Here is a 57,671-nt window from a genome sequence, read left to right on the forward strand (position 1 = left end):
ATTTTGTGAACATCGCCGGGGGCGGCAAATTGACGGAATTGACGTATGATGTGCCGAGCAAACTGAAAACAGTGCTAGGGCATTTAGCTTATTACGTAAAAGGTATCGAAATGCTTCCATCTTTAAAACCCATACGGACAAAGATTGAATATGATGGAACGATAATAGATGAAGAAATCATGCTGTTCCTTATAGCCAACACGAATTCGGTAGGCGGATTTGAAAAACTGGCACCAGATGCACGACTTGACGACGGCTATTTTGACTTGCTGATTTTAAGGAAAATGAATCTGGCCGAATTTGTCCGGATTGCAAGTCTGGCATTAAGGGGTCAACATCTTGAAGATAAACGAATCTTATATACGCAAGCCAGGAAAATCAGCGTCGAAAACGAAGAGAAAATGCAATTGAATATAGATGGTGAATACGGCGGACGTTTGCCGGGAGAATTCGAGAACCTGCAACAGCATATTAAATTTTTCGTGCCGGATACGTTTATTGAAAAAGATGACGAAAATTAATCGGAAAGACTGCTTTCAAGTGGCAGTCTTTTTATTTCCTAAAAAGGATATGGTAAGATTAGGACCACATTAACGTACGAAAAGGAAGATACTCATGGCAAAACAAACAGCACCGGTGACAAAGAACCAAACGATCACACTCACCTTTGAAGACCTGACTCACGAGGGGAGCGGCGTCGGGAAAGTCAATGGCTATCCATTATTTGTCCCTTATGCGCTCCCGGGCGAAGAAGGCGAAGTGAAGGTCGTTAAAGTCAATAAAAATTTTGGATTCGGGAAACTGCTCAATGTGACCAAATCCAGTGAAGAGCGCGTTGAACCGCCGTGTGATGTGTATTATAAATGCGGCGGATGCCAGCTGCAGCATATGAGCTATGACATGCAGCTCGATATGAAACAGGAACAGGTAGGTAACGCAATGCGGAAAATCGCCCACCTGGAAGACGTGCCGGTTCACCCGATTATTCGCATGGAAGATCCTTGGCGTTACCGCAATAAAGTGCAGATGCCTGTCGGGGAAAAAGAAGACGGTGAACTGAAAACCGGATTCTACCAAAAGCGCAGTCACCGGATTATTGAGGGAATGGAGACGTGTAATATTCAGGATGAAGTGAATGACCGGATGGTAGAGGCAGTGCGGCGGATAGCTGACCGGTTTGACATTCCCGCTTATGATGAACAGAATGATACCGGTGTGTTAAGGCACATTGTCGTTCGCACGGGTGAGGTGACAAAGGATACGATGATTGTCATCATTACCCGGACACCTGACCTCCCGCATCAGGATGATCTGGTTAAGGAACTGATCAAGACTTATCCGCATATCAAATCGATTGTCCATAATATTAATGACCGGAAGACAAATTCCATTTGGGGCAGAAAATCGAAGGCCATCTGGGGAGAAGACTATATTTATGACAAAATCGGTGACATTAAATTTGCTATTTCTGCCAAATCTTTTTATCAGGTTAATCCACCCCAAACGAAGAAGCTATATGACAAAGCGTTAGAATATGCCCGAATTGGCAGCAATGATACAGTTGTTGACGCTTATTGCGGAATTGGCACTATTTCGCTGTTTCTGGCACAGGAGGCCAAAAAAGTCTACGGTGTGGAAGTTGTCCCGGAAGCCGTTGATGATGCCAGGAAAAATGCCAGACTGAACGGTTTCACCAATGCCGAGTTTTACGTTGGCGAAGCGGAAAAAGTCATGCCGTGGTGGACAGCTCAAGGTATGCGTCCGGACGTAGTTATTGTGGATCCGCCGCGGAAAGGCTGTGACGAGGAGTTGTTAAAGGCGATGCTTGGTATGGAACCGAAGCGGATTGTTTACGTATCTTGCAACCCCTCAACGTTGGCACGCGATCTGCGCATTCTGGAAGACGGCGGTTACGCTACACAGGAAGTCCAGCCGGTGGATATGTTTCCGCAGACGCATCATGTTGAGGCAGTGTCCTGGTTGGAGAGGAAAACTGTCTGATTAAAATATAACTTCCCAGTTAAAATAAGCGTTTCCTATCAGCTTGATTAAAAGTGCTCAAGCATGGTATAAGTGTAAAGAAGCAGGGAAAATCTTTGTTTGCATTATGAGAGGATTTTAAATTTGGATAAGAAAGATAATTTTTGGCATAATTTACCACGTCCGTTTTTTGTACTGGCACCAATGGAAGATGTGACGCATGTTGTTTTTCGCCATGTAGTAAGTGAAGCAGCCAGACCTGATGTATTTTTTACAGAGTTTACAAATACAGAAAGTTATTGTCACCCAGAGGGGATCCATAGTGTACGCGGGCGTTTGACTTTTACAGAAGATGAACAACCAATGGTGGCCCATATATGGGGAGATAAGCCTGAATATTTTCGGCAAATGAGCATTGGTATGGCGGCTCTTGGCTTTCAGGGTGTGGATATCAATATGGGCTGTCCTGCCCCCAATGTGGCATCCAAAGGGAAGGGATGCGGTCTTATCCGTCGTCCGGAAGTAGCAGCAGATATTATACAAGCAGCAAAAGCAGGCGGATTGCCCGTAAGTGTGAAGACAAGGCTTGGTTACACGAATGTAGATGAATGGCGTGACTGGCTGACACATTTATTGGAACAGGACATCGTCAATCTTTCCATTCATCTGCGTACAAAAAAGGAAATGAGCAAAGTGGATGCTCATTGGGAACGAATTCCGGAGATCAGGAAACTTCGTGATCATGTGGCACCAGATACACTTTTGACAATCAATGGGGATATTCCTGACCGCGGGACCGGCTTAAAGCTTGCTGATCAATATGATATTGACGGGATTATGATAGGGCGTGGCGTTTTTAAAAATCCATTTGCCTTTGAAAAGGATCCAAAAGACCATAATAGTAAGGAACTGCTTAAGCTCTTAAGGTTGCATCTTGATCTTCATGATAAATATTCACAGGAATTTGAGCCGCGTCCATTCAAACCGCTTCGTCGTTTTTTTAAGATATATGTACGCGGGTATCGAGGGGCGAGTGAATTAAGAAACCAGTTGATGAGTACAGAGTCAACTGATGAAGTGCGTGCATTGCTCGATAACTTTGAGGGAAAGAATGTTAATGGTATGAGGGTACAGGAGAAGTTCCCCAATTTAAGGTAAAAGCGAAGGATCGCGTTATATCTGATCCCCCCACAAACGAATTTTTTCAACAATATCATAGGAATTAGAGACAAGGACATGACCACTTGCACATCATGTCCTTTATAGTATTAACTGTTTATTCTAAAACCCAGTGGATTGCACCGTTCCCATGCATGCCCGACTTGCAATAATTGTTTTTCACATAGATGATTTCCTATGAATTGCATGCCGGCAGGAAGTCCTTTTGAGTTTAAGCCCATTGGTGCGGATAAATTCGGCATACCTGTTAAATTGGAAGGTGCGGTAAATGGTACACAACGGCTTTCGACGGCTAAATTTTGTTCAACCCAGTTTTCCTGGAATGCCGGGGCTGTAATAGGGATGGTGGGACCTGCTATAATATCAACATCCGCAAACGCTTTATCAAATCCTTTGACCAGCTTTCTCCGGGCTTGCTGGGCTTTAAGGTATTGTGTTGCACTCGACAATACACCGGTCTGTAAGAAAGCACGGATGTCCGCTCCATAATCCTCAGAACGGGTCTTAAGCCATTCATAATGAAAAGCAGATGCTTCCCCGCTCATTGTGGCCAGACCTGAAAATGTTGACATGGATAATTCGGGAATGTCGATTTCTCTTATGTCTGCTCCTAGACTTTGCAATGTTGTTATAGCTTGCTTAAAAAGTACTTCTACGTCCGAATCCAACCCCTCAAGGTAGTAAGTCGGGATCCCGATTCTTATTCCAACAATTCCTTTATTCAAATTCCCGGTATAATTGTGGGCAGGCACATGAAGACTTGCGGGATCATTTGGATCATACCCTGCCATGTAATGAAGCATCAGTGCTAAATCTGTAACCGATCTTGCCATTGGGCCCGGGTGATCCATTGACCAGGCTGTCGGTATGGATCCGAAACCGCTGATTAGCCCGTGTGTTGGCTTTAATCCGTAAGTACCATTCATGGCAGACGGTATGCGAATGGAGCCAATTGTATCTGACCCGACTGCAAGTGTTCCGAGACCGGCTGCCAGGGCTGCGGCACTGCCACCACTTGAACCGCCTGTCATGTGCTCAGTATTCCAGGGGTTTCGGGAAGGGCCATAGAACGGATTGATATTTGTTGTTCCAGCGGCAAACTCATGCGTGTTCTGTTTTCCCAGCGTGATTCCGCCTGCATCCAACAGTTTTTTTACTGCTGTGGAGGTTTTGTCAGGAATGTAGTCTGCTAAAATTTTTGAGCCCGCTGTTGTACGTATGCCTTTTGTTTCAAAATTGTCCTTGATACCGATTGGAATACCGTGCAGCGGTCCTTTATAATAACCGTGCATAATCTCATTTTCTGCCTTGCTTGCTTCTTTAAAGGCTAATTCGTTTACTGGCGTAATATAGGCATTGATGGCCGGATCAATTTGATCGATACGGTTTAATGTGTGCGTTGTTAATTCGACAGGGGATACTTGCCGCGATTCAATTAACGGGGCCAGTTCACTGGCGGTTAGAAAGGCTAAATCAGTCATCATATATCAATCCCTTGTCGACAATCGTAATCGGATTTTCGTTGTTGAGATCAGGGAATTCGTTCAGCGACATTTGAGCCTGGTTGACCGTATGAAGCAGAAACTGAATATATGGCATGTCATCCTCATAAACAGGAATGTCATGTAAGTACAGGCTTTGTCTTATAAAATTTGTATTGTCCATCTAACTTACCTCCTGATTTGGGTATTTATCATCACTATATGATAGGCGCTATGAAGTGTGCAGAGGCAGTATGTAATTTGGAGGTCGTTTCTTTCCATTATTAAAGTCTTTTGTAAAATTCTTCAGTTTAAACAAAACGGTATGATGCTTTATTAAGAACGGGCGCATTTGTGTGAGACAAAAAAGCCGATAAATACCGGCTTTTTATCCCACATGTAAAGGATAGTAACCCCGTCAAAAGACGGCGGCTAACTATCCTTAAATAACCGATAAGTTTCACTTTACTGACTGTAATACGTTTGGCAACTTACATCTTAATCGCAATCCTTTTGGTCAGTAGTCGGATGACCCAAATTAAAATCAGGATGACCAAAAACATACCCGGAATAATAATGCCTGATGGAAGAGATTCCAGTACTGCAAACCTTTCGAGTACAGGCAACCCCAATGAAATTCTTAATAATGTGTCCTGCAGCATTAACGTAATTAAAGCAATAAGAATGAATCCCAAACCAGTGACCGTGTCAAAGCGGTAGAAACTTGCACTAATGAACCAGCCGAGTAAATAATATATAAAGATATTTATACTGAATACGGCCATGGCCAGAATCCAGTTGCTCGCGGGATCAATATACGGTGTCAAAATAGCAGACTGGATAATATCACCAATAATATTACTGTCGATTTCCAGTACTACTGAATTAATATCGGGTTCATTAAATGTTAAGTTACTAACATTTGTGATAACGAACTGTTCGACGGCTGATATACCGGATGCGATAATGGGGATAATGACTGATAACCCAACAGAAGCGATGAGTCCCCCTTTGAAATAATCCCTTCTTGTTACGCCATTTTCGACATAGTAGGGCAGAAAGTACATAAAAAGTATTCCGAGCACAAACATGAAAATATTGCCTGCTACAAAAACGGCATTATAATAGTTATCAACCCCACTCCCTTGGATGATTGATCTTATGATTTTAAAAATGTTAATGGCGAGCATAATGCCCAAAAAGCCAAATGCCCAACTTAATTGCATCCAAAACACATCTCTTGCCACTTTAAGAAAGACGGCGGGCTGTCTCATAATCGTCTTCCTCCTTCGTTAAATGAATGAATAAATCTTGAAGTGAGACTGGTGATACATCAAGTCCCTTAGCCAATGCACTTTTATGCTCCTGATCACTCAGTTCCCCATAAACCATGACAGATTTTGTGCTACCCAAATGTTGTACACTAATCAGTTGCTTTGATTGAGCAAATTCATCGACTAACTCCCGATTTCCGGTAATCGTTGCACCTTTCGAAATAAGTGAATCATATCCTTCATGAAGCAGCATTTCACCTTTGTTTAATAACATGACGTCATCAAACAAATAATCCATTTCAGAAACGAGATGCGTCGAAAGGATAATGATTCTTGGATATTTTTGCTGATCGTTCAATAATTCTTCGTAAAATATATCGCGTGCTGGTGCATCCATACCAAGGTATACCTCATCAAATATGGTTAAAGGTGCTCTACTCGCTAAACCAATGATGGCATTGAAGGCAGATTGCATCCCTTTCGAAAACTTTTTGACAGGTTTCTTCTTATCAAGTTTAAACCGGTCGATAAGATATTCAGCATAATCCATGTCGAAACGGGGACGGTAGCGTTGTACGCCTTGCAGCATGGTCTTTACATTATCAGATTCATCTTTATAATCCTTGTTATACATAAACACAACTTGCGGCATAATCCTTGCATTCTCAAATGAAGGTTCCCCATTGATAGTCATGGAACCCGATGATGGTTCACGCAAGGATGACATGATGGATAGAAGCGATGTTTTTCCTGCACCATTTCTCCCAAGCAGTCCATATATTTTGTTGCTGCTTAGTTCAAATGTTATATCTTTGAGTGCCGCGTGATGACCATAATGTAAACTCACATTTTGTACTTTAACGTTCATTCTGTATCACGACCTTTTACATTTTTAATAAAACGAATCATTTCATTTTCTGTGATTTCCAGTTTATTGGCCTCTTGAACCAATTTGACAACATAATCTTCAATAAACGATTCTTTTCGTTTTTGAATGAGCTTTTCTCTGGCCCCTTCTGCTACAAACATACCAATGCCTCTCTTCTTATAAAGAATACCTTCATCAACCAATTGATTAATGCCTTTTGATACCGTGACATGGTTAATTTTATAAAAATTAACCAGCTGATTTGTTGAAGGTGCCTGCTCTTCTTCTTTTAGTTGATAATTAATAATTTGATCTTCCATTTTTTCACGGATTTGCATATATATCGGTTTATCCTGCTCAAAGGGATTTTGCATGTTTATCGCCCACTATCTTTGTAATGAGTTATATACCAATACGGTTATATAGTTATGTATATAACCATAACAGTGGCTGTCGTATAAGTCAATGCTGAATTGATATAAAAAATCATACAGTACCTTGCGACAAACAGTAGCATGTGATACATTACTTTTAACGAGGTACTTTTATATTACAGTACTGTTTAATACACAGTAGTAAAAATGAGGTGTATTTCCCAATGAACATACAATTTAAAAAAGGAGCTTTAGAACTATGCGTACTTGCATTGTTAAATAAGCAAGATCGCTATGGTTATGAAATCGTTCGAAACATTTCGGATCAGATCGTTATTTCTGAAGGCTCCGTCTATCCATTACTAAGGCGATTGAAAAAAGAGGCGTACTTAACAACGTATTTGCAAGAGTCAAAAGAGGGTCCATCCCGGAAATATTACAGCCTCACGGATAAAGGCAGAGATTATCTTCATATCCTTAACGATGAGTGGGAGCAGTTTTCGAAAGGTGTTAATCAAATTATAAAGGAAGGTGTTAATCATGAATAAAGAACAATTCCTGAAAAGCTTGGAAAAAGAATTGGAAAAGCTTCCTCAAGCGGAATGTGAAGATATTTTGCAAGATTTCGGGGAACATTTTGACATTGGTGCCGAAGAAGGAAAAACCGAAGAACAAATCGCCAATTCTCTTGGCACACCGCAACAAATAGCAAAAGAACTGCTTGCAGCATACCATCTTGAAAAAGTTGAAGAAACGACATCAACCGGCAATGTACTCCGGGCGATGTGGGCGGTTCTGGGATTAAGTTTTTTTAACTTAGTTGTCGTGCTTGGACCCTTTTTGGCACTGGCTCTGACTATTATGGGCGGATGGTTAACAGGTCTTACGTTTATTGTTTCTCCTGTAATGGTTCTCATTAATACAGCATTTTATCCAGGGACATTCGAGTTTTTAGAATTATTTCTTTCAATTGCCTTTTCCGGTCTTGGTCTTTTTATTGTGATCGGAATGTTGTTTGCAACACGTACCTTAATGAATCTATTTGTTCGTTATCTAAGATATAATGTAAACCTGGTAAAAGGTGGTATGAGAAATGAAAAGTATTAAAAAGATGTCAGTTATTGCGTTAATTCTTTTATTAGTCGGTGTGGGTGGCAGTTTAATAGCATTTAATTTAATGGATAAATCCAATTCGTCTGAAGAGCAAGTCATCGATCCGGAAAACATTGAAAATATCGAGATCAATACAAACAATGAGAAGGTAGAACTTATTTCAACGAATGATTCCAACATTAAAGTGGAACTCGCTGGCACAAGAATGAACGATATTGAGGATAGGCTGGAAGTGAAGACTGATGGGAATACACTGTCCATACAAACGGTTAGGCAAAAAGGTATATTCAATATCAATCTTTTTGGCGAAACACTCGCGTTAACCGTTTATTTACCGGAAAAATTATACGAATCGCTGCAAGCTGAACTGGATAATGGAAGTTTTCAAGCCAGTCAACTCAATATAAAAGAAATACAAGTTAAAACAAATAACGGCCGCATTGAAATGGGGGACATCAATTCTGATCAGGTTTATACAAATTCGGATAACGGTGGTATTAAGTTGGATCATGTTGAGGGGAATATTAGCGGTCAAACAAATAATGGCTCAATTTCCCTTTATACCAATCATTTAGATCGTTCGATTGAGTTGGAATCTGATAATGGTAACATTGAAATTGAAACGGAAAAAGACCCAACAAATGCAGTTTTTGATGTAAAGACTGATAACGGTACAGCAACGATTTTTGGTAGTTCTAACTGGGACACCATCGTTGGCGATGGCGACAATCTCATAAAATTAACAACTAACAATGGAAATATTGACGTTATGAAACAGTAGAGTCGAAATCTTTTACCCATATCCAACTAAAGAAACATTTCTGATTCAGCCCCGGCTTCGTATCAAAATGAGAGGTTCATAAGTCAAAAATATTGAAATCATCTCCTCCAAACTCCGGGCTTTTTCATAATTAATCCTGGAGGAGTAGGGGTGTTAGATACTGTTTAAAATCACTATAAAATTAATACTGTTATACAAATAATATGGTAAACTGAACATGGGTTATTGAGTTGCGCAAGATTATGGTTCAATGATTCGGAAAATTCGTATTAAAAGTGGCATAATTGAAGAGTTGCTTGATAAGAATTAAAGGTGGTGGTATGTGATGCCAATTGGGACTGAGTATTTAAAAGTGGTGCGGGAAAGATTCCGAAAAGTAAAGGAGCTGGGAGATAAAGCATTGCAACAATTGTCCGATGAAGATATCCATTGGACTTTAAATGAATCTTCTAATAATATCGCGGTCATCGTCAAGCACCTAAGTGGCAATATGACCTCAAGATGGACTGATTTTTTAACATCTGACGGTGAAAAAACAACCAGAGACCGTGATCAGGAATTTATCAATACCATAACGTCAAAACAGGACATGGTTTCGATTTGGGAAAAAGGCTGGGAGGTTCTGTTCGAAACGATTGATGAATTAGATGAAGCAGATTTATTAAAAAATGTTGCTATACGCGGTGAAAATCATACGGTGATGGATGCCATTGAAAGACAATTGGCTCATTATGCTTATCATGTCGGACAAATTGTTTATATTGGCAAGCAACTTAAAGATGAAGAGTGGGAAACCCTCAGTATCCCCAAAGGAAAGTCGGAGGAGTATTTGCAGGAGATGCTGAAAAAGAACCAGGACTGATCAGTGTCAATCGCTTATTTTATTTCCGGGAAGATCCTGAATAGCTGAAACGGAGGAATAAGGCGCTCCCGTGATAGGATATCGTGCATGATTGGAAGGAGGAAGAATGTTGGGATGGCTTTTTGCTTCGCTGGTGATACTCTTATTTTTATCCATTCCTGCATATGCGTTTATCCGGACAGTTCGGAGTTTTATCGGGAGGAAGAAAGACCGGAATGCAAAGGCTGGATCGGTTAAATCCAAAACGCTCGACGTGTATTATTCCATTTTCATCTACTGTTTATGCTTGATTGGTCTTGAAATCAATAAAAGTGGTTTAGAGGCAGGTGAGCCATTGCGTATTTTTGAAATGACAGGCGACAAAGCAAATGGATATGCCTCGCTTGCCAATGAGCATATGTTGACAGTGGTTGTATTCGTGACGTTAGGTGTGGTTAGCTTTTGGGTCATTAGTTTGACTCAAAGTGGTCTGTCTCCGATTATATATGTGGGCTTGAGTACCATTATCATCTTAAATGTTTTGTTCGCGGCAGCCTATCTCACGCATACAAGTTTTTCACACGATGGTCAGTTATTTCCTGTGTTTCTGCTGCAAGTCAGTTTTTTATCCTTAACATTTTTATACATCGCACGACTAAAAGACTCCTTGGATGAATTTCTTAAAAATCAGCAGGAAAAAGAAATCACCTACAGCAATAAGTTGTTACTGTTCTTCTTCCGTGTGACGCAGCATTATCAGAAAATGCCGCGGCTATGGGCAATTACTTTATTTCCGGTGTTGATCATTATCCAGTTGATTCTGGTGCTGTTTGGTCAGCGTCCTGACAGCTTTATACGCGTGTTTCTCGAAACAAGTTCTTTTAACTATTCGGTTATTCCTGCTCCAAAACCGGAGATTGTGAAGGGCGATGGTCATTATTTATGTACAGTGTCCGCCAGAGGTCATAAAAAGCTGGTTAAGCCGGTCAGGTCGGGTATCAGGAAGGAATCGAGAATTACAGTGAACCGTCAGCTGCTCATTGCCAATGCATTTGAAAATATTATGGAGCAGTATATACCGAAATCACACAAGATTATCCGTACTTTTTATGATAATTATGGCTATCCCATCAGCAAGCATATCAACTCAAAGTGGAAAGCTGACGCCGTCTATTTTTTGATGAAGCCCGTGGAATTGTTTTTTCTCCTCGTGTTATATACCGTTGATAGAAAACCGGAAAACCGTATTCATATGCAGTACAGTGAGTTAAGGACGGGGACTCGTTTTTAAGTACGGCCTGCCGTCCAAGCCAAAAGAAGCTTAAATGGTGCTCACGGCAAAATAAAAAAATGTGTGACTTAAAGCCTCTAAAAGGGATTACAGGTCACACTTATGGTATCCATCATTTTCACCCGTCAGCTGATCTGTTAATTGATTAATTCTTTGAAAAACTGCCTCCCGATCTTTTTTGGATAAATTTGGGTCCTGAAACCGGGAAATTAAATCCTGGAGTTTTTTAATCAGTTCCTCATCTGAGCAGTTAAATCGTTTGGCGTTATTTTTAAAGCTAACCACGTTGTCTTCCATCTGGGATACCTCCAAGGATTGTATGTTGCCTTTACTACTGATATCCCGATACCCATTTTTAAAATCAGCAAAACATGGATTGTAAAAATTATTAAATATATTTCACAATATCACTGATTCATTCTTTGGTTACCTTTTAACATCTAAAACGTGCTGCGATTCTCATAGCATGATGGATTGTCCTGGCATGTCTTCCTTCTGCTGTGTATGGGTTAATTAACGGACGCAGACGCTGCAGAAACTCATGATCGCAAAAGCAAGCTGATCCACCTCTCTCTAAACATACATCATGTGCCTGGCATGCAGCATCGACAGCATTAACCGGTTCACCCGGTCCGCTGCATCCCGGTCCGCAATATCGATATCCGGGAATAATGCAATTGCCTGGACGGGATTGACCATATTGAGGCATTTTAATTCCCCCTACATTTTTTAATCTTCCGGGATATCTTATGCGTAAAGGTTTAAAAGGACTGTTTGAACACCCAACCCGGAAAGCTTTGAATTTTTTTGACACAAAAACAGTTAGCCTTTATTATTATAAAGTAAACCCGACTAAAATGATAAGGAAAGGGTGTTTTGAAATGGCTTCAACGACAAAGGTTCAACCGGTAGATGAAGTAAAAGATCCTGTTCCACGAAATAATACTGATTTAAATAAACCGCAAACGTCACTAATTATTGGTGGACTCATTGCAGGCGCAATCCTGATGATTTATCTTATGGCAACAGAAAATATCGTACAGCCATTACTGCTCGTCATTGGTCTGCTCCTTGGTTATACACTGTTTCATGCACGTTTCGGTTTTACATCGGCGTTTCGCAGGATAATGTCTGTTGGTAATGGGCAGGCATTGAGATCCCATATGTTAATGCTTGCTGTTGCCGTCACATTATTTGCGCCAATCCTGGCATTTGGCTATTCATTTTTTGGAGAAGGCGTGGCCGGTTATGTATCACCGGTTGGTGTGAGTCTTTTAGTAGGCGCTTTTATGTTTGGCATTGGCATGCAGCTTGGCGGCGGATGCGCTTCCGGGACACTTTATGCAGTTGGCGGCGGGCGATCGGTCATGTTTGTCACGCTTTTATTCTTCATTATTGGTTCAACAGTCGGTGCCTATCACCTGCCGTTTTGGACGGAAGACTTACCGGCATTTGAACCTGTTTCGCTGGCAACATCGACCGGATTTGGCTATGGTGGTGCCTGGCTGTTATCGATTGCACTGTTTGGCCTCATTACGTGGATTACGTTAGTCGTGGAAAGAAAGAAGCGACCGCCAAAAATGGCGCCTAAACCATCAGCTTCAGGGTGGAGACGCATTTTCCGCGGTTCATGGCCGTTGTTTGCTGCAGCCATTGCATTAGCCGTTCTGAATGCTCTAACATTGATGGTTCGCGGAACGCCATGGGGCATTACATCAGCTTTTGCTCTATGGGGATCCAAAGCGGCCCAATTTTTAGGCATCGATGTGGCGAGCTGGGGTTATTGGCAAGGTGCTAACGCTGCAGCACTGGAAGCATCCATTTTTTCCGATTCGACGACTGTCCTGAATCTTGGCGTTATTCTAGGCGCGTTTCTTGCATCGGCTGCCGGGGGACTATTCAAATTTTCAAAGATGAATGGAAAAAATGTTACAGCATCTGTTATCGGCGGTCTGATGATGGGCTATGGCGCCCGTCTTGCTTTTGGTTGTAATATTGGTGCATACTTCGGTGGCATTGCGTCATTCAGTCTTCATGGCTATGTCTGGGGCATCCTGGCACTGGCAGGAACCTTCCTGGCCTTGTATCTCAGACCACTATTCGGACTATCGGTACCGAAACCTAAAGACTCGTTTTGTTAGAATGATTATTACAGAGGCTGGCTCTATTACAGGGCCGGCTTTTTTTGTGTCTCCTGCACCGATAGTTCTACCAAGGAAGAGTTGACATACTGAATAGTGTTCTGTATAATTCCAACTAAACTATTCAAAATGAACAAAACAAATTGAACATATTATACTGATCGAACTAGGGGTGGTGAATCATGGTGACTGATAATGATATGCAAAAAATTGAGGAATCACGCGATATTATGATTAGTGCAATTGCCCAGACGATGGTGATTTATGGTGTGACACCGTCTGTGGGCAGGATTTACGGTGTGCTTTATTTTGCGGACAAACCGCTTAATCTGGATGAAATAAAAAATCAGGTTGCGATGAGCAAGGGAAGTGTCAGCACAGGGTTAAGGGATCTTCTTGATACTGAAATGGTGATTAAAGTGTGGAAAAAAGGCGACCGGAAAGATCATTATATTGCCGATAAAGACTTTTTTAAAAACTTTTTTGCCTTTTTCACCAAAATGCTCAGGCAGGAAAGAAACATTACCTTAAGAGCTTATGAACAGGTGGAAGGCACACTGAAAGATATTGCGGAAAATGGTGACTCTGACGAAGCGAAAGAGACGGCCAAAGGGGACCTTGAGGATATAAATCAAACCATGACTTATTTTGACTGGACGCTCAGATTAGCCAATGCAATGGAATCACGGAAGATATTTGAGTATTTTCCAAAACACAAAGGTGGTGATTGCACTGGACAAGAATGATACAGCACTCGTTTTAATCGATGTGCAAAAAGAAAGTGAATTTGGTATCGAGGGCGTCGGTTCAGTTGTGAATAATACAGAGAAGCTAATTGCTGAGTGCCGGAAAGCAGGTATTCCGATCATATTCACACGGCATATTAACCGGGGAGATACGATCGGTCTGTCCAATAAAGAACCTTTGAATGATGAGGGCAGGCCCGTATTTTACGATGATGGAACGGATGCGGTGGAAATCTTTGATCAAATTAAGCCTGAAAAAGGTGATATCGTCATTGATAAATATCGCTGGAGCAGTTTTTATGATACAAGTTTAGATTTGATGCTCAGAAATATGGGAATCAAGCATCTGATTATGGGAGGGTTTGTCACGGACGGCTGTCTGATGACGTCCGTGTTCGATGCTTTTTTCCGTGATTATCAGGTGAATTTAATAAAAGATATGTGCGGTACTACAAATGAAGGCGCGCATATGGCATCTATCATGATTATGGCCAATTGGGTCTATGATTTAGCCGTTTTTGATACGTCGGAAATGATTAAGAAACTAAATGGTGAAAACTATCGGAACTGGGAACCAGACTATCCTGATCAATTACAATTCACACCTGAAAGTATGCGTGAAACATTTAATACGTTAAATAAATAATTTTACATCATAAGAGGAGGACGAATGGGTGTTAAAACGAATGAGATTTTTAGGGTTAACTGCCATTATGATTCTGTTGGTGGTTTTGGCGGCTTGCGGCGGAAGTGGCAATGATGAAAGCAGTGAAAGCAATGGAGACGATGGTGCCTCAAACGAAGAAGCTTCAAATGAATCGTCAAATGGCGATACTGTCAGTGAAATCGGCCAGGAAGAACTGACAATTCCTTACGTTGCATGGGCATCAGCTACAGCCAGCAACCATGTCATGGAAGTTGTACTGGAAGAAGCAGGCTATGACGTTACGCTGCAGCAAGTGCAATGTATACAGGTGTATCCGATGGTTCAGCGGATGCAACTGTTTGTGTATGGCTGCCGCATACGGATGCCAGCTATTGGGAAGAATATAAAGAAGATCTGGTGCATTTAGGACCGAACTTGGAAGAAGCGCCGCTTGGTCTTGTCGTTCCGGAATATATGGATGTCGATTCCATTGAAGATCTGAGAGAGAACACAAATTCAGTCGGCGATAATACAGATTATACCATTACAGGTATTGAGCCAGGTGCTGGCCAAATGCAGCTGACAGAAGAAGACGTAATGCCTGAATATGGATTGGATGATTGGACACTTCAGGCAAGCTCTTCCCCGAGCATGGCAGCTTCATTGGGCGATGCGATTGAAAATGAAGAGCCGATTGTGGTGACGCTTTGGTCGCCGCATTGGACATTCTCTGAATATGATCTAAAATATCTTGAGGATCCGGAAAATATTTACGGCGACCCTGACAACATTAATACAATTGTACGAAGCGGACTGGAAGAAGATGCTCCGAAAGCCCATAAAATTCTTGATCAGTTTAAGTGGTCAAAAGAACAAATCGGTGAAGTTATGGTTAAAATCAACGAAGGAATGGACCCTGCCGAAGCAGCTGAAGAATGGGTCAACAATAACCAGGATACCGTCAGTGAATGGACAAAAGGGACAGAGTAAATATTAGCTGATGAAAGAAGCGGAAACCATATTAATATGGTTTCTGCTTCTTTTCGTTTATTGTCTTGTTTGTATTTTGCTGCAGGTCTAAATATGGGGCACTGAGAATTGAGCAGGATGACAATTGTGTGAAGACAGGCATGCAAGGCTGAAACATGATATAATAAAGATAAATACGTCTTGGGAGATCTTGTGTCATTACCTAAGGAAGATTGAATCTATACTGTGCAGATTATATAACTGCACCAAAAAAATCGCAAGTCGAAATGTATTCTTTGATGAAGAAACGCTGGAGCCGGTGTAGGTCCTGGTACTAAGGTATAGCAAAAAGTTTTAAGAATCAATGCCGGTATAGGGGTTGTATGCTTATGGTATTGACAAATGAGCTTCAAAAAATGACTTATCCTTCAATTAACTCGTGTTCATTTATCCTGTAGTTTACAATTCATTCTGCTTACATAATTGGGGACAAACTATTACAATATATGAGGAAGTATTTTTATTAATTGTCATGTTTACTGAGAGGATGAATAGGATGAGCAGGCAAATCGTCACCTCATCAGATATAAATCGTACTGATTTTGCATCAGAGAAAGAAAATCAAACATCAATCGTGGCGGACCTGAAGTCACTTTTTAAAATTCCGGTGCTGATAGCAAACGCAGTACCGGTCTTTGCCGGATTTTGGCTGGCAATATATTTTACAGGTGCATCTTTTTCAGCTAATTTTGATATATTTCTTCTGACCATTATCGGTAGTACGCTGGTTATGGCCGGAGCACTTGTGATCAATAACTGGTATGATGTCGATATTGATACTGTCATGGACAGGACAAAGTCACGGCCGACGGTGACAGGTAATATTTCGCTCAGGACAGTTCTGTGGATTGGAATGGCAGCAAGTGTCATTGGTTTACTGATGTTGGCCTTTACCACACTTGAAGCGGTCATATATGCATTTATCGGCTGGTTCACTTATGTTTTTCTCTATACCATGTGGTCGAAACGCAAGTATACCCTCAATACGGTGATCGGGAGTGTTTCCGGTGCCGTGACACCACTGATTGGGTGGGCCGCATTGGAGCCTGCCTCACATATTGTACCGATCGTTTTGGCACTCATTATTTTCATTTGGCAGATGCCGCATACATTTGCGATTGCGATTCGTAAATATGATGAGTACAAGGCTGCAAACGTTGCTATGCTGCCGGTTGTATACGGTATGGAGATTACAAAGCGCCAGATGGTTATTTACATCGCGTGTCTTCTGCCGCTGCCGTTTTATTTGTTTTCACTGGGGACAGCCTTCATTGTAATAGCAACGTTGCTCAATATCGGATACCTTGCCCTGGCGATCAGCGGTCTTTTTTCCAGGGATACTGTGAAATGGGCGGATAAAATGTTTATGGTCTCTGTGAATTATTTAATGATTATCTTTGTTGCTGCGATTGTCGTAACATTGCCATGGTTTGGATAAGACGGAGAGATTAGGTCAGTGATGAAATGGGAAAGATGTCATTAAACAGTTAAGGAGGAAATCTTTATGGCAGATATCAAAAAAGGTGACCACAAATTTTATATAGGCGCTGATGAACAGGAACCAAAAGCGGAAATCACATTTAAGGAATCCGGTCATAATGAACTGAACGTGGATCATACGTATGTATCCGAGGAACTACGCGGTGAAGGCGTCGCCGGCAAGCTCGTTGAAAAAATGGTATCGTATGCACGGGACGAAGGAAAGAAGATTGATCCAACATGCCCTTATGCGAAAGAGAAAATGGAAAAAACACCGGAATACCATGATGTACTGACGAAATAACAATCGCGATAAAAAAATAGCTTTTTGGAAAATGTGCCAGGGTTACGCTTCCCTGGCTTTTCTATTATAATAAAGTGTGTAAACCAGTCGGAAGAGGGACAAACCATGCAGAAAGTTGCAAAGATCACTTATGAAAGCATCATGATCCTGCTTGTCATGATTACCATTATAACGATCTGGACGGATGAAACCTATAACACAACAATCAGCTGGGTTGTGTGGGGGATATTTTTTGCTGATTTTACTGTTCGTTTTATTATGTCCAGTTCGAAATGGGCATTTATAAAACAAAACCCATTTCTTCTAATCGCTATCATTCCATTCGATCAATTTTTTCAGATGGCCAGAATTGTACGGGTTATCTATTTATTTCGGATTAAAACCATCACAAAATATTACGTCTTGCCATTTGTTGAAAAGCTGACGTTTCGCTCGAAGTCACTGATCCTGTCCATTATATTATTTTTACTGCTCGGGGAAGCGTTGCTCATTCAAATCGTTGAAAACTCTGTTGAATCCTATTTTGATGCATTGTTCGTGATTTTTGGCTATTTATTGTTTTTTGGCCACAGAGTATTTGAAATCGAGCAAACCATTTCGGTCTGGACCTTAACAGTGGTATCCATTCTCGGCATTGCCATTCAGGGACTGGCACTCCAATGGGGGTTTAATCGGATTGATATTTTTTACAAGTGGTTAAAAGGTAAACGCAACGTTGATTCGGATGAAAGGCGGGGTCTGAAATCAGGCGAATAATAACGTTCAAAACTGATGCTGTTATCAATACTCCCACATAACTCATTTATTATTACCCTCCCGGAAACCGCACATAAAACCCACTGGTACTGTGATGTTTGTCGTTAAAAGATACCTTTGTGTTCTGACGATTCAATCGAAGCATAATCCCTGAAGACTTGGGGATGATATTGTAAAGATTCGCCTGAAAGGAAGTGGAACAAATGTCTGACAAACTGTACGATATAATCGGGGTCGGGATAGGGCCTTATAATCTTGGTTTAGCTGCTCTCTTGGATATTACCCCTGAACTTGATAGCTTATTTTTTGATAAGATGCCAAAGTTTGAATGGCATCCCGGAATGTTAATTGAACGAATGAATTTGACCACCCCTTTTTTAGGGGACCTTGTCACATTCGCTGATCCAACAAGCCGACTCACTTACATCAACTATTTACATGAACACAATCGTCTGTACCAGTTCTACTTTTTTAACAAGTTTCAGATTCCCCGTCAGGAATATAACCATTACCTGCAATGGGTGGCCGATCAATTGGAACAGCTCAACTTCGGTTATAAGGTCGTCGATGTGATCGATCATGAAAAAGCTGCGGAGCCTCACTATGAGGTAGTCGTGGAAGAAACCTCAACTCAAAAACGATCCTCATACTTCACAAAAAACGTTACCATGGCAACCGGAAGTGAACCCTTGGTACTGGACACCATGTCAGGACACCCAAAGGAAGATGTTTTACATACAGATCGCTACATGTACGAAAAGGAAAGCTTAGTTGAATCCCCGCACATTACAATCGTCGGTTCTGGTCAGAGTGCCATCGAGGTTTTACTGAATCTGTTAAAAGAACAGGAAAATAAAGTATTTCAATTGACGTTATTCACCCGTTCCAGCGGCCTATTTCAATTGGAGAAAGCCAAATTTGGCCAGGAGTATTTTTCACCCGATTTTGTTGATTATTTTCATTCGCTCGGCTTTAACCAGCGTCTCGACACATTGGACACATTAGGAACGCTCAGAAAAGGTGTTAATCCACAGACATTGATGGAATTATACGAAACGCTTTACCATAAAACAATTGGCCAAACGGAACAGCCGGTAACCATTCAGCCCAATACAGAAGTGAAACATATAAATCGGAACAATGATAAGTATGTATTGAACTGTCATCAGTGGCAAAAAGAAAATTCCTTTGATTATGAAACGAATAAGGTTATCCTGGCAACAGGTTATAAACCCCATATTCCTGCATGGTTCTATGACCGTTTTAAGGATAAAATTATGTGGGAAGACGAGGACCGTTATAAAGTTACCCGAGATTATCAACTGGCGTTTCATGATCAGCGGGACCACCGTTTTTTCACCATGACCAATTTGGAGCATTCTCATGGCACGGCAGCCACCAACTTGGGATTGGCCGTTCAAAAGAACATTCAAATCATAAACTTGCTTGCCGGACGGGAAGTATTCAAAGACAGACGTGATACCATCTTTCAGCAGTTTACAATGGAAGATGAATACTTGTCCGAAAATGGTAATCCATTTAATTTTCGTAAATCCGGCAGTTGACGTTTATTAACCCCATCGGTCGTTGAAAAGTTTCCATAATCTAATCCGTACTCTTTATTTCATGTTTTCTCCTGCAACTGGACCATTTACGGTGAGCTGCCGATCTTTCCCTTTGAGTGCTCCGGTTAATCCAACGGCGCTTTCTCAACGACACGTCCTATTCGGCCTTTCGTTGTTTCAGCATGCCGGAGTGAACTGATGACAGCTTCCTCAGTTGTTTCGACGACGGCTTGAAAGAGTCCGTTTATGATGGGATGTTCATCACGAAGAAAGCTTATATTTTCCATGAGCGATCCATTGTCATGTTCATGTAAATTAGTCGTTGAAAAAGCGATGGCAATATCGCCGCTGCCATGTGCAATGTGGCTGCCGGTTCTGCCCAGTCCGGCAGCAGTACGTTTGGCAAGCCGTTTCAGCTGCCGGTCATTAAGCGGTGCATCGGTTGCGATTACCATCATAATCGATCCATCAGGAGTGTTCATAGGTATCTTATTGAAATCGGCGAAACGAGCATCTTCCCGTTTGCCGAAATTACTGAGCACGAGGCAGCCGACTGTGTAGCCTTTCACAACACGTGACGCTGTTCCGATTCCACCTTTATACCCGAAGCAAATCATACCTTTACCTGCCCCGACAGCACTTTCCTCAACTGGATCACTCGAGGCATGTTCGATTGCCTGTATCGCATGTTCCGGTTTGACAGCCTGCAGTCGCATTGAATTCAAATAACTGTCATTACACTCGCCAACAACGATATTGAGCGAGCTTGCCGTATCACCGATCTCCGGGTTTTCGTCAAGCATATATTGAAGCGTCCCTTGCATCACAGCTCCAACACTAAACGTATTTGTCAGCATAATAGGTGCTTCCAGCAACCCCAGTTCGTCGACCTGAACAAGTCCGGCTGTCTTGCCGTAGCCATTGATGACCGAACTCGCGGCATGAACCTTGTGCCGAAAAAGACTGCCACTATGCGGCAAAATGGCGGTAACTCCTGTGCAGATGGTATCCTTATGACTGATATGTTCATATAGCGTAACATGGCCGACATTCACATCAGCTATATCGGTGATACAATTATTTGGTCCTCTTCGCAGTTGCATAATGTTACCCCTTTATATAATAGATTTATATAGTATTATAGCAGATAAGATTTTTTCATAGTAATTAAGGTGAAAACCAGTGGATTTCACGTTTTTTATCAAACGTTCACATGACGGTTATATCACATCTAATGAATCTGAAATAGACGGAGGACATACAATGACACTAACCTGGGTATTTGTAAAGATTGCTTGCATTGTTTTGAGTATTGCAGCAGGACTGATCTTTTTTAACGTAAGCAGTCCTTTATCGAAGTCATTTAAAAAACAGCAATTAGAAGAAAGTGTTTCACTCATTATCAATCTTGTTTCATATGGGCAGGAAAAGTGTTATTGAATATTGAACTATTCGTGACAGATCCACTGGCAGTGCTTGCCTACTCAAGTGATTCAAATGCCTTTTATGTTGCGGTTCTTTTATTGGTTTTCAACAGAAAAATTCAAAAGTCAACGCTGTCCTTTCCTCTCTTGTTCCGATATTTCTGGCATCAGCGTTTGTCTATGAATTCATTGAGTCGTTTTGAATGACAATGTACTGTCCTGGGGCATTTGGGAATTCTTTTGATCGTGTCGGTCTTCTTTTTAATCATACATGAAAAGCGCTCTGCTATCATGATGACAGGCATGGTTTTCGCTGTTTGGAGCTTGGGGCAAACTATTTTACTATTCGTGTTGCCGTATACGACCCTTTATGGCTACATAATGTCCCAGTGGTTTTTGATTCTTGTATTCATCATGAGTGTAACTGTCCTAATATATGACATGAAGAAGGTGAAATCACATGGTTTGCAAACCTGGGATAAGGGGAGGTTTTTCATATGAAAAAAGCAGTAATTATTGTTGTCTTGACTGGGATGTTTGCCTGGGCGGTGTATGATTTTGTTATTGATTCACAGGATGATCAGAGCGCTCAGACCGCTGAAAAAAATGACTTTACGGTAGAGGAAAGTTCGGCTGAAGAATCGGAAAGAGCTGAGGGGAGCACTGATGCCCCTGATGAGCATACCGGGGAGGATACAGTAGGGATTGAAGAAGGCGATCTGGCACCGGATTTCCAATTGGAGACGATGGAAGGGGAACACGTTAAATTATCCGATTTGCGCGGCCAGCGTGTCATGGTGAATTTTTGGGCAACGTGGTGTCCGCCTTGCCGTGCTGAGATACCGGATATGCAGAAGTTCTATGAAAATAAAGATGTAGAGATTTTGGCAGTCAACCTGACCGATACGGAAAGCGACAGAAGTGATGTGGAAGAGTTTGCTGAGGCGTATGACATGACTTTTCCCGTATTGATGGATGAAAACACAGAGGTTGCTGATAAGTATCAAATACAGCCTATCCCGACATCCTTTATGATTGATTCTGACGGGCGGATCCAGTTCAGGGCATTTGGTCCTATGAACTATGAGCTGATGGTGCAGGCATTTGAAAAGATGGATTAATTTAATGACCTTCTGGCGTAAAGTGCGGTGCCGGGCTTATCCAAAAAACAATCGAACAGAGTCATTAATCGATCGCGTTTGTTAAAAAATCGATTGAGCAGCCATCAAAGATAATAGTGTACGTTTGAAAAATTATGTCACAGTAACTTTCAAACGTTAGACACAAAATTTAACCTCCTTCTCACTACTACAATCGTATCGGTATCTGAAAAAGGGGCGTCATTTTTTTATTTTTTCACGCCCCTTTTTGTGATTTTCTTTCGATTGTAGTCACAAAGAAGGTGGTATTTTTGCATTCCCTTCCCATAGAGTGCTATACTATAAAAAATTCAAATATGAATGCAAAATGTTCCTTCGGGGTCGGGTGAAATTCCCAATCGGCGGTGATGAAGCCAGCTTCTGAGTCCGCTACCCGTGCGGTTTTTGACCAAGCGGTGGATCCGGTGAAACTCCGGAACCGACAGTGACAGTCTGGATGGGAGAAGGAATTTTTCAAATCGTTTATTTAAGGTGAAGTGTAGGTAATTGATGTTGTCAATTACGATAAGCTTTGCCGTATTTGACAATAAACGATATGATTAAAATTCTGCCCTTACGCCTCTGAAGTGAATTCAGGGGCTTTTTTAGTGTCTAAGAAAGAAGCGGAGCGTTACGAAACCTCCGAATGGTTTGAAAAAGGAGGAATCAGTCATGAACGATGAACATTATATGCAAATGGCCCTTAACCTGGCCAGCTCTGTTTCAGGGCAAACGGGTCCGAATCCGCCGGTTGGTGCGGTTGTTGTCAGGAATGGCGAAATCCTGGGAGTAGGCGCGCATTTGAAGGCAGGTGAGCCGCATGCGGAAGCTCATGCACTCCAAATGGCCGGTGATAAAGCAAAAGGTGCAACAATTTATGTCACGCTTGAGCCGTGCAGCCATCATGGCAAAACACCACCGTGTGCTGACCTGATCATTGAAAAGGGGTTAAGCCGGGCGGTTATTGCCATAAAGGATCCGAATGAAAAAGTTGCAGGGCGCGGGATTGAAAAGTTAAAAGCAGCAGGTGTTGATGTTGAATCAGGTGTGCTGCTAAAAGAGGCAGCAGCAGTTAACAAACATTTTTTCCATTACACCCGGACCAAAACGCCGTATGTCACGATGAAGTCTGCTGTCAGCCTGGATGGGAAAACGGCAACACATACGGGTGACAGTAAATGGGTGACGGGCGAGGCGGCAAGGCGCGATGTCCATCAGTACCGTCATACCCATGATGCGATTCTGGCGGGTGTGAATACGGTTCTTGCTGACAATCCAAGTCTGACAGCACGAATTCCGAACGGCGGCAGGAATCCCCTGCGCATCATTCTGGACAGCAATCTGCGCACGCCGACGGATGCAAATGTGGTTAATGATCGCCAAGCTGATACGTGGATTATTACCGGGGATCATATCAGCGAAGTGTCAATGAAGCCGTTTGAGGAAAAAAACAGTGTGACGATTATACCGCTTAACTCACTGGATCCCGTCACGGTACTTAACTACCTGGGAAGCAGGAAGATCATGTCATTATTCGTTGAAGGCGGTGCTTCGGTTAACGGATCTTTTCTTGAAAGCGGAAAAATCAATCAGCTTGTGCAATATATGGCACCTAAACTGATTGGCGGAAAAGATGCGCCTTCATCCATTGCGGGTAACGGCTTTAAGCATTTAACAGAAACGCTGTCACTTTATATCACTAATGTGGAAATGATCGGTGAGGACATTAAAATCATAGCGGAACCGCGAAAGGGCGATACAAATGTTTACGGGGATAATTGAAGAAAAAGGCACCATTAAACAAATAAACCATGTCTCGGAAAAATCAATCGAAATGAAAATTGAATCAGCAAAAATGACGGAAGATGTTCGGATTGGGGACAGCATTTCGGTCAATGGTATCTGTCTGACCGTAACGGACTTTGCGGATACAAGTTTTCGGGTGGATGTCATGCCGGAAACGATGAATGCAACTTCCCTCAGGGTGCTGGCGGAAGGGTCAAATGTGAACCTTGAGCGTTCGATGCCTGCAAACGGCAGATTTGGCGGCCATTTTGTATCTGGTCATGTAGATGGAACCGGTACAATCATCCGAAAAGAACAACAGGAAAATGCAATTTATTACGATGTGGAAATGCCGGACGAACTGGCCATTTACTTTATTATGAAAGGCTCTGTCGCAGTTGATGGTGTCAGCCTGACAGTATTCGGCATCAGCGGCAGTACGTTTACGATATCACTCATCCCCCATACAGTATCCGAGACAGTATTGGGCGACAAAGGTGAGGGTGACATCGTGAATATTGAATGTGACATGCTGGCCAAACATGTAAAAAATATGCTCAATCACCAGCACCGTATAAATTGATTCAAAAACGAAGGAAGTGGACAACGTGTTTCATACAATTGAGGAAGCGATTAACGATTTGAAAGCAGGAAAGCCGGTGATTGTAGTCGATGATGAGGACCGCGAAAATGAAGGCGACCTGGTGGCATTATCGGAAAAATCGACACCGGAGATGATTAATTTTATGATTACACATGGAAAGGGGCTTGTGTGTACATCCATTAAATCGGAGTTAGCTGAGAAATTAAAGCTGCCTTTAATGACGCGTCAGACCAGCGACCCGTTCAGAACAGCTTTCACTGTCAGCATCGACCACAACGATACAACGACGGGTATCAGCGCAGACGAGCGTTCGAAAACAATCCGGGCGCTGCTTAATCCGGGCGTTAAAGAGGAAGACTTTAAGCAGCCGGGTCACGTGTTTCCGCTGATTGCCAAAGATGGCGGCGTTCTAACACGAGAGGGTCATACAGAAGCTTCTGTCGATCTGGCTGAGCTGAGCGGTGCCTTCCCTTCAGGTGTCATTTGTGAAATTATCAAAGATGATGGCACAATGGCGCGGGTGCCGGATTTACGTAAAATGGCTGAGGAATTTGAGCTGAAGCTGATATCGATTGCAGATCTGATTGCTTACCGGAAGCAGCATGAAGTGCATGTCAGCCGTGCTGTGAAAACAACGCTGCCGACCGATTTTGGCACGTTTGCCGTGTACGGATACACGAATGATTTGGATGATAAGGAACACATTGCGCTCGTGAAAGGTGATGTTCATGAAAAAGAGACAGTGCTGACCAGAGTACATTCCGAATGCCTGACAGGTGATGTATTTGGCTCTTACCGCTGTGATTGCGGACCACAGCTGCATGAAGCCTTGAATAAAATTAATGAGGCAGGTGCCGGCGTTTTAGTGTACATGCGTCAGGAGGGGCGTGGTATCGGGCTGATCAATAAACTGCGTGCCTACCAGCTGCAGGATGCCGGAATGGATACGGTTGAAGCGAATGAGCAGCTGGGTTTTGCTCCGGATATGCGCGAGTATGATATAAGTGCTCAGATTTTAAAAGATATAGGCGCAGAAAAAGTAAATCTGTTAACCAATAACCCGGAAAAAATGCGGGGACTCCAGTCTCATGGCATTCAAATCAATGCTCGGATACCGATTGAAACAGGGACACACGAGGAAAATGAACGCTACATGCACACGAAATATCAAAAGATGGGCCATTTATTCAGTTTTCATCATAACTAGAGGAGATGATCAATTTGGGAAAAACATTTGAAGGCAGCCTTGTTGGATCAGACTTAAAAGTTGGCATTGTTGTGGCACGGTTTAATGACTTTATTACGAGCAAACTGCTGGAAGGGGCAGAAGACACCCTGAAACGGCATGGTGTACAGGAAGATAACATCGACATTGCCTGGGTGCCGGGAGCATTTGAAATTCCAGTGGTTGCCAAAAAAATGGCGGTTAAAGAAGAATACGATGCTGTCGTGACACTTGGGGCGGTCATCCGCGGATCAACGCCTCATTTTGACTATGTCTGCAATGAAGCTGCCAAAGGGATATCCAGTGCCGCGATGCAATCTGGTAAGCCGGTTATTTTTGGTGTATTAACGACTGAAACCATTAAACAGGCCATTGAACGGGCAGGAACAAAGGCCGGCAATAAAGGATCGGAAGCAGCAGCTGCAGCAATCGAAACAGCAAATGTCGTCAAAGAGTTGGATAAATGAACGTCCGGGGAAACTGCTCCTGTATGGATGATTGACGTATTCAGTAAGTATTTTTCCTGTTCTATTCAAGTTAATGGTGACAACTTCAGCCAAATACGTATTCCCCAATATCTCATGATGGCAAAGTATCCGTCAGTACGATAAACTGGGGGGTAGAGAGATTTGTATGTCTGGAGGAAGTTACCATTAAAATTTTAGTCTATCAAATAATCGGGTTGGGTATTATCTGGATTGGAATGGCGTTCTTTTTTCAGGAGATGAATCCGTTCAGTAAGTTTATCTTTTACGCTGCCACATCCTGGCTGTTATTTTTGATTGTTATTTTCATAAAACAGCTGATCAGGAACCGGAAAAATGATGAAGATTCAACAATAGGAAGGTAATATGATGCTCACGGTTGAGAATTTATTTAAATCTTATGGCGACAAAACATTACTGAATCATATTTCATGTATGATCAAACCGAATGCCCGTATTGGCTTGATTGGTGTCAATGGAACCGGGAAATCAACATTTTTGAAAGTGATTGCTGGAATCGATACAGCGGAGCAAGGCACTATCGACCATGCAAAGGATTATCAGATTGAATATTTGGCGCAGGAACCTGAGTTGGACAATGACTTAACCGTCATCGAACAAATCTACTACGGGGAAGCAGTCATTATGAAGGTCATGCGTGAATATGAACAGGTTCTTCTTGATCTGCAGCGTGATCCGGAAAATGAAAAAAATCAGGAGCGGCTGCTGAATAAACAGCGGCTGATGGATGAGCAGGATGCGTGGGAAGCTAATACAGCGGCCAAAACAATTCTCACGCAATTAGGGATTACTGATTTTCATAAAAACGTTTCCGAGCTCTCAGGCGGTCAAAAAAAGCGGGTGGCCATTGCGAAGGCATTGATTCAGCCTGCTGATCTCCTCATTCTTGATGAGCCGACCAATCATCTTGATAATGAAACGGTGGAATGGCTGGAGAAATATTTGGCATCGTATAAAGGGGCGTTAATGCTTGTAACGCATGACCGCTACTTTCTAAATCGGGTCACGAATCAAATTTTTGAACTGGATAAAGGGAATCTTTATATTTATGAGGGCAATTATGAATTGTTCCTGGAGAAAAAAACCGAACGGGAAGCATTGGAAAGAAGCTACGAGGAAAAGCACCACAACACGCTGCGGCGCGAACTCGCCTGGCTGAAACGGGGGCCAAAAGCACGAGGAACAAAGCAAAAAGCACGGGTTGAACGGGTACAGGAAATGCAAAAACAAACATTTAATACCGAATCCCGTGATGTGTCGTTTGAAGCGGGCTCAACGCGACTTGGGAATAAAGTGATTGAACTGGAAGGAATCGAAAAAGGATATGGCTCCAATCAGCTGATCCGTGATTTTGATTTCTTAGTCGTCCCCGGTGACCGTCTTGGTATTGTCGGGCCGAATGGTTCAGGTAAAACGACTTTGCTGAATATAATGGCCGGACGATTGAAACCTGATGAGGGTGAGATTGAGACAGGACAAACCGTCAAAATCGGCTATTATACACAGGGTGATGAAGAACTTGATGACGATAAACGCCTTATTGAATACATTCGGGAAGTTGCTGAGGTTATCCATACGAAAAACGGGGATGAAATTACAGCAGAACAGATGCTGGAGCGGTTTTTATTCTCACGTCGCGAACAATGGAATTATATCCGGAAACTATCCGGCGGGGAAAGGCGGCGCCTCTATCTGTTAAGAGTGCTTATGTCAGAGCCGAATGTTCTATTGCTGGATGAGCCGACCAATGACCTGGACACACAGACATTGGGGGTTCTGGAGGAATACCTGGACCAATTCCCGGGGGTGGTCATTACCGTATCACACGACAGATATTTTCTTGACCGCGTCGTTGATCATATGCTTGTTTTCCGTGACAATAGTCCAATTGAGCATTTTTACGGTAATTACAGTGAATTTTTGGAGCGGGAAAAGCAACAGCAAAAACAGCAATCGTCAAAACCGGTGAAAAGAGAGCAGAAGAGACCTGCGCAGAAAAAGAAGATGTCCTATCATGACAAAATGGAATGGGAAACGATCGAGGACGATATAACAGAATTGGAAACGGCACTGGAGGAATTGCAGGAACGGATAGCCGGTGCTGGAAGTGATGCTGAAAAAGTGCAGGAGCTTTATAAAGAGCAACAGGAAACAGAAACAAAATTGGAGGCAAAAATGGAGCGCTGGGAAGAGCTTTCCTTAATAGCAGAAGAGTTGGAACAATAATTGGTTCATACTGTCCGGGTGGTACGCCATCCAGTCTTTCTAATCGTGCTTGTCCAGTGGTATCGGACTCCCTTAACAAATAATAAAAGGAATTCTTAAAAGTCATATTATGTTCTTATCCATCTGTGCTATACTGAAAGCAGCCAATGGGAGGCGAGTGGGTGAGCTGGTGCGATACTATCGGTACTTCGTCATGGACAGGAGCACTTGCAGGCAGAAATCGATGGGATAAACGTATCAAATGCTAACGAGTTTGGCTCCTTAAAAGAGGAAATAAGTGATATGTCTGCCAATATTGTGCTTCTCGTGATGAATCGTGGAAAAACAAAACGAATATCTACCGAATGCAAAAAACATTGGGGATGCAGTAAAAATAGAAATAAAAATCCTGATTAAAATTCCCAATGATGATACTTCAATGCACAACACTGCAAAAAACCTGATTGACTGCAAAAAATTCTCTCCTTGGTCTTACCCCAAATAGCGGTCATCATCAATGTCAGGCTGAAATATCACAAGAAAAGGATTTTCCTGAATTTGTATTTTCTCTGATTTTATGTTTAATTTATATGGTATTACGGAAAATATAAAAAGATATAATATATAAACAGAAGGAGGTATCAGAATGAAATTATTTCAGGTCAGGAAGGGTCAGTTTGTTTATTATAAAAATGAACTTCATAAGGTATATTCAGTAAAGCCGATGTTCAAGCAATCTGTACACCTCTATCGCTTAAAAGATATGCAGCAGGATATAACGAGTGCTAATAATATTGAACCGATCAGACCGAAACATAACGACACGTTCATCTTTTATGGAAAGCGATACACAATTGATAAAAACAAGAAACCGGAGTCAGGTGACTATATTTTGATTATTAAACCGGCACCTGATTTTCTTGACCATTACTCCCTTAATGAAATTGAAAAAGTAGACAATGTGGAAGACGGAAATGTTGTCACAACGCGGGATAATGGTGTTAAACACAGCGAATATGTTGTGTTGGTTCCGGGCAAAACTGATGACAGTGAAGATATAGCTTACTATGATAAAGCACTTGTCACGGAAGCACAGCTTGAGGAAGATGAAGCGGCTGGTGTTTTGGCAGAGAACGATAATTTCGACAGGCCTGTTGTCGGTGATATTTATCTTGATCTTCAAAATCAGACAAAAGCAATGATTGTTGCCGTCACAGATGAAGAGGTATTTCTTGGACATAATTCTAAGGTGCATATGCAGGATCTGCTGGATGAAGATCAATACAGGCTTGTTTATCGGTTTGATGAAGGATTTTAAAAAATTCCCTAATCGTTTCCCTTGAAATAATTTGACTGCCAATATTAATAAAAAGAAGCGCCAAATGTTTCTATGTAGTTCATTACGGTGGAGAAAAAATAAAATCACATAATATTAGCGTACTAAATCACCTAACATTTAGTACGCTATTTTTTCTTGTCGTAACAATGTTTGTATGAATAATTTAATGGTTTATCATTTGTATTAACACTGTAAATAACAAAATGACAATTTTTATAGTCATTCCCTTATGTGTGTAAGAAGAAGAGGAGAAATACCCCATTGATTAGTCAGTTGTCAGTCTGATGGTTACTGTTTCGCTGCTTACGATTTTCAGCAAATCTTTCAATCAGATGGCCAATGACAGCTCCAATAACTCCGAAAAATAATCCGCTAAAAACTGGAAATGCAAGGAATTGGAGTGCCTTCACCTGATATAAATGATGTGTCGTGAGTCCGATATTCATTCCGGTGGTCAAGCCGAAGAAAAGCCCGGTAAAATAAACTTTCTTCAGTTCTTTTTGATGCTCTTGCCTGTATGTGACAGCCTTTGCCTTGTTATATGCCTGCCATAATGAAAATGCAAACACCGACGGGTAAAACAACCCCCACTCATAATCAATAATATCATGTGCCATTTCAAAGTCCCCATGAAATGAGTGCATCAATGCGATATTTAAGTTGGAGTATAAATTTATTATGATTTCCCAGGCCACCAGCAATAGGCCGAGTAAGTAATCCCGATTATACAGCTGTCCAAACCCCGGTAATGCAAATGACCATAGCATCGCTGCCACTGGAGATTTGCATGTGTCATCTTTTTTCATTCAAGTCCTTCTTTTCCAATGTTTATTTAGGGTAAACTGTATTTTGTTTTAACAATGTGCTTCGCTTTTTTTTCAACTTATTGATTAGGGCAAAGCGCGGGTTGGAAAATTTTCTAATAAACGCTATAAACCCCCGTTCAATCCATAGAAACGCTGTTATTGACGTTAAATTGTAGAACCAGTTCCATTTTCGCCAAATAACTAAATTCGTACGTTTTTCCAATTGATACTCCACGATTGTCATCGGGATACTGAACATAAACGATTTTAGCATGGCCATCCAAAACCCCGATTTATATGAAAACTGATTGTATAAGACCCCTATATTTGGGAGCAATAAATAGTCAAAGAGTAAGCTTATGTCCAGCTTTTTAAGTATTTGGTTGGGATAGCGTACCAGTTTATGGGCTGTCACGTATAAGTCCAGCATACCTGCTAAAAATCCAGCCAGCAAAAAGACAATCGTCCAGTCCTTCCGGGGGCGTTTTCTAAACCAAACGGGAATCATGCCTAAACCGAGCAACGTTAACAGACCCAGAAAAATTTTCTCAAAGTGGTGTTTCATTCTATCCTCCTAAATACTAGCCTTTTTTTATCCTTTAACAAAACATGATAAATATGTATTTCAAGTGCTTGAGGCTAAAACAGCCGTTATGACTTCAATTTACTCACAGCCTTATAACCGATGACATTTATAGGGTCCTTTGGTGACGAGTATGGCGGTGCATAAGCCAGCTCCAATTCGGGTAGTGCATGAACCGTCATTTTCCCTTTCATAGCTGTTGCCAGCACAGCTAAACGTTTATCAGCACCTTCTCTCCCAATGACCTGAGCGCCATATAGGCGTCCTGTCTTTTCATCAAAAAGTATTTTTATGCAAATTTTCTCAGCGCCGGGATAATAGCCGGCATGGGATAAGGCCTCATGTGTAACCTCTTTGTAAGCAATGCCTAAATGATCCAGCACGGCTTGATTCAAACCTGTTGAACCTACTGTTAGATCAAACACTTTGAAAATAGCCGACCCTTGTATTCCTGTGTATTCAATCCTGTCACCTTGAAGATGACTGGCTGCGATGAAAGCCTGACGGTGTGCTGGCCCCGCAAGTGCAACATGTCTTGGTGTACCGGTCAGAAAGTCGTTTGTTTCAACAACATCCCCTACAGCATAAATATCGGGATCGCTCGTTTGCATATACTCATTTACCTTGACAGCCCCTGTTTCTCCGATTTCGAGTTCACAGTCTCTGGCCAGTTTTGTATTGGGCCGGATTCCAACAGCTAGTATTGTCATATCTGCCTGCAAATTTTTTCCGCTGCCTAAATGCAACGTTGTACCGTTATTCGAAAATGAAGCGAGTTCATCATTTAAAATAAGATGAACGCCTTTGGCAGCTAAGTGATCCTCGATAATCGATGCCATATCTTTATCAACCAGTTTCATGGCCTGTTCAGAACGGTCGATTACCGTACAGTCAATATTGAGCGCTCTCAAATTTTCGACCATTTCCAACCCGACAAAACCGGCACCGATAATTGCACAGGTTTTTGGTTCATGTGTTTGTATAAAGCTATGAATGGCATCCATGTCCGGAATGGTGTGAAGTGTAAACACGCGCTCATCATTAAGTCCTTCCAGGTCAGGCTTAATGGCGGAAGCGCCCGGTGTCAGAACGAGTTTATCATAAGATGACTCGTGCTCCCCTGACATATCTCGGTATGTTACGTGCTTGTTTTGTCGATCAATGGCTGTAACCTCTGTATTGGTTTGGACGTTTATGTTGTATTTTTCGGCAAATTTATCGCTGTTCACGAGCAGGTGCTTTCGCTTCTCAACAACACCACCGATGAAATAGGGCATACCACACGTTGAAAAAGCGATATGCTGATCTTTATTAAACAAGGTGATTTCAGAATCGTTATCATCACGCCGGAGTTGAGCTGCAATGTTGGCCCCGCCGGCAACACCTCCGACAATTACTATTTTTTCAGCCAATGTTATAACCTCCTCCATGGTAAAATTCCCTTTAAAAGTCATTTTAACCTATAAATGCTAAAGTTCACGATCAATATGCTGAAGTTCACAAGAAAAGTGCTAAAGTTCATTCCAAATTCGCTAAAGTTCACAATTAATTCGCTAAAGTTCACAATTAAATCCTTAACATATGAAAAAAGGAAGCCTGTCGTGCAGACTTCCATGTTAAATAATCCCTAATGTGTTTAAAAATACGATAACGATGGTGAGGGGGACAACCCACCGCATGACTTGGAACCATAATTGATAGGTTCCGGATGACAGGTTGTTTCCATATGAAAATTCCTGTTTAATCAGGGTACGATCCATTTTAATCCCGATGAATAAAGCCATCAATAGACATCCGCCAGGGAGCATGATGTTACTGACAAGGAAGTCACTGGCATCAAAGACGGTCAGGCCAAATAGTTTAAAATTTGCCAGCGTACTGGAAGACAGGGCGGCAGGAATCCCTGCAATAAAGACGACAAGTCCGGCGATCCAGACGACTTTGGTTCGCGAATAGTTTTTTCTGGCAGTGATCGCTGATGCAATAATCTCCAGCATGCTGAATGCCGAGGTGAAAATAGCAAACAGGAATAATAATAGGAATAAACTCAGGAACACTTCACCGAATGGCATTTGCGCGAATGCTTCCGGCAATACCATAAATAGCAGCCCAGGTCCTTCTTCCGGTTCCAGTCCGAATGAAAAGACAACAGGGAAAATCGCCAGCCCGGCTAAAAGCGATACAAAAATATTCATGATTGAAACAGAAGCCGCCGAAAATGGCAGGCTCACATCTTTTCCGAGATAGGAACTGTATGTCACCATCACGGAGAAACCTACTGCCAGGGCAAAAAAGGATTGACCCAGTGCATATAAAATACCCTCTGCTGTGATTTGGGAAAAGTCCGGCTGCAGGAAGAACTTAAGCCCCTCAGCTGCGCCTTCAAAGGTTACGGACCGGATGACCAATATAATAAAAAAGATAAATAATAATGGCATCATCACTTTACTTGCTTTTTCAATCCCGTCTTTAATACCAAAGGAAACAATGATGACTGAGATGATTAAAAACAATCCCAGCCCGGAAATGGCGAGGAGCGGTTCACCGGTAATCATCCCAAATAATTGTTCATAATCGGCGTTGTCGGTAATGACGGAGCCAAAAAGCGACATAGCGCTGTATATGAGGACCCATCCGCCGACAACACTGTAAAATGACAGCAGGATAAATGCGCCGGCGACACCCCAGTAGCCAATGACCCGCCATCCGCTTCCGGGAGCCAGTTTCTTATAGGCACTGACAGCCTCTTCCTGGGCACCACGCCCGATAATAAATTCGGCGATCAACAAGGGGAGTCCGATGACTAACGTAAAAATAATAAACAGCAGGAAAAAGGCACCGCCGCCATTCATACCGGTCATGTAAGGAAATTTCCAGATGGCGCCAAGACCGATTGCCGCGCCTGCTGATGATAAGATAAAACCTATTTTGGTTGACCATTGATCACGCATAATTGATTCCTTTCCACTTTAAAAATGTAACCTATATTATATACCATTTCGGGGACCATCCACAATCACATGCTGAACTGAGTTATAGTTTACTCCTGAGCTCCCATAATTCCGGAAAGAAATAATGATTCAGCACCTGTTTCAAATAACCGACACCAGATGAGCCGCCGGTACCTGTTTTATGGCCGATGATCCGTTCCACCGTTTTCATATGCCGGAAGCGCCACTGCTGGAACCAGTCTTCAATGTCGACCAGCTTTTCGGCTAGTTCATACAGCTCCCAGTAGACTGACACGTTCCGGTACACATCCATCCATGCTTTCTCGACAGAGGCATTTTTTTCGTATGTTTTGGAAAAATCACGGTCGAGAACCGCCTGATCAATCGCAAATCCATGGCGGGATAAAGCCCGGATCGCAACGTCATAAAGGCCCGGTTTGCAGTAGGCATCCTCTAAAATAGCATAAAGTTCGGGTTCCTTTTTATAAATCTTTAAAATATGCGGCGTTTTATAGCCTAAAACAAACTCGACCAGACGGTACTGATAGGATTGGAAGCCCGACGCATTACCGAGCTTATCGCGGAATTCCATATACTCGGCAGGTGTCAGGGTAGCCAGCACATCCCAGGCGTGAATGATCTGCGACTGTATTTTTGAGACACGCGCGAGCATTTTGAAGGAGGCCCTCAGGTTATCCTGTTCGATCGCTTCAATCGCGCCTTTGGTTTCGTGGATGATCAGCCTAAGCCAAAGTTCACTGACCTGGTGAATAATGATAAAAAGCATTTCATCATGATGATTGGAAAGGCGTTTTTGGCTGTCAAGCAGATAGTCGAGTTGCAGGTAGTCCCCATACGTCATGTTCTCCACAAAATCAGTGTGGATGCTTTTTTCATTTTCAAATGGATTGTCACGCATTCAGGATCCCTCCTATTCGTCGATTGACCGCAATACGGCACGGACCGGGCTGCCATCAGCACCAGCAATGGCAAGCGGCAGTGCAACCAGCTCATAATGTCCGGACTGCACGTGATCAAGCATCAGGTTTTCCAGAATAAAAATATCATGACGATACAGCGCATGATGAGCAGGCAGATCCTTACTTTCGGGTGGGTCAACGGATGGCAAATCTACGCCGAGCAATGTGACACCATGTCCGGATAAAAATTCTGCGGCACTTGGGTCAAGTTCCGGCATATGATTGGGAAAACGTTTCGGATTGTTTGGCAATGACGTCCGTAGTAAAACACGTGATGCGCCTTGCAGATCAAATGGCTTCAATGTTTCTGCCGTGATTTTTTCCGTATGGCTGACGTCAATGACAACGGCCCTGCCGATATACAAATCCAAATCCAGCTGATCCACCGTTTTCCCGCTCGAATCATAGTGGAACGGTGCATCAATATGTGTGCCGGTATGAACACTGCCGGTGATTTGTCCGACATTGACCGATCCGGTTTGTGCTTTTGTATAAGTCAATGCGTAGTCAAATGGCGTATCCCCGGGAAAGTGTGCCATGTCCTGCGTCAGCGGCTGTGTAATATCGATCCATTTTGCTTGTGGCATCAGGCAATGATCCCCCTTTCGTTTTCAAAATATTTATAACGCTCTTCGTCCATGATGGTTTTCAGGATTTGAATGGTCTCCCATACGTCTGTAAACGTGTTGTACAATGCGACAGGTGCCAGGCGGATGCCGTTTGGTTTGCGGAAATCAGGTATCACGCCGTCTGCTTTTAGTGCTTTGCAAATCCGGGCTGCATCAGGATGTTCGAGAAATACGTGTCCGCCGCGTTCGGTTTCACTTTTCGGATTGGCGATGGTAAATCCATAACCGGTTAGTTCACTTTCAATCAATTCCATTAAATAGTGTGTGAGCAGAAGTGATTTTTGCCGGATGTTAGCAATGCCGGCTTTCGTAAACATCTCCAGTGAACCGAGCAGCGGGGCAGCACTTAACAGGTGTGGCGTGCCAATTTGATAGGCACCGGCATTCTGAGCTGGTGTCAGTGTATGCTCCATATCAAATTGTTTTTCTTTCGATGAACTGAACCACCCGGCAAGCCCCGGTTCATGCCCGAAATGTTTCCGGTTCACATAAAGACCGGCGACACTTCCGGGACCGGCGTTTAAATGTTTGTACGTGCACCAGAGGGCAAAGTCGACGCCCCAGTCTGACAACTGATGCGGAACCGATCCGATTGAATGGCAGAGATCAAAACCGATTGGGATGCCGCGTTTGTGCGCTTCATGAGTTAATGTTTTCATATCAAGCACCTGACCGCTTCGGTAGAGGACAGCGGGAAGAACGATCAAGGCAACGTCATCCGTCATCGCGCTGACAATGTCCCTGGTATCCAGTATGTTGCCATCTTTGCTTTCAACCTGGATGAGATGGTCATCCGGATCATAGCCTTTCAGTTGCAGCTGGCTTTTCAGGGCGTAAATGTCGGAAGGGAAATTTAAAGCGTCAGCCAGGATTTTTGTTCGTGTTCCCCCAGGTTTATAAAAACTGGCACTTAGCTGATGCAGATTTGTCGTCGTTGAACCGGTTACAACGACTTCTTTAGCTTCGGCTCCTATTAAAGGAGCACTCATCGCACCCAATTTTTCGGACAGGTAATACCAGGGCTCATCACCTTCTGTCCATCCGTCAATCGCATACTGTTTCCATGATTTAACCATATCTTCAATAGCCTGTTCTGCGCGTTTTGATAACAGGCCCAGTGAATTGCCGTCCAAGTATATGGTGTCATGTGGTATATAAAATTCATCCCGGAACTTTGCCAGTTTATCTTGCTGGTCTAAATTGGCTGCATAAGCTTTTTCAGTATTCATGATAGCACCCCATTTACGAGAATTGGTGGATTTCTTTAATCATAACAATGAAATGGGCTATTTGGAATGTTTAATTTTGAAAGGGGAGTCAGCGGGATTTTGAGGGATGGGGCGAGCAAATAGTGACAACATGGGCGGGAAATCACGAAACATGGGCAAGAAAATCGGAAATATGGGCGTGTGAAACAAAACATGGGCTCGTAAATCAAAACATGGGCGTGAAATCGAAAATATGGGCGCAAAACCACAAATATGGGCGTGAAATTGAAAACATGGGCTCAAAAGCACAAACATGGGCGTGAAATCGAAAATATGGGCGCAAAACCACAAACATGGGCGAGAAATCGAAAACATGGGCTCATAAATCAAAACATGGGCGCAAAAGCACAAACATGGGCAGGAAACCCGGAAATATGGGCGCGAAACCACGAACATGGGCGGCAGAAGGGAAACTTGTGCCGCAGAATAAGCGCAGGTCAGTGATCAGAACCTTTTCATCAGTTTAAATTAAAAAATCATTGCAATTTTTCAAATGGTCATTTACACTGACAGCAGATAAATGAAATGGCATTTCACAAAATGAAACAGGGAGGATGCGGGATGTCTTTTGTCTCTGATAAAGTGAACAATTTGCCGCCATACTTATTTTCCGAAATTCAGCAGAAGAAAAGAGAGCTCCAGGCAAATGGCGTGGATGTGGTTGATTTAGGAATCGGCGCTCCGGACTTGCCGACACCAGAGTTTATTATTGACCGGCTGACAGAGGAATCCAAAGTAGCTGCCAATCATAGATATTCCACGTACAGCGGCATTAAAGAGTTCAGGGAAGCGGTGGCGCATTTTTACCAAAGACAATATGATGTTGAGTTGGATCCGGAAACAGAAGTGCTTGCTGTCATCGGATCAAAAGAGGGAATTGCAAATTTGATGCATGCTGCAATCAACCCTGGGGATACCGTTCTGGTTCCTGATCCCGGGTACCCGGTATATGGGCCTGCTGTTCATTTAGCCGGCGGGAAACGTGCTGCATTGCCACTGGATGATACAAACGGTTATGTACCGTTATATGACCAGGTTGATGACGACAGCATCGATCAGGCAAAATTAATCCTATTAAATTATCCCGGCAATCCAACAGCTGCAACCGCCAGCTATGAAACTTTTTTGGAAGCGATTGCATTCGCCGAGTCTAATAAGCTTCTGCTGGTGCATGATGCTGCATACGACATGATCACTTTCAACGGATATGAATCACCAAGTGTGATGCAGGTCCCGGGTGCTAAAGCGCATGCGGTGGAATTCGGTTCGCTGTCGAAAAGTTTCAATATGACCGGCTGGCGGATTGGCTATGTGGTTGGAAACAAGGAAGTCATCAAGGCGCTGGCAGCGTTTAAGAGCAATATTGATTCAAGTCAATTCATCCCAATCCAAAAAGCTGCCGCTGCTGCACTGAGAAGTGATTTTTTGGATGTAGAGGCGCATAACGCCATTTATCAGAAGCGTATGGAAAAATTGTATGCCGGTTTCCGGAAACTTGGCATTGAGGCAGACAAACCAAATGGCACCATCTTTCTGTGGGCAAAGGTTCCGGATGGGTTCACGTCCGTGTCGTTTGCCAATAAATTGCTGCACGAAGCAGGTGTTATTGTTACACCGGGAAACGCCTTTGGATCACTTGGTGAAGGATATTTCAGGGTAGCACTTACGGTCCCGGCTGAACGCCTGGAGGAAGTCATTGAACGCATGAAACAGTTAGATTTGAAGGAGGTGACGCGTTAAATGAAAACAAGTGCACGAACAACCAAAACGGTAACGGCTGCTCAGGCGATTGTTGAGTGTATGAAAATTGAAGGCATTCGTGAAGCATTTTGTGTACCCGGGGAGAGCTATTTGCCTTTAATGGATGCACTGCATGATGAGGAATCTATTAATCTGGTTTCAACAAGGCATGAAAGCGGTGCAGCCTTTATGGCAGAAGGTTATGCCAAGTCATCGTTAAAGCCGGGTGTTGTGATGGCGACACGCGGCGTTGGGGCATCCAATCTTTCCATTGGCGTGCATACCGCCTATCAGGATTCCACCCCGATGGTTGTGTTTTTGGGGCAGGTGCACAGCAAGTTCCGGGGAAGGGAAGGTTTTCAGGAAGTTGATCTTGATCGGTACTTCGGGCATATTGCCAAGTGGGCAGTGGAAGTAAAAGATCCGGAACGTATGACAGAGATTGTGCAGCGGGCGTTTCGGATAGCACAGACAGGAAGGCCAGGCCCTGTTGTCGTATCACTTCCTGAGGATGTCCTGCCTGCTGAGGCGGAGATGACATTTGGCCCAGCTGCAGTTAAACCGAAGCCAGTCCCGGCACAGGAGGAAATCACGCAGGTTGAGCAGTTGCTTTCTGCTGCCGACAAACCGCTGATCATTACCGGCGGGGGCGTAAAAAGTTCCCGGGCGGAAGAAGCTCTTGCAGCATTCGCCGAAAAATATCATTTGCCTGTCATTGCGGCATTTCGCAGACAAGATGCATTTCCGAACGATCACCCATTATATACCGGGCATTTAGGTCTTGGTACCAATCCGAAAATACTCAAGACTGTGGAAGAAGCGGATACGATTTTGGCAATCGGCACACGTTTATCCGAGGTAACAACACAGGATTACCGGATCATCACACCGGAGAAAACATTAATCCACATTGATATCAGTTACGATACGTTAGGAAAAGTATTTATGCCTGATGTTGGTATTGTCGCGGATTCAGAAAAAGCATTACAGGCATTAACCAATATGAACATCAAGGGTAACTGGCAAAATTGGGTGAATGAACGGCGTCGCGCTTTTGAAAGTGTAAGCAGTCTTGCTGTTTCGCATAAAGACGTCATCAACAAGCATATAGTGTCAGTGATGGCGGATATATTGCCGGACAACGCGCTCTTGACCAATGATGCCGGAAATTTTGCCGGTTGGATGCACGCCTTTTACCCGTTCAAGGAGAAGCACACATACGTTGGACCAACATCCGGTGCTATGGGCTATGGGTTGCCGGCAGCACTGGGGGCTAAGCTTGCCTTGCCGGATAAGCCCGTAATCGCGTTAGCCGGTGATGGCGGGTTCATGATGACCATGCAGGAACTCGAAACAGCTGTCAGATATCATATCCCGGTCATCGGCCTGGTGTTTAACAATCAAATGTACGGGACAATCCGGATGCATCAGGAAATGCAGTACCCTGAAAAAGTCATCGGAACCGATTTAGGGAGCGTCTCATTTAAAGATTTAGCCCAAAGCGTCGGAGCTGATGGTTATTCGGCAAGTACTGCTGGGGAATTTAGAGACGCATTCGAATCGGCGCTGCAAAAAAACGTACCGGCTGTGATTGAGATTATGACCGATAAGGAACAGATTTCTGTTTCTTCCACGATTACACAAATCCGTGATCGTGCACATAAATAGTTGATTCATTATCAATAATAGGAGGTATTTATTATGGCTCAAAACTTGCTTGAGACAAAGAGGCTGACCAACTTTATTAACGGCGAATGGGTGGAAACAAATGAATCAGCCCCAGTGGTTAACCCGGCAGACGGTGAAACAATTGTCAATGTCCCCCTTTCAAACAGCACAATGGTAGATAAAACTGCTGCAGCGGCAAAAAAAGCACAGAAAGAGTGGGCGCTTGTTCCCGCACCGCAAAGAGCTGAGGTGTTATTTAAAGTCGGCCAAATAATGAAAGAGCGCAAAGAACGCCTTTCACAGCTGCTGACGATGGAGAATGGCAAAGTCCTGGAAGAAGCACGCGGTGAAGTGCAGGAAGGCATCGACATGGCGTTTTATATGGCCGGAGAAGGGCGCCGCCTGTTCGGCCACACAACCCCGGCGGAGCTGCCGAATAAATTTTCCATGAGCCAGCGTGCTCCTGTTGGTGTCGTCGGAATCATTACGCCGTGGAACTTCCCGATTGCGATTGCGACGTGGAAGTCATTCCCGGCTATTGTGGCGGGGAATGCAGTCATCTGGAAGCCGGCAAGCGAAACACCAATCATGGCATATGAACTGGCGAAAATTTTGGAAGAAGCAGGCTTGCCGGAGGGTGTGCTGAATGTCGTATACGGCAAAGGCTCATCAGTCGGTGATGCCATGGTCCATCATGATGATATCCGGGTCATTTCCTTTACCGGATCCAATGAAACCGGCCGCAATATCGCAAGTGAATGCGGTAAACAATTGAAGAAGGTATCACTTGAAATGGGTGGAAAAAATGCGATCACGGTTATGGACGATGCCGATCTCGACTTGGCTGTTGAAGGTATTATCTGGAGCGCATATGGCACTAGCGGTCAGCGTTGTACAGCCGCCAGCAGGGTGATTGTGCATGAAGATGTGAAAGAACGGCTTGAAGAACGGCTGCTCGCCGAAATTGAAAAACTGACAATCGGCGACGGACTGGATGAATCAAACAAAGTCGGACCGATCATTAATGAGGCCGGACTGGAAAAAATCCGGAAATATATTCAAATTGGTAAGGAAGAAGGTGCCAAATTGGTTGCCGGCGGTTACGTGCTGGATGAGGGCAACTATGCAAAAGGTCATTATTTCGCACCGACTTTATTTACCGATTGCACAGCGAATATGCGCATCTCCCAGGAAGAAATCTTTGGTCCGGTCGTTTCGCTGATCCCGGTGAAAAGTTTTGAAGAAGCGATTGAAGTTAATAATGGTGTATCGTTCGGTCTGTCAAGCTCGATTTTCACAACAGACGCCAATCGCGTATTCAAAGCGCAGCGTGATCTCGATACGGGCATCGTGTACGTAAACGCCGGAACGACAGGTGCAGAAATACACCTGCCATTTGGTGGCACAAAAGGAACAGGTAATGGCCATCGTGATTCCGGCGTCCAGGCACTTGATGTGTTTACCGAGTGGAAAGCCGTTTACATCGATTACAGTGGTAAGCTCCAGCGTGCACAGATTGATACGGAATAAGCTACCGGAACCCAATCACGGCGAATGACAACTCGGAACGTCATTAAACTTAGTGAACGGCTGTTTCTCATGAATATGGAGATAATCAAATATACATGGGGAACAGTCCTCCTTAAAAGGGCGAAATACTGTGGAAAGATGGGAACATATTTTAGGCAGGGAGTGAATGCGTGTGAAGATAGGTGTATTGGGATCCGGGTTAATGGGTAAAGAAGCGGCGAGGGATTTAGTGTCCAGTGAGGGTGTGACAGCAGTCGGTCTCGCTGATATCGATATTGACATCGCGCAAAAAGTTGTTGATCAGTTAAATTCCCCAAAATTGACAGCTTATCAGGTCAATGCCAGGAATGAACAGGATCTTGGCAATTATATGCGCCAGTTTGACGTCATCATTAATGCTCTGTTTTACTCATTTAATGAAATCGTTGCTAAAACGGCCATTAACGTTGGGGTGAATGCCGTCGATTTAGGTGGGCATATTGGTCATGTTACCGATAAAGTCCTGGAACTGAAAGATGACGCCCAGGCTGCCGGCGTGACGTTAATTCCCGATTTGGGTGTTGCACCGGGCATGATTAATATTTTATCCGGTCACGGAGCAAGTAAACTTGATGAACTTGAAGAAATTAAACTGTATGTCGGTGGAATCCCGGTGAATCCGGAGCCGCCGTTTGAATACAACCACGTTTTCTCGATGGAAGGTGTTTTCGATCATTATACCGATCCGGCATTGATTATCCGTGACGGAATGAAACAGAAAATTAAATCCTTGAGTGAGGTGGAACGCGTCCACTTTGAAAAATTTGGCCCGCTTGAAGCATTCCATACCTCAGGCGGAACATCGACATTATCAATCTCATATCCGCAGTTGAGGACATTGGAGTATAAGACCATCCGCTATCCGGGTCATGCCGAGAAATTTAAACTGCTGGTGGATTTGAATCTGACCCGTATGGACTATTCGGTTGATGTGAACGGACAGGAAATCAATCCGAGGGAAGTATTGCTCAAAGTACTCGATCCGATTGTCGAACTTGGTGATAAGGATGATGTCGTGCTGCTGAGGGTGAAAGTCGGTGGAGAAAAAGACGGCGAGGCGTCGTTACATGAATTTGAAATGACGACATACAAAGACAGGGAACATAATGTGACGGCTATGGCCCGGGCTACTGCCAACACGATTTCAGTCGTCGCCCAAATGATCGCAAACGGCACGATTGGCAAACGTGGCGTCTATCCACCAGAGCAAATTGTTCCAGGTAAACCTTATATAGATGAAATGGCCAAACGCGGCGTGACGATTCATGAATTAACCAATAAAGAAAAAACGCATGTAACGAACTGATGAATGACCCGAGGCTGCTCTGAATTTAAGTGGCAGCCTTTTTTCTTATTATGATAACTGCAAGGAGTTTTCGCTATGATCAGAGTGTGATCAAGCTTTAAATTACTAAAAACTATTTTTTCAGCAGAAGCACCTGAATTAACGCTAAAAGATATTGCCAATAAGGCGGAGATCCCAAAGCCGACCGCCTATCGACTGTTATCAGCACTGGAATCCAGTGATTTTTTATATAAAACAAAGGAGAGCGAACATGACAGCAGATATCGTCTGGGACTTAAGCTGCTGGAACTTGGACAAATTGTTTCTGATCAGCTGGAAATTCGCAATGTCGCGCTACCATTTATGCAGGACCTGGCTGCGGATATTAATGAGGTAATCCACTTGGTTATCAGCAATCATGACGAAGCCACATATATTGAAAAAGTCGACAGCTCAAGAGCTTTGAGGCTGAATACACGCGTCGGGAAAAGCTCACCTCTTTATTTGGGGTCAGGCCCCAAGATGCTTTTGGCAAATAAATCCAGAGAAAGACAAGAAGAAATTTTAAATGAAAACGAATTGAATCCTCCTGTGAATCGCGGTATGATTGATAAAAAGAAGCTGCTTGAGGAACTGCAGAAGATTTATGAACAAGGCTATGCGTACAGTATCGGTGAACAGGATGCTGATACAACCGGAATTTCGTATCCAATCTATGATTATAGCAATCGAGTCATTGCAGCATTGGCAGTCAGCGGATTGTCCAGCCATTTTGAAGGAGAGAATCTGGAATGGTTAAAAGCTGAAACAAAGCTTACAGCTGAGACGATTTCCAGAAAACTCGGCTACCGCGGGCCGGATTTTTCCGGGTGTAACCGTCCGTAAAACTCAGTGAAGAAAAGCACTTCACCGAATGAAGTTTCACTTTATCCCGCATATAATGGACAGTAATCCGCCCAAGAACGGCGGCTAACTGTCCATAAATGTCCGATTCTGTTCAACTAACATTCAGTGAAGAAAAGCACTTCACCGAATGAAGTTTCACTTTATCCCGCATATAATGGACAGTAATCCGCCAAAGAACGGCGGTTAACTGTCCCTAAATGTCCGATTCTGTTCAACTAACAATCTGCGGGGAAAACCGCCCCGCAGAATGAAGTTTCACTTTATAGCTAAGGGGGAGATGATGGTGATGAATACGGTGTTTATTGCAGGACATGCCAGATTGCCATCCGGTATGGCGGCGAAGAGTATTTATGAGACACTGACGATAACAGCGGAAATTGATAAAAAATATGGTGTGATTGTAGCAGCCAATTGCACTCTGGCGACTGAACATGGCAGACAATTTGTTCATCAGCTATTAAGAGGACACAGCCTGCAGGACGGGGTGGACGGCCCTGCTGAAACGATGAAAGGGCATTATTTGGGAAAAGCCGGCAATGCACTTGTTTCGGCATTGCATGATTTGTACCGGCAGTACGAGCACTATCGGGAGACTCATCATTAGAAAATCCTGTTCACAAACAAAAGGGAAAAAATCTTAGCGAGGTATGATATAAAGATTGGGTATATTCCAAAGGAGCGAAAGTATATAGAACGTTTATTCGCTTTTTGGTATTCATTCATCAAAGTATATGGTAATATATTAATAACAACTACATAGGTATAGTGGGCGGTTGGCCATCTTTCCCTGTTCCTTTTGTCACGGTTACAATCCGGGAAAGGAGGTGGTCGGGTGACGACATAGGAGGCGTTTAGTTTAGTAGCGCAGTTCAACATTTCACTGGTAACTACTTTAACTTTAATTGTCTCGCTTGTCGTTTACCTGAACGAAAAAAAGTAATCGCCCCAAAGCCAAGGTCAGCGATTACTTCTTCAGGTAGACAAGCCAGACAGCTGGTCAACTGCGCTTTATGCAGTTTGTAGTTGCCGGTGCCGAGTGATTAACGCTACTCGGTACCTTATTTCTAAGTATATTATAAAATGAAATGTGTATACTGTCAATTTTTAGATCAGTAAACTAAGTCGAGGTTTGAATCTAAATACCCTTTCTTTTTAATATAACAATGCTGGTCCCCTGGATAATGAACATGAGGACGAATAATATCCACAAAAAATCTTTGTAGATTTGAAAGGACACTTCATGAACATGCTTACTGTAAAGTTCTAATAATACCCAGCCGACAGGAAAAATAGGAATTGAATATTGCATAGAAAGACTTAGGATTTTCTGACCCCTCTCATCTTTAGCTTCCTTACTCCAGTTGAATTTCCAAACAATAAACGCGCATATTAAAAAGATCGGGATTATTAAAAATATCTCTAATGCAATCATCACTGTCCTCCTCGTTATTATTTTTTATAAAAACAATTATGATTAGACATATATAAACCGCTTTATTCTTCTTCAAACTCAAAAACATCATCAATCGATTTCCCGAACACCTTCGCAACCTTAAAAGCCAATATCAATGAAGGGTTATATTTTTGATTTTCCATAGCTGTTATTGTTTGGCGGCTGACACCAACTTCTTCGGCTAATCGTTGCTGTGTCCACTTTTTTTCAGCCCTGCAAACCGCTATTCTATTGTTAAGCATGGCGTCTCCCCTTAGGACGATTATTTTGTCATCATATTATTTTTTGTTCAGTGTAAAGTATTCTATTCATAATGTGAAGCATTATATGCAAAAAGACAACTTAACTTTACGTTTATTATGGTTAGAAGAATGCACAAATATTGAAAGAAAACGTAATTTGGGGCGGAGAAGTCGTTTAAAATTTTTGGATGCAGGAATGCTGTTTAAGTAAATTTCATGCATCCAAGAATATTGATTGTCAGATTAATTGTGTATATCAAAGTTATAACCTGGCTGTTGCTTCAGAAGGGCGCAGGAACTCTATAAAATGATCTACAGCGATTTTCGCTCAACCTGCAGCGAATTCATTCGAATCTATAGCGTTTATTGACCGAACTACAGCGATTTCGGCATGATCTACAGCGTAGTTTTCAAATAATTTCCAAATAAAACAGAAAGCCGCATTCCTCCAGCAGGAAATGCGGCTATCAGTCTATAATCATTTATTTGTTCAGTTATCGATCCCCATCGATACATACTTCATCTCCAAAAATTCATCCATGCCGTGGTGGCCGCCTTCTTTGCCGACGCCGGACTGCTTGATGCCGCCGAATGGCGCTTCGGCTACGGCAGGGGTGACATCATTGACGCCGACTATGCCATAATCGAGTTTTTCCGAGACACGTACGGCACGGCTGGTCGTTTCAGTGAAAATATAAGCAGCGAGGCCGTAGTCGGTGTCATTTGCTTTGTCGATGACGGCATCCTCATCGTTGAAAACTTGTACTGGCATGATTGGTCCGAATGTTTCCTCGTTCATGACGAGCATGTCGTCAGTGACATTTGACAGAACAGTAGGCTGATAGAAATAACCGTCCAGGCCGCCGTTCCATTTATCACCGCCGCAGATGACTTCCGCTCCATTTTTAACGGCATTATCAAGGTGTTTCTCAACCTTTTGTAACGCTTGTTCATTAATCAGCGGCCCAAGTTTAACACCTTCCTCGGTACCGTCACCAATTTTAAGTTCCGCAACTTTTTCGGTCAGCTTTTCCTGAAAGGCGTCTTGGACCGACTCGTGGACGTAAACTCGGTTGGCACAAATACACGTTTGGCCGTTATTCCGGAATTTGCTGACGAGTGCCAGTGAAACAGCTTTATCAATATCTGCATCGTCAAATACAACAATTGGCGCGTGACCACCGAGCTCAAGCGATAACTTTTTAACATGATCAGCGCTTTCCCGCATCAGATGTTTGCCGACGTCGGTGGATCCGGTGAACGTCATCAGGCGCACATCTTTACTCTCTAACATCGTATTGCCGATTGCTTCGGCATCACCGGTCACCAGATTGACAACACCATTTGGCATGCCGGCTTGTTCGAGGATCTTGACGATTTCAATGGCTGACAGAGGTGTTTCCGGTGCCGGTTTCAAAACAATCGCACAACCAGCTGCAAGTGCCGGGGCGATTTTTCGGGTGATCATTGATGCAGGAAAGTTCCACGGTGTAATTGCACCCACCACACCAACAGGCTGCGGAATGACAAGCAGGCGCTTGGATTTAACGGATGACGGGATCCATTCGCCATACGCACGGCTTGCTTCTTCGGCATACCAGAGCAGGAAGCCCGCAGCGCCTTTGACCTCACCAATTGCTTCTTTTAGCGGTTTGCCTTGCTCAGTTGTCAAAATTTCACCGAGACGATCGGCATCTTCAAGCATCAGTTCGTGCGCTTTGTATAAAATACGCGATCTCTCACGGCCGGTCATGTCACGCCATGTTTTAAAGGCGCTTGATGCAGCTTGAATGGCGGCTTCGGTTTCTGCCTTTCCACCATAGGCTACTTCCGTGATCGGCTCAAGTGTTGCCGGATTATAGACCGTTTCTGTGTCCTGTTCGTCGACACTATGCCATTTCCCATCAATAAAAATGCTGTTTGTTTTATTTTTGAGCTTCATTTGAACCACTCCTAATAATATTTTACATGAAGAACGCAGAAGGACAGCAACGCAGGATCCTCCACGTGCCTCCTTCTGCTGTTCAGGCAGCCATTTTGTAAACAGCTTAACCTATACCTTTGCCCGTTCACCTTCCCATGCCGGGAGCATTTTGTTTAATGGTTTGTCTTCACGATAGCCTAATGCGTAGCCGGCTTGCATGATTGTGTGCACTTCACGTGTGCCTTCGTAAATAACCGGTGCTTTTGAATTACGTAAATAGCGCTCAACCGGATATTCGTCGGAATAGCCATAGGCACCGTGGACCTGGACGGCATCATCGGCAGCTTTGTTGGCAAAATCGCATGCCTGCCATTTCGCCATTGACGTTTCTTCCGTGTTGCGTTTTCCGGCATTTTTCAGTTCACCTGCGCGATAGACAAGCAGACTGCTCATTTCCAGACCTGCTTTCATCTTGGCAATCATTTGCTGGACAAGCTGGTGCTGGCCGATTGGTTTACCGAATGTTTCGCGTTCATTGGCGTATTTGACACTGGCCTCAAGACAGGCGCGGATCTGTCCGACAGCACCCGCAGCGACTGTGAATCGTCCGTTGTCAAGTGCGGCCATGGCAATTTTGAATCCCTCTCCTTCTTCACCAAGCAAATTTTCTTTCGGGACTTTAATATTATCGAAAAAGATTTCACCCGTGTTGCCGGAGCGGATTCCGAGCTTTCCTTTTGTTGCCTTTGATGCAAAACCTTCCCAGTCACGCTCAACAATAAATGCCGAAATGCCTTTATGGCGTTTTTCTTTATCAGTATAGGCAAATACAAGGAAGTGATCGGCTGTATCACATAAAGAGATCCATGATTTTGACCCGTTCAGGATGTAATGGTCACCATTTTTGACCGCTGTGGACTGGATGGCAGCTACGTCAGAACCGGCACCTGGCTCTGTCAGTCCGTAAGCGCCAACTTTCTCACCCTTGGCCTGTGGTGTGAGGTATTTTTGTTTTTGTTCTTCATTGCCCCATTGTAAAAGCGTCATGCTATTCAGGCCGGTATGAACGGAAACAGCTGTACGGAAAGCTGTGTCCCCGCGTTCAAGCTCTTCACAGACAATGGCAAGCGAATTGTAGTCCATGCCGCTCCCCCCATATTCTTCCGGAATGCAAACTCCCATCAGACCAAGATCAGCAAGCCTTTTCATAATCACAGGGTCGAATTTTCCTTCGCGGTCCCATTCGGCAATATAAGGCAAAATTTCTTTATCAACGAAGCTTCTGACTGTACTGCGCAGCATATCCTGTTCTTCTGAAAAATTAAAATCCATCTAATCATCTCCTAATTGTTTAATTTCGTCATATCTATTTGTTCCAGAATCGCATTCGTATGCTCGCCCGCATCAGGCGGATGGTGTTTGACATTAACCGGTGTCCTGGAAAGCTTCAGCGGACTGCCGATCATGCGGATATCGCCTGCTGTCGGGTGGTTGGCATCGATAAACATATCCCGTGCGTTCAGTTGCGGGTCACGTGCAACGTCATCAATTGATTGAATCGGTCCGCATGGAATATTATTTTCCTGACATTTTTCCTGCCAATAAGCAGTTGGCTGAGTTGAGAAAGCCTCCTGAAGCAATGGGATTAAAACTCCGCGGTTTGCGACCCGATCCGGATTGGTTTGGAAACGTTCATCTGATGCATAATCCGGTATTTCTAAAATCTCGCATAATCGTTTGAATTGATTATCGTTTCCGACAGCGATGACCATTTCACCATCCATTGTCTGAAACGTCTGATATGGAACGATATTCGCATGCTGATTTCCCAGTGCGGAAGGCTTTTTACCAGCCATCAAATAGTTGCTGCCGATATTGACAAGCGCGCTGACAGCTGAATCATACAGGGATAAATCGAGCTTTTGCCCTTTGCCTGATTGGGTTCGTTCAAGCAGTGCGCCTTGAATACCGATACACGCGTAGAGACCAGTCAGAATATCCGTAATGGCAACGCCGACTTTCTGCGGGCCGGATTCGCTGTCACCGGTAATGCTCATCAAACCGCTCATCGCCTGGATGATAAAATCGTAACCCGGCATATCCTTATATGGGCCTGTTTCGCCAAAACCTGTAATAGAACAATAGACAATTTCCGGATTGATTTCGGATAATGTTTCATAGTCCAGCCCAAGACGCTCCATTGTACCGGATTTAAAATTATTAATGACCACATCACTTTCACGTGCTAGTTCTTTGATGGCTTCGTTGCCTTCCGGAGATTTCAGATCAAGCGTCATACTTTTTTTATTCCGGTTGGCACAGAGGTAATAGGCACTGACACCATTTTGAAAGGGCGGTCCCCATTTACGTGTCTCATCACTTCCGCCTGGTGCTTCAACTTTTATGATTTCCGCACCAAGATCTCCAAGAATCATCGTACAGTATGGGCCGGCCAGGACACGTGACAAATCGAGAATTTTGATATTCTCAAGTGCTCCAGACACGTCATCACTCCTTCCTGTAAAAAATAAACCAGTCCAAAAAGACCACAGTACGCTGCAAGTCTATTTGAACTGGCTTTTGTCTGTTGAATCAGAACTGGCATTGAACTGTTAACAGATTAGGCAGTTTTTTGATTGTGTTTTGATATATCATGTGGTTCAGACGTGGAAGCGCTTCAACATGATTAATTTTATTATATAGTATTCTGAAATATATGTAAACAGCTTTTTAATTATCGGTTGAAAATCTTGCGGTAATCACATTTGATAAATCAATCGTGTCAGACAGTTCATCAAAAAGCTGGCTGACTTCAGGATTGGCCTTTACTTGCTCCATAACCTCGTCATAGTGTGATTTGTTCCGGAATACAGACTGTCCAAGAAAAATGTCTTCATTTTCTTCCTTTTGGATAACGTCAATCAGTCCTTTAAAGTTGTTATCACCATGGAGATTCTCAGCCTGATAGATTGTCTCCTCCAGGCAGCCATAGGACATATAGATTTCACCTGCTCGCGTGTTAATATCGAGAAAACCTTGAACGTGTTCCTTTTTAACGCGGTACAGATAAATAACTGTATACATATAATCACCTCTCTATCCTTACCCTTATAATTCCAGATATATTTTAAAAATCCTTTTTATGGGAGCTGATAATTTTTGGAAGTTGTGGGCAAAAATAGGTGACCATTCCCACGGAGTATAAACGGCCATCTGAGAACATGTATATGAGTGGGAGGGCGGAAACATGGGCTGGAGAACGGAAACATGGGCCGGAGAGCGAAAACATGGGCTGAAGAACGGAAATATGGGCCGGAGAGCAGAAACATGGGCTGGAGGGCGGAAACATGGGCTGGAGAACGGAAACATGGGCCGGAGAGCAGAAACATGGGCTGGAGAACGGAAACATGGGCCGGAGAGCAGAAACATGGGCTGGAGAGCGAAAATATGGGCTGGAGAATGAAAACATGGGCTGGAGAATGAAAACATGGGCCGGAGAGCAGAAACATGGGCTGGAGAGCAGAAACATGGGCTGGAGAGCGAAAATATGGGCTGGAGAATGAAAACATGGGCTGGAGAGCGAAAACATGGGCTGAAGAACGGAAATATGGGCCGGAGAGCAGAAACATGGGCTGGAGAGCGAAAACATGGGCTGGAGAACGGAAACATGGGCCGGAGAGCGAAAACATGGGCTGGAGAGCAAAAACATGAGCGTGAGACCGAAAACATGGGCGCGAGAATGAAAATATGAACCAGAGAACTGAAATTTCTTCCCGAAAGCTGGGTCACCAGCTTAATTGCCATCAAAACCGTGCATAGCATCATCATGGACTCTGCTATATCAATTATTTTGCAGCTTTCTGAAGTTTGGAAATCATCTTCAGTGAACGCCCCCTGTCCCAAATAGCTTACGGAATTTCAAGCGGACTCGTGCGATATGGACAGGTACAATAGATTTCATCTGACAACCCTCTTTCAGTCCCTTTTAAACATTGAATTCCGCCGCCGTAAGGACCGATAACCGCGATCAACATATTCACGCTCAGTTCGGGCGGGCAGTTCTCCAATGTATTTCGGATGGTTTCCAGAATTTGTTCGAGTGATTCTTTTAACGCTGAATAGACTTCTTTTGAGGAGACCGATACCGTTTTCGGCAAGCCGGATACCATGTCTCGTCCCCGGACATCCATGGATTCCTCGTCATGATTTTCATCTGCATAACCGATTTCCATTTTAATATTTTCGGCTGTACGTTCACCGATCAGAATATTATATTTCTTCCGATATAGTGACAATTCTCTTCATCATTTGTCCCCGCCGCTACGAATCGAATTATTGGAAACACCGCCGAAATGAGATGATCCCCCCACTTTCGGAGTTACCGCCGCCATATCCACAATAACATTGGCAATCGGCTCATCAACCGGCAAATCTGCAACCGGATTGCGGCGGCCACAGGTTCTTTCGATTAAATGGACATTTTGACACCATAGCTGGGTAAATAGCATTGTGGATTGCCCGGCGTTCGACCGTTGTGCTGCCTGACGGGGTACATACGACGACAGTCGGCTTACGCATTGACAATCCCATTTTCTTGCTTACTTTTTTCAAAAATTCCTTCAGCATTTGTGCGGTCACATCATAATCCGCAATAACGCCGTCTTTTAAAGGCCGGATCGGGACAATATTCTGTGGTGTTTTTCCCACCATTTCTTTTGCTTCAGAACCGACAGCTACAACATTTTTAGTATTTAAATCAATCGCCACAACAGATGGTTCATTTAAAACAATTCCTTTTGATTTGGAATAGATCAGTATATTGGCAGTACCCAGATCAATTCCGATTTCTGCATTTGATAACATGTTATGTTCCTCCAATGATGTAAGATAAATCTATAAAAATAAAACAGGAATAAATTCAATCATAAGTCGTGCGGAAAAAAGTCCACATTTTACTACTATATCATTCTCTATTTTATCACGTTTTTCGGGGGTGATAAACGACTTACATATATTGGCTGAAGATGAATCTAAACTTTTCCAAAAACGTTTCATTCTCCTCTATTTGAAATGATAATCAGTGAAAAATCAAGTAACATTTCCTTTACAATTAATGGCTGATTGTAATATATGCAGGGTATTTTCAGAGGTGTCAATAGTTATTTTGATGTAAAAATTACCACTGCATCAAACCTTTTCCTATTAATTATCTGACTAAATAAATTTGAAGCCTGTTTGTACCGTTATTTTCAGAAAAATCTATGCAGAACATAAATATTTGGAAATCGATGCCAATAATATTACAGAACAAGCGTGGTACGATGATTTTGCAAACAAAAACACAGGAGAGGTGACATCAATGTTTAACAAATTAATGGTCGGTTCACTGACCACAGCGTTATTATTTGGCGGAGCATTTCAGACAACTGCGGATGCCTCTGCAAGTGCAGATAAATCTCAAAATCAATCAACTCAGCATAAAGTCTATTATTCTATTAACGGAAGTGATTGGGCTGAACTTTCATCCGATAAATTCAGCAACCATTTGAATAAATACTTCCCGCAAATCAAATGGGATAACCAAAACGGTAATGGCAATCAGCAAGCGTCAGAAGAAGAACAATCAAAGCAGGATAAGCCGGAGCAAAATCAGGAACAACCTAAAAATGATGACAAATCAGACCAAAAAACAGATAAGCAGCAAGAACAGCAAAGTGATCAACAAGAAGCAAATAAACAGCAAGAACAGCAAAATAATCAACAAGAAGCAGATAAACAACAAGAACAGCAAAGTGAACAGCCAGAAGCACAAGCACCACAGCAGCCAACTGAGCAGCAAAACGAGCAGCAAAATCAATCACAATCACAGCAGCTGAATGAATTTGAGCAGCAAGTGGTTGAATTGACAAACCAGGAACGTGAAGCACAAGGCCTTGAGCCACTCAAAGTCGATACAGAATTAAGCAAAGTGGCACGTGAAAAATCCCGCGATATGGCAATAAGCAACTATTTTTCACACGACAGCCCAAACTATGGATCACCATTTGATATGATGAAAGATTTTGGTATTTCCTATCAAACAGCTGGTGAAAACATTGCCAAAGGACAGACCTCACCAGAGCAAGTTGTGAACGGCTGGATGAACAGTGAAGGGCATCGTGAAAACATCATGAATTCAGACTTCACTCACATCGGTGTTGGCTATGTCGAACAAGGCAACCATTGGACACAACAATTTATTGGTAAGTAAACGTAAAAGGGACTGGCCTTAATGGTTCAGTCCCTTTTGTTTTTGCATTTTTCCTTGTCCATACATTGAAATCAATGCCACACCTATCGAAAGGATGACAAATACTCCGCCAACTGCTGCATTTTGTTCAACGGAAGCCCATTCAATGACAAGCCCGCCAATGAATGACCCACATGCGATACCGAGATGAAGGGCCGAGTTGTTAAGGCTTTGCTGTATATCCGACGTTTCGGGTGACAGACCAATCAAATAGCTCTGTGTCGCTGGAGACAACATCCAACTGAGCAGCCCCCAAATAACCAGGATAGCCAAAAACATAGGCAGCGAAAATGTCGTGTACGGTATGGCGAATATGACAAGACTAAATATAAGAGTGGTTGCGATAATGGTCTTCTTTGATCCCCATTTATCTGAGAGGGCACCACCGACCCCGCCGCCGCTTACTGCCGCAATGCCAAAAATCATATAAATGATACTGACCCAGGCGCCATCCACACCCAAAGTCGTTTTGGAAAAAGGTGTCAGGTACGCATATAGAATCGTATGGCCGGTCATAAACAGGAGGGTGATGGTTTGTCCGAAAAATATTCGCCGGTTTTTTAACGTAGCCAGTTGCTTTCTGATTGAACTGGAAGGTTTCGGCTCGACATGACCCATCAGAAAAAGCACACCAGCCATTGACAGAACAGTCAAAACTGAGATCAGCACGAACGGGGCACGCCAACTAAAGGCATTTCCCAATAGCAATCCGATGGGGAGACCAAGCACAATCGAGGCACTGACACCCATGGAAACAATCCCGATTGCCCGTCCGCGGTATTTTGGATGGACAATGGATGGTGCAATGGTCAGACATAATATAATCAGCAGTGATCCGCTTAGTGCTGATATAACCCTGCCAATAAAAACAACACTATATGTCGGGCTGAACACTGTCACCAGGTTTCCCGCAAGAAATACAGCGAGTGAAATAAGTGTCAGCCGCTTCCGTTCAATATGTGATGTCAGAATCAATAATATGGGAGCCCCAACAGCAAAAATTAATGAAAAAATCGTTATCAGGAAACCGGCTTGACCGAGACTGACGTTTAGATCAGCGGCTATCAGATCCAATATTCCGCCGATAATCAACTCGACCATTCCGACAACGAATGCGACAATCATTAAAAAGTAAACGCGTTTATTCATGTTATGACGCCTTTCTAAGTTTGCTCAAAACCCAATCGTACTCCCATTTGACTGAAAAAACAAGCGAAATTTTTATATCATTTCAGGGGACGCTTTCAATCTTAAATCGGCTGATTCGCCAATTTCTTCAAGTTCGACTCTTGCATCTGACCTCTGGAAAAACGAGGCTAGCCTTGAGTTTTTCTTATTATACTGTTTGTTTCTTTTCATAGGCCTCTTTCAGCGGTATAATAATAGTGATAATGGGAGGGGAGTAAAATGATCAGGAGTCTTAAAATTTATTTATATGCGGGAATACTGATAATCAGCGCCTGGTTTAAACTGCTCCGCGTAAAAATGAAACTGAATCAGTCCGGGACTTCCATCACCATGGATCACATTTTTGCCACACCAAAAAATGTGTCGCAAAAAATCATTAAAAAAACCAATTCAGCTATCCACGTAACCGGTCAGGAGAAATTGCCGGACGGTCCAGTACTGTTTATCGCAAATCATCAGGGGCTGTTTGATATTCTCGCCTTGCTGGGTCACTTGGGAAAGCCGGTTGGGTTCATTGCCAAAAAAGAGATAAAAAAACTGCCGGTTGTCAGCAACTGGATGAAACTTCTGCACTGTGTATTCATCGACCGGAGCGACCGCCGCCAATCGGTTAATGCCATTAATCAGGGAATTGCCAGTTTAAAAGCAGGGCATTCGATCGTTATTTTCCCTGAAGGTACAAGGGGCAATGGAAGTGAACTTAGTACCTTTAAATCCGGCAGCCTGAGGTTAGCGACAAAAGCGAAAGTTCCGATTGTGCCCGTAGCAATTGATGGCACATATCAAATACTTGAAGCCGGAAAAGGCAAGGTGGACGCTTCAACCATCAGCCTAACAATAAACGACCCGATTTATCCCGAGGTTTATCAGGACAAGAAACATGGGGAATTGGCTGAGGATATCCAGAAGGTCGTCGAACGGGCACTTCGCTCAAACGGGCGTACAAGTCAAGTCGAAACAACCAGTGAAACAGTGCCGCTCACTGACTAAGGTTTTCGTCATAGCGCCATCCTACCTGAAAACCTCAACATTTTTAAACAAATTATGAAGAATTCCGTGTCTTATAGGCATACTACGATTACGAGGTGATTGTATGGTTCAAGGGATAGCTAACTGGAATACCGGAGAGACACAGGAGTGGCTGCAGCAATATGTGGACGATTGGGTAGCTTTTTACCGGAAGCATACCAATGACGGGAATGTTGCCTCCTATATTCCAATTTTAGCGGAAGCTGATCCGGATGATTTGGGTATAACGATCATTGGCAATAATGGCCTGTCAGTACGTTCTGGTGATACGGAAATACCGTTCACATTGCAAAGCATTTCCAAGGCTATCACGTTCATCGTGGCCTGCATGGAACGTGGTGTTTCGTATATGCTTGATAACGTTGATGTGGAGCCGACCGGGGAAGCATTCAATTCCATCATGCACCTGGAGATGAAACCGGTCAAAAAACCGCTGAATCCGTTTAATAACGCTGGCGCAATCACGGTGACATCCACTTTGCCGGGTGATACATCGGAGGAGCGGCTTGAGCCGGTCTTTCAGCTGCTTGAGAAGATACTTGGATACCGCCCAAGTTTAAATGTTGACGTGTACGAGTCGGAAAGGGAATCATCAAACCGAAACCGGGCGATTGGCTACTATTTATTGGAAGTCGGTTTTTTGGACTCGGATTTGAATGCCACGCTGGAAACATACTTTAAACAATGCTCCATCAATGTGACGTTGGATGATCTGGCGCGAATTGGCCTGATTCTCGCCAATGACGGTATGGATCCGAAGAATGGTGAGGAGATGATGCCAAGACAAGTTGCCAGGCTAACCAAAGTGCTCATGCTGACGTGCGGTATGTATGACGCCTCGGGTAAATTTGCCACTTATGTCGGGATACCCGCAAAAAGTGGTGTGTCCGGCGGTATCTTAGCGGCTGTGCCACCAAGAGTCCGGGATGAAACGATGCCCTTTACAGACGGCTGCGGAATCGGTGTTTATGGTCCGGCCCTTGGGGATAAAGGAAATAGTATTGCCGGTACCCGTCTGCTCCGTCATATTGCGACACAGTGGGATTTGAGTATTTTTTAGATATTGAAATCGGCTGCTCGCCGATT

Annotated in this window: 59 protein-coding genes, 2 pseudogenes and 1 riboswitch (1 of these 62 only partly in view); of the genes and pseudogenes, 39 read left to right on the plus strand and 22 right to left on the minus strand. The window is 43.3% G+C overall.

Features of this window, described 5'->3' with window-relative positions:
* The 3 genes from Len3610_RS19895 to Len3610_RS19905 form a co-directional block, all read left to right on the plus strand.
* On the plus strand, window positions 1-521 hold the 3' portion of the coding sequence (locus tag Len3610_RS19895) for a diacylglycerol kinase (RefSeq protein ID WP_176449445.1). It extends 391 nt beyond the left edge of the window; 521 of the gene's 912 nt are visible here — the last part of the coding sequence; the start codon falls outside the window, past its left edge; its stop codon occupies window positions 519-521.
* A gap of 94 nt (window positions 522-615) precedes the next feature.
* Window positions 616-2,001 carry a 23S rRNA (uracil(1939)-C(5))-methyltransferase RlmD gene (gene rlmD / locus Len3610_RS19900; protein WP_176449446.1) on the plus strand — a complete coding sequence of 462 codons (1,386 nt, stop codon included), beginning with the start codon at window positions 616-618 and terminating at the stop codon, window positions 1,999-2,001.
* A 183-nt stretch (window positions 2,002-2,184) separates the two neighbouring features.
* Entirely contained in the window at window positions 2,185-3,138 is a 954-nt protein-coding gene (locus tag Len3610_RS19905; protein WP_255259932.1) for a tRNA dihydrouridine synthase, read from the plus strand.
* Between the two features lie 110 nt (window positions 3,139-3,248).
* Here Len3610_RS19905 and Len3610_RS19910 read toward each other — a convergent pair whose 3' ends face one another.
* The 5 genes from Len3610_RS19910 to Len3610_RS19930 form a co-directional block, all read right to left on the minus strand.
* Window positions 3,249-4,643: an amidase gene (locus Len3610_RS19910; protein WP_255259711.1), complete on the minus strand. Its 1,395-nt coding sequence runs from the start codon at window positions 4,641-4,643 to the stop codon at window positions 3,249-3,251.
* Window positions 4,633-4,824: a hypothetical protein gene (locus tag Len3610_RS19915; RefSeq protein WP_176449448.1), complete on the minus strand. Its 192-nt coding sequence runs from the start codon at window positions 4,822-4,824 to the stop codon at window positions 4,633-4,635. The genes Len3610_RS19910 and Len3610_RS19915 overlap by 11 nt, the downstream gene beginning before the upstream one ends.
* A 307-nt stretch (window positions 4,825-5,131) precedes the next feature.
* Window positions 5,132-5,914, minus strand: a complete 783-nt coding sequence (locus Len3610_RS19920) for a hypothetical protein (protein ID WP_176449449.1) — start codon at window positions 5,912-5,914, stop codon at window positions 5,132-5,134.
* Window positions 5,889-6,782, minus strand: coding sequence for an ATP-binding cassette domain-containing protein (locus Len3610_RS19925; protein ID WP_176449450.1), 894 nt, complete (start codon window positions 6,780-6,782; stop codon window positions 5,889-5,891). The genes Len3610_RS19920 and Len3610_RS19925 overlap by 26 nt, the downstream gene beginning before the upstream one ends.
* A complete protein-coding gene (locus tag Len3610_RS19930) occupies window positions 6,779-7,156 on the minus strand; it encodes a GntR family transcriptional regulator (protein WP_176449451.1) in 378 nt (125 codons plus the stop codon). Before Len3610_RS19930 ends, Len3610_RS19925 begins: the two co-directional genes overlap by 4 nt.
* Before the next feature lie 224 nt (window positions 7,157-7,380).
* Between Len3610_RS19930 and Len3610_RS19935 the strand changes: the two genes are divergently transcribed.
* The 5 genes from Len3610_RS19935 to Len3610_RS19955 all read left to right on the plus strand — a co-directional run bounded on the left by Len3610_RS19935 (window position 7,381) and on the right by Len3610_RS19955 (window position 11,182).
* Complete coding sequence (locus tag Len3610_RS19935) at window positions 7,381-7,704, plus strand: PadR family transcriptional regulator (RefSeq protein ID WP_176449452.1); 324 nt, start codon at window positions 7,381-7,383, stop codon at window positions 7,702-7,704.
* Window positions 7,697-8,263: an HAAS signaling domain-containing protein gene (locus tag Len3610_RS19940; RefSeq protein ID WP_176449453.1), complete on the plus strand. Its 567-nt coding sequence runs from the start codon at window positions 7,697-7,699 to the stop codon at window positions 8,261-8,263. The genes Len3610_RS19935 and Len3610_RS19940 overlap by 8 nt, the downstream gene beginning before the upstream one ends.
* A complete protein-coding gene (locus tag Len3610_RS19945) occupies window positions 8,250-9,050 on the plus strand; it encodes a DUF4097 family beta strand repeat-containing protein (RefSeq protein ID WP_176449454.1) in 801 nt (266 codons plus the stop codon). The genes Len3610_RS19940 and Len3610_RS19945 overlap by 14 nt, the downstream gene beginning before the upstream one ends.
* Before the next feature lie 325 nt (window positions 9,051-9,375).
* Window positions 9,376-9,912, plus strand: a complete 537-nt coding sequence (locus Len3610_RS19950; protein ID WP_176449455.1) for a DUF1572 domain-containing protein — start codon at window positions 9,376-9,378, stop codon at window positions 9,910-9,912.
* Window positions 9,913-10,018: 106 nt separating this feature from the next.
* On the plus strand, window positions 10,019-11,182 hold the full coding sequence (locus Len3610_RS19955) for a DUF6688 domain-containing protein (RefSeq protein WP_176449456.1): 1,164 nt from the start codon (window positions 10,019-10,021) through the stop codon (window positions 11,180-11,182).
* 87 nt (window positions 11,183-11,269) lie between these two features.
* On the opposite strand, the gene Len3610_RS19960 is transcribed toward Len3610_RS19955, so the two are convergent.
* Both Len3610_RS19960 and Len3610_RS19965 read right to left on the minus strand, forming a co-directional pair.
* Window positions 11,270-11,479 carry a hypothetical protein gene (locus tag Len3610_RS19960; protein WP_176449457.1) on the minus strand — a complete coding sequence of 70 codons (210 nt, stop codon included), beginning with the start codon at window positions 11,477-11,479 and terminating at the stop codon, window positions 11,270-11,272.
* 136 nt (window positions 11,480-11,615) lie between these two features.
* Window positions 11,616-11,891: a phospholipase gene (locus Len3610_RS19965; RefSeq protein WP_176449458.1), complete on the minus strand. Its 276-nt coding sequence runs from the start codon at window positions 11,889-11,891 to the stop codon at window positions 11,616-11,618.
* 172 nt (window positions 11,892-12,063) lie between these two features.
* Here Len3610_RS19965 and Len3610_RS19970 point away from each other — a divergent pair, with 172 nt between their 5' ends.
* The 9 genes from Len3610_RS19970 (at window position 12,064) to Len3610_RS20005 (ending at window position 19,848) form a co-directional block, all read left to right on the plus strand.
* Window positions 12,064-13,323, plus strand: a complete 1,260-nt coding sequence (locus Len3610_RS19970) for a YeeE/YedE family protein (RefSeq protein WP_176449459.1) — start codon at window positions 12,064-12,066, stop codon at window positions 13,321-13,323.
* Between the two features lie 182 nt (window positions 13,324-13,505).
* Window positions 13,506-14,069, plus strand: a complete 564-nt coding sequence (locus tag Len3610_RS19975) for a GbsR/MarR family transcriptional regulator (protein WP_176449460.1) — start codon at window positions 13,506-13,508, stop codon at window positions 14,067-14,069.
* Window positions 14,020-14,715: a cysteine hydrolase family protein gene (locus Len3610_RS19980; RefSeq protein WP_255259712.1), complete on the plus strand. Its 696-nt coding sequence runs from the start codon at window positions 14,020-14,022 to the stop codon at window positions 14,713-14,715. Before Len3610_RS19975 ends, Len3610_RS19980 begins: the two co-directional genes overlap by 50 nt.
* Before the next feature lie 28 nt (window positions 14,716-14,743).
* Window positions 14,744-15,142: a hypothetical protein gene (locus Len3610_RS22065; protein WP_369693615.1), complete on the plus strand. Its 399-nt coding sequence runs from the start codon at window positions 14,744-14,746 to the stop codon at window positions 15,140-15,142.
* Entirely contained in the window at window positions 15,034-15,705 is a 672-nt protein-coding gene (locus Len3610_RS19985) for a glycine betaine ABC transporter substrate-binding protein (protein ID WP_369693616.1), read from the plus strand. The genes Len3610_RS22065 and Len3610_RS19985 overlap by 109 nt, the downstream gene beginning before the upstream one ends.
* 535 nt (window positions 15,706-16,240) lie before the next feature.
* A complete protein-coding gene (gene cyoE, locus Len3610_RS19990; RefSeq protein WP_176449461.1) occupies window positions 16,241-17,182 on the plus strand; it encodes a heme o synthase in 942 nt (313 codons plus the stop codon).
* Window positions 17,183-17,248: 66 nt separating this feature from the next.
* Window positions 17,249-17,527 carry a GNAT family N-acetyltransferase gene (locus Len3610_RS19995; protein ID WP_176449462.1) on the plus strand — a complete coding sequence of 93 codons (279 nt, stop codon included), beginning with the start codon at window positions 17,249-17,251 and terminating at the stop codon, window positions 17,525-17,527.
* 105 nt (window positions 17,528-17,632) lie between these two features.
* Entirely contained in the window at window positions 17,633-18,283 is a 651-nt protein-coding gene (locus Len3610_RS20000; protein ID WP_176449463.1) for a transporter, read from the plus strand.
* Between the two features lie 203 nt (window positions 18,284-18,486).
* Window positions 18,487-19,848 carry a lysine N(6)-hydroxylase/L-ornithine N(5)-oxygenase family protein gene (locus tag Len3610_RS20005; protein WP_176449464.1) on the plus strand — a complete coding sequence of 454 codons (1,362 nt, stop codon included), beginning with the start codon at window positions 18,487-18,489 and terminating at the stop codon, window positions 19,846-19,848.
* Between the two features lie 125 nt (window positions 19,849-19,973).
* On the opposite strand, the gene Len3610_RS20010 is transcribed toward Len3610_RS20005, so the two are convergent.
* The gene (locus Len3610_RS20010; RefSeq protein ID WP_176449465.1) at window positions 19,974-20,951 is read right to left on the minus strand and encodes a DmpA family aminopeptidase; all 978 of its coding nucleotides are present in this window, start codon (window positions 20,949-20,951) and stop codon (window positions 19,974-19,976) included.
* A 160-nt stretch (window positions 20,952-21,111) separates the two neighbouring features.
* Between Len3610_RS20010 and Len3610_RS20015 the strand changes: the two genes are divergently transcribed.
* From Len3610_RS20015 to Len3610_RS20055, 9 genes are all read left to right on the plus strand, one after another.
* On the plus strand, window positions 21,112-21,288 hold the full coding sequence (locus Len3610_RS20015) for a hypothetical protein (RefSeq protein WP_176449466.1): 177 nt from the start codon (window positions 21,112-21,114) through the stop codon (window positions 21,286-21,288).
* A 481-nt stretch (window positions 21,289-21,769) separates the two neighbouring features.
* Window positions 21,770-22,393, plus strand: coding sequence for a peroxiredoxin family protein (locus Len3610_RS20020; protein WP_176449467.1), 624 nt, complete (start codon window positions 21,770-21,772; stop codon window positions 22,391-22,393).
* Between the two features lie 346 nt (window positions 22,394-22,739).
* A riboswitch (FMN riboswitch) is annotated at window positions 22,740-22,884 on the plus strand.
* Between the two features lie 199 nt (window positions 22,885-23,083).
* Window positions 23,084-24,193 carry a bifunctional diaminohydroxyphosphoribosylaminopyrimidine deaminase/5-amino-6-(5-phosphoribosylamino)uracil reductase RibD gene (gene ribD / locus Len3610_RS20025; RefSeq protein ID WP_176449468.1) on the plus strand — a complete coding sequence of 370 codons (1,110 nt, stop codon included), beginning with the start codon at window positions 23,084-23,086 and terminating at the stop codon, window positions 24,191-24,193.
* Window positions 24,174-24,779: a riboflavin synthase gene (gene ribE / locus Len3610_RS20030; RefSeq protein ID WP_176449469.1), complete on the plus strand. Its 606-nt coding sequence runs from the start codon at window positions 24,174-24,176 to the stop codon at window positions 24,777-24,779. Before ribD ends, ribE (Len3610_RS20030) begins: the two co-directional genes overlap by 20 nt.
* A 25-nt stretch (window positions 24,780-24,804) precedes the next feature.
* On the plus strand, window positions 24,805-26,007 hold the full coding sequence (locus Len3610_RS20035; RefSeq protein WP_176449470.1) for a bifunctional 3,4-dihydroxy-2-butanone-4-phosphate synthase/GTP cyclohydrolase II: 1,203 nt from the start codon (window positions 24,805-24,807) through the stop codon (window positions 26,005-26,007).
* 14 nt (window positions 26,008-26,021) lie between these two features.
* Complete coding sequence (gene ribE / locus Len3610_RS20040; RefSeq protein WP_255259713.1) at window positions 26,022-26,492, plus strand: 6,7-dimethyl-8-ribityllumazine synthase; 471 nt, start codon at window positions 26,022-26,024, stop codon at window positions 26,490-26,492.
* A gap of 387 nt (window positions 26,493-26,879) precedes the next feature.
* Window positions 26,880-28,757, plus strand: a complete 1,878-nt coding sequence (locus Len3610_RS20045; protein ID WP_176449760.1) for an ABC-F family ATP-binding cassette domain-containing protein — start codon at window positions 26,880-26,882, stop codon at window positions 28,755-28,757.
* A gap of 207 nt (window positions 28,758-28,964) precedes the next feature.
* Window positions 28,965-29,153, plus strand: a complete 189-nt coding sequence (locus tag Len3610_RS20050; RefSeq protein WP_176449472.1) for a hypothetical protein — start codon at window positions 28,965-28,967, stop codon at window positions 29,151-29,153.
* A 229-nt stretch (window positions 29,154-29,382) separates the two neighbouring features.
* Window positions 29,383-30,054, plus strand: coding sequence for a hypothetical protein (locus tag Len3610_RS20055; RefSeq protein WP_176449473.1), 672 nt, complete (start codon window positions 29,383-29,385; stop codon window positions 30,052-30,054).
* 290 nt (window positions 30,055-30,344) lie between these two features.
* Here the strand turns inward: Len3610_RS20055 and Len3610_RS20060 are convergent, their stop codons facing one another.
* The 7 genes from Len3610_RS20060 to kynU all read right to left on the minus strand — a co-directional run bounded on the left by Len3610_RS20060 (window position 30,345) and on the right by kynU (window position 37,253).
* Window positions 30,345-30,881, minus strand: coding sequence for a hypothetical protein (locus tag Len3610_RS20060; RefSeq protein WP_176449474.1), 537 nt, complete (start codon window positions 30,879-30,881; stop codon window positions 30,345-30,347).
* 22 nt (window positions 30,882-30,903) lie between these two features.
* Window positions 30,904-31,446 (minus strand): CBO0543 family protein, encoded by a 543-nt coding sequence (locus tag Len3610_RS20065; protein WP_176449475.1) that lies wholly within the window; start codon window positions 31,444-31,446, stop codon window positions 30,904-30,906.
* 86 nt (window positions 31,447-31,532) lie between these two features.
* Window positions 31,533-32,876 (minus strand): CoA-disulfide reductase, encoded by a 1,344-nt coding sequence (locus Len3610_RS20070; RefSeq protein WP_176449476.1) that lies wholly within the window; start codon window positions 32,874-32,876, stop codon window positions 31,533-31,535.
* A gap of 204 nt (window positions 32,877-33,080) precedes the next feature.
* On the minus strand, window positions 33,081-34,415 hold the full coding sequence (locus Len3610_RS20075) for a sodium-dependent transporter (RefSeq protein WP_176449477.1): 1,335 nt from the start codon (window positions 34,413-34,415) through the stop codon (window positions 33,081-33,083).
* Window positions 34,416-34,497: 82 nt separating this feature from the next.
* The gene (gene kynA / locus Len3610_RS20080; protein ID WP_176449478.1) at window positions 34,498-35,334 is read right to left on the minus strand and encodes a tryptophan 2,3-dioxygenase; all 837 of its coding nucleotides are present in this window, start codon (window positions 35,332-35,334) and stop codon (window positions 34,498-34,500) included.
* Window positions 35,335-35,346: 12 nt separating this feature from the next.
* Window positions 35,347-35,982, minus strand: a complete 636-nt coding sequence (gene kynB, locus Len3610_RS20085) for an arylformamidase (RefSeq protein ID WP_176449479.1) — start codon at window positions 35,980-35,982, stop codon at window positions 35,347-35,349.
* Window positions 35,982-37,253 (minus strand): kynureninase, encoded by a 1,272-nt coding sequence (kynU, locus tag Len3610_RS20090; RefSeq protein ID WP_176449480.1) that lies wholly within the window; start codon window positions 37,251-37,253, stop codon window positions 35,982-35,984. Before kynU ends, kynB begins: the two co-directional genes overlap by 1 nt.
* A 122-nt stretch (window positions 37,254-37,375) precedes the next feature.
* Here kynU and Len3610_RS20095 point away from each other — a divergent pair, with 122 nt between their 5' ends.
* The 8 genes and pseudogenes from Len3610_RS20095 (at window position 37,376) to Len3610_RS20125 (ending at window position 45,064) form a co-directional block, all read left to right on the plus strand.
* Window positions 37,376-37,555 (plus strand): hypothetical protein, encoded by a 180-nt coding sequence (locus Len3610_RS20095; protein WP_176449481.1) that lies wholly within the window; start codon window positions 37,376-37,378, stop codon window positions 37,553-37,555.
* 298 nt (window positions 37,556-37,853) lie between these two features.
* Window positions 37,854-39,032 (plus strand): LL-diaminopimelate aminotransferase, encoded by a 1,179-nt coding sequence (locus Len3610_RS20100; protein ID WP_176449482.1) that lies wholly within the window; start codon window positions 37,854-37,856, stop codon window positions 39,030-39,032.
* Window positions 39,033-40,700 (plus strand): thiamine pyrophosphate-dependent enzyme, encoded by a 1,668-nt coding sequence (locus Len3610_RS20105; RefSeq protein ID WP_176449483.1) that lies wholly within the window; start codon window positions 39,033-39,035, stop codon window positions 40,698-40,700.
* A gap of 33 nt (window positions 40,701-40,733) precedes the next feature.
* A complete protein-coding gene (locus Len3610_RS20110; RefSeq protein ID WP_176449484.1) occupies window positions 40,734-42,230 on the plus strand; it encodes an aldehyde dehydrogenase family protein in 1,497 nt (498 codons plus the stop codon).
* Between the two features lie 172 nt (window positions 42,231-42,402).
* A complete protein-coding gene (locus Len3610_RS20115; RefSeq protein WP_176449761.1) occupies window positions 42,403-43,575 on the plus strand; it encodes a saccharopine dehydrogenase family protein in 1,173 nt (390 codons plus the stop codon).
* Window positions 43,576-43,689: 114 nt separating this feature from the next.
* Window positions 43,690-43,797: pseudogene (locus tag Len3610_RS21400) on the plus strand (helix-turn-helix domain-containing protein); the annotation flags it as partial.
* Between the two features lie 159 nt (window positions 43,798-43,956).
* Window positions 43,957-44,439, plus strand: coding sequence for an IclR family transcriptional regulator (locus tag Len3610_RS21405; protein WP_255259714.1), 483 nt, complete (start codon window positions 43,957-43,959; stop codon window positions 44,437-44,439).
* 307 nt (window positions 44,440-44,746) lie between these two features.
* Window positions 44,747-45,064: a DUF3870 domain-containing protein gene (locus Len3610_RS20125; protein WP_176449485.1), complete on the plus strand. Its 318-nt coding sequence runs from the start codon at window positions 44,747-44,749 to the stop codon at window positions 45,062-45,064.
* An 890-nt stretch (window positions 45,065-45,954) separates the two neighbouring features.
* Here the strand turns inward: Len3610_RS20125 and Len3610_RS20130 are convergent.
* The 5 genes from Len3610_RS20130 to Len3610_RS20150 all read right to left on the minus strand — a co-directional run bounded on the left by Len3610_RS20130 (window position 45,955) and on the right by Len3610_RS20150 (window position 51,163).
* Window positions 45,955-46,155: a helix-turn-helix transcriptional regulator gene (locus tag Len3610_RS20130; protein ID WP_176449486.1), complete on the minus strand. Its 201-nt coding sequence runs from the start codon at window positions 46,153-46,155 to the stop codon at window positions 45,955-45,957.
* A gap of 490 nt (window positions 46,156-46,645) precedes the next feature.
* Entirely contained in the window at window positions 46,646-48,097 is a 1,452-nt protein-coding gene (locus Len3610_RS20135; protein ID WP_176449487.1) for an NAD-dependent succinate-semialdehyde dehydrogenase, read from the minus strand.
* A gap of 111 nt (window positions 48,098-48,208) precedes the next feature.
* Window positions 48,209-49,411 (minus strand): acyl-CoA dehydrogenase family protein, encoded by a 1,203-nt coding sequence (locus Len3610_RS20140; protein ID WP_176449488.1) that lies wholly within the window; start codon window positions 49,409-49,411, stop codon window positions 48,209-48,211.
* A gap of 11 nt (window positions 49,412-49,422) precedes the next feature.
* The gene (locus Len3610_RS20145) at window positions 49,423-50,583 is read right to left on the minus strand and encodes a CaiB/BaiF CoA transferase family protein (protein ID WP_176449489.1); all 1,161 of its coding nucleotides are present in this window, start codon (window positions 50,581-50,583) and stop codon (window positions 49,423-49,425) included.
* A 226-nt stretch (window positions 50,584-50,809) separates the two neighbouring features.
* A complete protein-coding gene (locus Len3610_RS20150) occupies window positions 50,810-51,163 on the minus strand; it encodes a DUF1428 family protein (protein ID WP_176449490.1) in 354 nt (117 codons plus the stop codon).
* 183 nt (window positions 51,164-51,346) lie between these two features.
* Here Len3610_RS20150 and Len3610_RS20155 point away from each other — a divergent pair, with 183 nt between their 5' ends.
* Both Len3610_RS20155 and Len3610_RS20160 read left to right on the plus strand, forming a co-directional pair.
* Complete coding sequence (locus Len3610_RS20155; RefSeq protein WP_176449491.1) at window positions 51,347-51,562, plus strand: hypothetical protein; 216 nt, start codon at window positions 51,347-51,349, stop codon at window positions 51,560-51,562.
* Window positions 51,563-51,586: 24 nt separating this feature from the next.
* Window positions 51,587-51,790 carry a hypothetical protein gene (locus Len3610_RS20160; RefSeq protein WP_176449492.1) on the plus strand — a complete coding sequence of 68 codons (204 nt, stop codon included), beginning with the start codon at window positions 51,587-51,589 and terminating at the stop codon, window positions 51,788-51,790.
* A 134-nt stretch (window positions 51,791-51,924) separates the two neighbouring features.
* Here the strand turns inward: Len3610_RS20160 and mreB are convergent.
* Window positions 51,925-52,942 (minus strand): annotated as a pseudogene (gene mreB, locus Len3610_RS20165) (rod shape-determining protein MreB).
* 496 nt (window positions 52,943-53,438) lie between these two features.
* Here mreB and Len3610_RS20170 point away from each other — a divergent pair.
* The gene (locus Len3610_RS20170; protein ID WP_176449493.1) at window positions 53,439-54,329 is read left to right on the plus strand and encodes a CAP domain-containing protein; all 891 of its coding nucleotides are present in this window, start codon (window positions 53,439-53,441) and stop codon (window positions 54,327-54,329) included.
* A gap of 18 nt (window positions 54,330-54,347) precedes the next feature.
* Here the strand turns inward: Len3610_RS20170 and Len3610_RS20175 are convergent, their stop codons facing one another.
* A complete protein-coding gene (locus tag Len3610_RS20175) occupies window positions 54,348-55,517 on the minus strand; it encodes an MFS transporter (protein WP_176449494.1) in 1,170 nt (389 codons plus the stop codon).
* Between the two features lie 258 nt (window positions 55,518-55,775).
* Here Len3610_RS20175 and Len3610_RS20180 point away from each other — a divergent pair, with 258 nt between their 5' ends.
* Together Len3610_RS20180 and Len3610_RS20185 are read left to right on the plus strand one after the other, a co-directional pair.
* Window positions 55,776-56,546, plus strand: coding sequence for a lysophospholipid acyltransferase family protein (locus tag Len3610_RS20180; protein ID WP_176449495.1), 771 nt, complete (start codon window positions 55,776-55,778; stop codon window positions 56,544-56,546).
* A 103-nt stretch (window positions 56,547-56,649) separates the two neighbouring features.
* Entirely contained in the window at window positions 56,650-57,645 is a 996-nt protein-coding gene (locus tag Len3610_RS20185; RefSeq protein WP_176449496.1) for a glutaminase, read from the plus strand.
* Window positions 57,646-57,671: the final 26 nt, after the last annotated feature.

Source organism: Lentibacillus sp. CBA3610 (assembly GCF_013373365.1).
Classification (GTDB): Bacteria; Bacillota; Bacilli; order Bacillales; family Amphibacillaceae; genus Lentibacillus.

What these genes read in the sequence shown, in the direction of transcription:
- rlmD (WP_176449446.1), top strand. Translation starts at nt 616, where the DNA reads ATGGCAAAACAAACAGCACCGGTGACAAAGAACCAAACGATCACACTC.
- Len3610_RS19905 (WP_255259932.1), top strand. Translation starts at nt 2,185, where the DNA reads ATGGAAGATGTGACGCATGTTGTTTTTCGCCATGTAGTAAGTGAAGCA.
- Len3610_RS19910 (WP_255259711.1), bottom strand. Translation starts at nt 4,643, where the DNA reads ATGATGACTGATTTAGCCTTTCTAACCGCCAGTGAACTGGCCCCGTTA.
- Len3610_RS19915 (WP_176449448.1), bottom strand. Translation starts at nt 4,824, where the DNA reads ATGGACAATACAAATTTTATAAGACAAAGCCTGTACTTACATGACATT.
- Len3610_RS19920 (WP_176449449.1), bottom strand. Translation starts at nt 5,914, where the DNA reads ATGAGACAGCCCGCCGTCTTTCTTAAAGTGGCAAGAGATGTGTTTTGG.
- Len3610_RS19925 (WP_176449450.1), bottom strand. Translation starts at nt 6,782, where the DNA reads ATGAACGTTAAAGTACAAAATGTGAGTTTACATTATGGTCATCACGCG.
- Len3610_RS19930 (WP_176449451.1), bottom strand. Translation starts at nt 7,156, where the DNA reads ATGCAAAATCCCTTTGAGCAGGATAAACCGATATATATGCAAATCCGT.
- Len3610_RS19935 (WP_176449452.1), top strand. Translation starts at nt 7,381, where the DNA reads ATGAACATACAATTTAAAAAAGGAGCTTTAGAACTATGCGTACTTGCA.
- Len3610_RS19940 (WP_176449453.1), top strand. Translation starts at nt 7,697, where the DNA reads ATGAATAAAGAACAATTCCTGAAAAGCTTGGAAAAAGAATTGGAAAAG.
- Len3610_RS19945 (WP_176449454.1), top strand. Translation starts at nt 8,250, where the DNA reads ATGAAAAGTATTAAAAAGATGTCAGTTATTGCGTTAATTCTTTTATTA.
- Len3610_RS19950 (WP_176449455.1), top strand. Translation starts at nt 9,376, where the DNA reads ATGCCAATTGGGACTGAGTATTTAAAAGTGGTGCGGGAAAGATTCCGA.
- Len3610_RS19955 (WP_176449456.1), top strand. Translation starts at nt 10,019, where the DNA reads ATGTTGGGATGGCTTTTTGCTTCGCTGGTGATACTCTTATTTTTATCC.
- Len3610_RS19960 (WP_176449457.1), bottom strand. Translation starts at nt 11,479, where the DNA reads ATGGAAGACAACGTGGTTAGCTTTAAAAATAACGCCAAACGATTTAAC.
- Len3610_RS19965 (WP_176449458.1), bottom strand. Translation starts at nt 11,891, where the DNA reads ATGCCTCAATATGGTCAATCCCGTCCAGGCAATTGCATTATTCCCGGA.
- Len3610_RS19970 (WP_176449459.1), top strand. Translation starts at nt 12,064, where the DNA reads ATGGCTTCAACGACAAAGGTTCAACCGGTAGATGAAGTAAAAGATCCT.
- Len3610_RS19975 (WP_176449460.1), top strand. Translation starts at nt 13,506, where the DNA reads ATGGTGACTGATAATGATATGCAAAAAATTGAGGAATCACGCGATATT.
- Len3610_RS19985 (WP_369693616.1), top strand. Translation starts at nt 15,034, where the DNA reads ATGTATACAGGTGTATCCGATGGTTCAGCGGATGCAACTGTTTGTGTA.
- cyoE (WP_176449461.1), top strand. Translation starts at nt 16,241, where the DNA reads ATGAGCAGGCAAATCGTCACCTCATCAGATATAAATCGTACTGATTTT.
- Len3610_RS19995 (WP_176449462.1), top strand. Translation starts at nt 17,249, where the DNA reads ATGGCAGATATCAAAAAAGGTGACCACAAATTTTATATAGGCGCTGAT.
- Len3610_RS20000 (WP_176449463.1), top strand. Translation starts at nt 17,633, where the DNA reads ATGCAGAAAGTTGCAAAGATCACTTATGAAAGCATCATGATCCTGCTT.
- Len3610_RS20005 (WP_176449464.1), top strand. Translation starts at nt 18,487, where the DNA reads ATGTCTGACAAACTGTACGATATAATCGGGGTCGGGATAGGGCCTTAT.
- Len3610_RS20010 (WP_176449465.1), bottom strand. Translation starts at nt 20,951, where the DNA reads ATGCAACTGCGAAGAGGACCAAATAATTGTATCACCGATATAGCTGAT.
- Len3610_RS20015 (WP_176449466.1), top strand. Translation starts at nt 21,112, where the DNA reads ATGACACTAACCTGGGTATTTGTAAAGATTGCTTGCATTGTTTTGAGT.
- Len3610_RS20020 (WP_176449467.1), top strand. Translation starts at nt 21,770, where the DNA reads ATGAAAAAAGCAGTAATTATTGTTGTCTTGACTGGGATGTTTGCCTGG.
- ribD (WP_176449468.1), top strand. Translation starts at nt 23,084, where the DNA reads ATGAACGATGAACATTATATGCAAATGGCCCTTAACCTGGCCAGCTCT.
- ribE (WP_176449469.1), top strand. Translation starts at nt 24,174, where the DNA reads ATGTTTACGGGGATAATTGAAGAAAAAGGCACCATTAAACAAATAAAC.
- Len3610_RS20045 (WP_176449760.1), top strand. Translation starts at nt 26,880, where the DNA reads ATGCTCACGGTTGAGAATTTATTTAAATCTTATGGCGACAAAACATTA.
- Len3610_RS20055 (WP_176449473.1), top strand. Translation starts at nt 29,383, where the DNA reads ATGAAATTATTTCAGGTCAGGAAGGGTCAGTTTGTTTATTATAAAAAT.
- Len3610_RS20060 (WP_176449474.1), bottom strand. Translation starts at nt 30,881, where the DNA reads ATGAAAAAAGATGACACATGCAAATCTCCAGTGGCAGCGATGCTATGG.
- Len3610_RS20065 (WP_176449475.1), bottom strand. Translation starts at nt 31,446, where the DNA reads ATGAAACACCACTTTGAGAAAATTTTTCTGGGTCTGTTAACGTTGCTC.
- Len3610_RS20075 (WP_176449477.1), bottom strand. Translation starts at nt 34,415, where the DNA reads ATGCGTGATCAATGGTCAACCAAAATAGGTTTTATCTTATCATCAGCA.
- kynA (WP_176449478.1), bottom strand. Translation starts at nt 35,334, where the DNA reads ATGCGTGACAATCCATTTGAAAATGAAAAAAGCATCCACACTGATTTT.
- kynB (WP_176449479.1), bottom strand. Translation starts at nt 35,982, where the DNA reads ATGCCACAAGCAAAATGGATCGATATTACACAGCCGCTGACGCAGGAC.
- kynU (WP_176449480.1), bottom strand. Translation starts at nt 37,253, where the DNA reads ATGAATACTGAAAAAGCTTATGCAGCCAATTTAGACCAGCAAGATAAA.
- Len3610_RS20100 (WP_176449482.1), top strand. Translation starts at nt 37,854, where the DNA reads ATGTCTTTTGTCTCTGATAAAGTGAACAATTTGCCGCCATACTTATTT.
- Len3610_RS20105 (WP_176449483.1), top strand. Translation starts at nt 39,033, where the DNA reads ATGAAAACAAGTGCACGAACAACCAAAACGGTAACGGCTGCTCAGGCG.
- Len3610_RS20110 (WP_176449484.1), top strand. Translation starts at nt 40,734, where the DNA reads ATGGCTCAAAACTTGCTTGAGACAAAGAGGCTGACCAACTTTATTAAC.
- Len3610_RS20125 (WP_176449485.1), top strand. Translation starts at nt 44,747, where the DNA reads ATGAATACGGTGTTTATTGCAGGACATGCCAGATTGCCATCCGGTATG.
- Len3610_RS20130 (WP_176449486.1), bottom strand. Translation starts at nt 46,155, where the DNA reads ATGCTTAACAATAGAATAGCGGTTTGCAGGGCTGAAAAAAAGTGGACA.
- Len3610_RS20135 (WP_176449487.1), bottom strand. Translation starts at nt 48,097, where the DNA reads ATGAAGCTCAAAAATAAAACAAACAGCATTTTTATTGATGGGAAATGG.
- Len3610_RS20140 (WP_176449488.1), bottom strand. Translation starts at nt 49,411, where the DNA reads ATGGATTTTAATTTTTCAGAAGAACAGGATATGCTGCGCAGTACAGTC.
- Len3610_RS20150 (WP_176449490.1), bottom strand. Translation starts at nt 51,163, where the DNA reads ATGTATACAGTTATTTATCTGTACCGCGTTAAAAAGGAACACGTTCAA.
- Len3610_RS20155 (WP_176449491.1), top strand. Translation starts at nt 51,347, where the DNA reads ATGGGCCGGAGAGCGAAAACATGGGCTGAAGAACGGAAATATGGGCCG.
- Len3610_RS20160 (WP_176449492.1), top strand. Translation starts at nt 51,587, where the DNA reads ATGGGCTGGAGAGCAGAAACATGGGCTGGAGAGCGAAAATATGGGCTG.
- Len3610_RS20170 (WP_176449493.1), top strand. Translation starts at nt 53,439, where the DNA reads ATGTTTAACAAATTAATGGTCGGTTCACTGACCACAGCGTTATTATTT.
- Len3610_RS20175 (WP_176449494.1), bottom strand. Translation starts at nt 55,517, where the DNA reads ATGAATAAACGCGTTTACTTTTTAATGATTGTCGCATTCGTTGTCGGA.
- Len3610_RS20180 (WP_176449495.1), top strand. Translation starts at nt 55,776, where the DNA reads ATGATCAGGAGTCTTAAAATTTATTTATATGCGGGAATACTGATAATC.
- Len3610_RS20185 (WP_176449496.1), top strand. Translation starts at nt 56,650, where the DNA reads ATGGTTCAAGGGATAGCTAACTGGAATACCGGAGAGACACAGGAGTGG.